This is a genomic window from Segatella copri, assembly GCF_015074785.1.
Lineage (GTDB): Bacteria > Bacteroidota > Bacteroidia > Bacteroidales > Bacteroidaceae > Prevotella.
In genome coordinates, this window is record NZ_CP042464.1 from 2,508,700 (window position 1) to 2,566,370 (window position 57,671).

A 57,671-nucleotide genomic window follows, 5' to 3' on the forward strand; every position below is an offset into this window, starting at 1 on the left:
ATTTTTCCTGAAAATTTTATACCTTTGTGTCATGAAAAATCAAGGACAATTAGCGTTGGCACAATTAATTCTGCCATCAGAGATACTTTCAAATTTTGAAGTAGTACGTGTAGAAGAAGAGGCATCCCTTATTCGCATCTATCTTGATGAATCAGTTAAAGCTGATTATAAAGAGAACCCTTTGATTGAATCTAAAGGGTTCTGTGATGCCGTAACTATCCGTAACTTCCAAAGTTTTAGGGAAAAAATACTTGAAAAGGATGGAGAGAAAGAAAAAAATAGGCGACTCTCGGAATTGAGAGCCGCCTATTGATATCTAGTTTATTTGATGAAGCAAATGCTTACTTCTTAGTCATTTCACACTTTGCATAGCCATCAGCCCAAGGATAAAGCTTGATGTCGTATTTGCCTTCTTCTACAGCGATGTTTGCAGGATTACCCTTTGAAGTGAGGTTATCTAACTCTCCACCCCAGTTGATGGCCCAATCATCGTTAGCGCGGAACTTGATTACACCAGTTTTCAAAGTGATGTCTTTGACTTCCCAATAGCGACCTTCCTTAGTTTCTTTGTTGTAAGGAACATATTTCATATCAATGTCGTCGCCGCTCCAACCATTGACTGTTGCGTCACCAATGATACCAATAGTGGTGATAGGAGTCAGAGTGTACTTCTTTGTAGACAAATCAACATCTACCTTATAGTAACCTTCTGTTTCGTCCATGATGATGTTGTCACTTTCCTGACCGAAGAATGCACCACCATAGTTAGTACCATCCCAGTTTTGCTGAGAACAGAACTTGAAACCATTCTGGTTCAGATACATGAAACCAGTGTAGTTAACACCATCCTCACCTGAGAGGTAGTCAATCTGATCCCATCCATTAGCATCGCCTGCCATATAGAGCACAGGCTTAGCAAAAGAGTATGTCAGATTGTTCATGTCGAGTGTTACAATCCATGTACCAGCTCCTGGAATAACCATGGTCTGTAATTTACCCCAGCTATCGCCATAAAAATAGATATAGCCAGAACTATCTTCGCAACCATTCTCTTTGCATCCTAGAGCACCGGTGTCGATGATTTTCCAGTCACCGCCTTCATCGTACTTGCTGCCTGCATAGAACTTAAACCAGTTCTTGTCTGCAGTAGTTGTAACCTTCAACTGATATACTCCATCGCTAATCTTGTTCATCCAGACAGGAGATTTTGCATCCCACTCATTTCCGTTTATCTGACCGAGCATATAGTATCCCTTCTCATCGAGTTGAGGTGTTGCAGTTGGAGTAAACTTACCTGTAGTTTCACCTACAGAATTAATGGCAACGGCATCGCCTGATGCCAAGTTGACAGATACCTTTGACTCAACTTTCATATCACGTGCAACGCTGGCGCGTGAATTATTCTGATTGCAAAGAATCTTCTCTAATTCTGCTGCGTTTACCTGAATGTTGTTGCCATCGATTTCACCATTGATGGCTTCACCATTCACTTTCAGACTTTTAAGCGTGTAGCCGGTTACATTTGCATCTGTTGTATTGACAGTGACGAGATTGATGACTCCATCTGCGTCTGGCATACTACTCTCTGCTTCAGGACCCGCTGCAAAGGTGATTCCGTATTTTGCAGCTGAGGCTTCCTGCTCATTGGCCTGTGGGTTTGCCCAATCGTCGTAGTCGCCGTTGCAGCTGGCAAGTGTAACACTTGCCAAGACTGCTAAGCTATATAATAATGTTTTTTTCATTTTGCTTTGGTCTTAATTATTTAACTTCTGCTTTATTAGTATCGAAGTTGACATACAACTTCTTACCTGCGGCGGTTGATACACTGTAATCAGCGCCAAAGGTCTCTGCCCAGTTGTTTGGCATATCTTTATTTCGCCAGAAGATGTTACCTTTATAAATGGTGAACTCTGTACGATACCAGTCAATATCACCCACCTTGACAGATACACGAAGCTCTGCGCTGGCAGTGAATGCAGGAGAAACCCATTCGCCATTCTGGTCGGCTGGAGGTGTCAGAGCAACGTTGTCTGCAAAGCCCCAGGTTTCTTGACCCATACAAGCACCAATCAGGCAAACCTGAGTCTTGTAAACAGTCATTGTCCAGTCAATGTTCTTCTTATCTTCTGTAATCTTACCCTTGAAATAGAGGGTGTACCAGCCTGGGTTAGCTACCTTGATGTTTTGGTTATCACCTTCAGTGACACCTGCTTCGGCTTCATCAACGATTGTAATACGGTTGAAACCACGGTAGTCATTGTTCTTTGTACCCCACTTGAATTCACCACCTGCTGGCAGGTAGACAATTCCATAGTATTGTCCAGGTACACCTTGTACCTCAGGAATAGGTTTCCAACTCTTCCAGCCTTCCTGGATAGAACTTCCTATCAAGTAGAGGTTATCTGTGAACTCAGCGTCAGGAGCCTTGTAGGTTGCCTTGACAGAAGGCAAAGTAATTACATTTGAGAATGTCTGACCATAATTAGGGTTTGTAGTACCACCAATAACCGCACGAAGACGGATGTAGACAGGCATTTCCTCAGGAACGCTTGTGTCAGGATGGGCATCCTGGAAAAGTGCAACCACAGCACTGTTTACTTCAGATGCGTCGACATCCATATTTGCTCTTTTGTAGAATGTCTTCAACTGGGTATGAGTAACAGTTGAGTCGTTCTTGAATTCTGGATCGATAGAGACCTGTACATAGTATTCTACTCCGTAAGGTGCTCCACCATAGTTTGGCTGAGAACATGTCAAGTTCAGAGTTTTTGCACTGACGAGGTCGTAAGTATTTTTTTCTGCAAGTGCAGGAGTGTTCAACACAAATTCCTCATCAACATGACTCAAGTCCAATGTTGGGTTGCTGTCTCTATCATCATCGCATGATGTAAAGAGCAAAGGAAGAACCATTGCTGGCAGCAACATGAATTTATATATCTTTTTCATAATTGATTTCTTTTATTTTAAATCTGGTTTCCTAACAATTAGTATTTTGGATTCTGCGTCATGTTAGGGTTATTCTTTGTCTCATTGCCTGGGATAGGATAGATGTCGTAGTATGACTCAATACCAGATCCGTTAGATACTCCGCCCTTGAAATTCCAGAGATACTTAGAACCTGTGAACAATCCAAAGCGAACCAAGTCTGAACGGCGACGACCTTCCAAGTAGAACTCACGACACCATTCGTCGATAAGAGTCTGATCATCTACACCTGTTGCCAATGCTGTACGATGGGCACGACCCTGAACCTCCTGGATGTCTGCCAAACCGTCCTGGCTACCATTGAGGCGGTACTTAGCTTCAGCACGGGTCAGATAGATTTCTGCCAAGCGGAACATTGGGAAGTCGGTATCTGAATAGTTCTGGTGGTGCTGAGGTTCACCATCTGCGTGGAAGTTGCTCCACTTAACGATTGATGCACCATTCAGAGGACCTGTAATAGCATCGCCTGGTGTCAGTGTACGTACTTTGCCATCGCAGCCACCTATACCCATATAGAACAGGGCACGATCGTCTTTAGCCTTTGCGATAACATCTGCAGTGCTGATATGCTTCTCGTTATCCTTAGCAATAACCTGCTCTTTGGTAGGATTATTTATGAGATCTTCTTTCTCAGCCTTTGGAATATCCTCCTCGTTAGGGAAGAACTTCTTTACCAAGTCTACACGTGCAAACAGACATTTCCAAGCATCACTTGTACTTACGTAAGGCATGCCTGCTATGCTGGTAGCATTTACAAGGTAAGAAGTACCTGCATAAGCACGAGTCTTAACACCATCCTGACGGATAGGGAAGATGATTTCCTTCATTGCTTCTGGGTTTTTGTCATTATCGCCCATGAACAACTGCTGGTAACCGCTGTAGCCATTCTTTGCTTCACGGCAAAGATCATATTTATTGCTATCGATAATCTTGTCGCAATAATCGATAGCCTTCTGGTAATCCTTCACCTGACCATTGGTATAAACGGCAGAGTTAAGAGCCAGGCGAGCATGGAGCGCATAAGCTGCACCACGGTCAGCACGTCCGAAATTCTCAGAATTGTTATAAGCACCAACCTCAGCCATCAATGGCTCGATAGTTTCCAACTCTTTATCCAGCCAGTTATAGAGATCTACTCCTGACTTCTCTACAGGGAGAGAATCGTCGAAGGTTTCCTTGAAAGGAGCCTTGCGATAAAGGTCAAGGAAATAATAGTAGTTCAAGGCACGGAGGAAGCGAACCTCTGCAACTTTGTCTTCTTCCAGTTTGCCAGTCAGCTCTGTAATAAACTGGTTGTACAAGGTGATGTTGAAAATCAGACGCTGGTATGTCCAGTTAACACGAGCATTATCCTTGGTCCAGTTCATGTGGGTAATAGGAGCAATGGCTTCATTGTCCTGATATGCCCACAGAGTTTCGTCTGTCATCAACTCTTGTAAGTTGAAAACTGTACGGATAAATCCGCTTTCACCTTCATCGCCACTTAAGTCTGCTATACCTGCAGGACCTTTCTGACCTGTAAGACCAAGAGTAGCATACTGCTTAGCCAAGAGCCCCTCTACTGTGTATGTTGGGTAATTATGTGGGTCAACAGACTTGATGTTCAGTTCGTCTGCGCAAGAGACAAAGCCCATGCACAACATACCTGCCATTGCAGTCTTAATCAATATTTTTTTCATAATAGTCTCCTTTAAATATTTTAGAAGTTAAGATTCAAACCAAGCTGGAAGCTTATTGGACGTGGGTAAGGATTGCTGTCGATACCGCTGCTTACCTCTGGGTCGATTCCCTTATACTTGGTAATGATGAATGGATTCTGGACTGTGAAGAAGATGCGTCCACTGCAAATCTTCTCTGCACCTACCTTGATCAAGGCTGGGAAGCTGTAGCCCAATGTCATGTTGCTACACTTCAAGTATGAAGCATTGCGTACGAAATAGTCGCTGGTATTGGTTGGGTTTGTTGCTGTACCCGTGAAACCAAGATTAACAGCTTCTGTTGTCGTATTTCTGAAGGCACCACTTGCGTTGATTTCGTTCAGAACTGCTTTGCTATTCAAGAAGTCGTAGTATACATAGTTGCCGATTGATGCATGGAAGGCTGCACTGAAGTCCCAGTTCTTGTAGATGAACTTGGTAGTGAGACCCATGATGACATCAGGAGCTGGGCTCTTGTAGCAATAACGGTCGTCATCATCAATTGTACCATTTCCGTTGCGGTCAACATAAGCACCCTCGATAGGCTTGCCGTTCTCATCGTAAACCTGCTGGTAAACATAGTATGAATTGATTGGCTGACCAACCTTGTTTACCTGAATCTTGGTGTTGTTACCACGAGAAACCTTGTCGCCTGTCCATACCCAGTCTTGCAAACCTGCTTCCAATTCTGTGATTTCGTTGTGGTTCCATCCTACGTTATAAGTAACGTCCCAAATGAAGTCCTTTGTAACGATAGGCTTAACGTTGAATGCCAACTCAATACCGTAGTTCTCCAAAGAACCGATGTTCTTCAGAAGTTGGTCACCAAAGGTTGTACCACCAGCAATGGCAACGCTTGCCAAAAGGTCGGTAGTCTTACGATAGTAACCATCTACATTCACACCGAAACGACCATTGAGAGCAGTAAAGTCGAGACCTGCATTATAAGTTGTAGTCTTTTCCCATGTCAAGTCTGGATTGCTTGCTGTTGGGCGTAAAGTCTGGTAATAATTATCACCGAATGGATACTGTGCATAACCATTGCTGACTCTGTACAGAGTAGAATAGTAGAAGTCATCAATACCATTCTGCTGACCGGTCTTACCCCAGCCCAAACGGAGTTTCAATTCATCGAGCCATTTTGCATCCTTCAGGAAAGGCTCGTTGTTGATCTTCCATGCAAAGGCTGCTGCTGGGAAGTAACCCCACTTCTTACCCTTTCTGAAACGAGAAGAACCATCGGCACGGAATGTAGCTGTAAACAAATAGCGATCGAGCAAGTTGTAGTTAAGACGTCCGAAGTAAGATACCAGAGAGTTGTGGGTTCTCCACATTTCGTCATCTTTGCTTACTGGGTCATGCTCGTAATTCCACTTGCCTTCTGTTGTTTCATACAGAGGATTGTTCGCTTTCAAGTACTCATCGATACCTGTTCCGTAGTTATAACCTGTTCTGTGGTAGTGGCTCTGCTCTGCACCTGCCATGATGTCAATGTCATGAACACCAAACTTGTGTGCATATTCTGCAAAAGCTTTACCTTCTATACTATATTTATAGGCGTGGTCATAGCCATAATAACCAAAATAGTTGTTGGAGTAAGAATACTTGGAAATAGTTTCATCCTGCTTACCATCTGTATACTGGGCACCGATGGCAGCATGCAAATGCAAGTCTTCGAAACCATGAATCTTGTAGTCTACCTCAAGGTTTCCTGAAATATCATTAGACTTGGCGATACACTTGTAGTTGTCAAGAACTGCCACAGGGTTCTGTGGCATTTGAGCCTTTGCAATACTAGTCCAGCTAGGATCGGTAATTTTGTCGTCCTTAGCCTGCAAGTACTGGAAATATCCACCGACGCAATCATATGCCGCATCATCTACGCGAACAGGCTGTGTAGGATCCATGGTAAGTGCGCCACCGATGGCATCACCAACCTTTGCATAACGGTCCTTCTCGAACATATACTTCGCTGTGAAGTTAACGTTCAAGTGCTTGTCAAGGAAGGTAGGAGCAACGTTGATAGATGTATTGAAACGCTTCATCCAAGTGGTCTTAACGATACCGTTGTTATCTTCGAAACCTAAGCTGACACGATAAGGCATATTCTTCAGACCGCCCTGAATGCTGACGTTGTGATTGGTAGAGATAGCTGTACGGAAAATCTCATCCTGCCAGTCGGTATCGGCAGTACCCAAACCGCTAGTGTCAATACCCAGATTGGTAAGAGCCTGCTTGTATTCGCTGGCATTCATTACCTTATATTTCTTCTGGACGGTAGACAATGTTACATCGCCATTATAGGTAACAGATGGTTTCTGGCCAGAACGTCCCTTCTTGGTTGTAATGATGATGACACCATTAGAAGCACGGGAACCGTAAATAGCTGTAGCAGAAGCATCTTTCAATACGGTGAAGCTCTCGATATCGTTAGGGTTAATCATAGCCAAGACGTTACTCATACCCTTATTGGTATTGTTGTCAATAGCCAAACCATCGATTACGTAGAGAGGGTCATTAGAAGCATTCAGAGAGGCACCACCACGGATACGAATCTGTGCACCAGAACCAGGCTGACCGCCACCAGTCTGTACGTCAACACCGGCAATCTTACCTACCAACATATCAGAGGCACTGCTTGTGATACCCTTTGACATCTCATCTGGCTTGATAGCTGTAACAGAACCAGTCAAGTCGTTCTTCTTAGCGCGACCATAACCAATGACAACGACCTCGTTCAAAGACTTCTGGTCGTCAACCAAGGTAATCATCATGTTAGATGTTGCTTTGATTGTTTTTGGTGTCATTCCCAGATAGGTGAAAGTAAGATTGGCACCTGGCGCTGCATCAACTGAGAAGTTACCATCCATGTCGGTAATGCCTACTGCCTTACCGTTAACTGTAATGGTAGCACCCATGATAGGCTCACCAGAAGCATCCTTCACATGTCCCTTAATCGCATTACTCTGCGCAAAGGAACTCACCGTCAGAAGCAGACCACTTGCTAGGGTCAACGCTCTGAGAGGCAATTTAATTTTTACCTGCTTCATCATTTGCTTGATTTTTAAGTTTGCAACTTGCCCTCTCCTTCAAGTTTCTGAAAGCATCATGTACCTAAAAGCGTACCTAAAGAGGCTTGATTTGGTCCAAAAGGTTCACCGCCTCAACCTTCTTTCTGTTCACTATCTCGGCATATACTTGCGTGGTTATGATGTTTTGATGTCCCAACAGTTTGCTGGTGGTATAGAGGTCCACTCCCATCGTGAGCAAGGTGGTGGCAAAGGTATGACGAGATACATGCACAATTTAAGCAAAAGCAACGGAAAGTGAAGATGAGAGAAATGAACTGCAAGTGGTTGAGAATGAGCAATATTTCATAATTCTGCCAATTGGCTGCAAAGCAAAGCCGAGCAGGATATTGAGTTATTTCAGTTACCAAACCGTTAGCGGTCAGTTACCGAAACCAACACTGCTAACGAGGTGAAAAACAAATAGTTTGTCACCAGTGTTTGTTGCACTGTTCTGCACAACTTTCAATGACGGAGAATGCTTACTGATTGATTATTTTTGCAAACTAAAAAAGTAAGCAGATGAAAGTTGAAAAATTCAAGGTGCTGCTCTACCTCAAAAAGAGCGGATTGGACAAGAACGGTAAGGCTCCCATCATGGGACGCATCACCCTCAACCGAACAATGGCGCAGTTCGGTTGCAAGTTGTCATGTACGCCAAAGTTATGGAATCCACGTGAGAGCAGACTTGACGGCAAGAGCAAGGAGGCTGTGGAAGTGAACGCCAAGATTGACAAGCTGTTGCTGGCAATAAACTCAGCCTACGAGTCACTTGTGGAGCGCAAGACGGCTTTTGACGCAAAGGCGATAAAGGATCTGTTTCAATGCAGTGCAGACACTCAGATGACCTTGTTGAAGCAGCTTGACGCCATCATTGCGGACATTGAGTCAAGAATCGGCATCGACTACAAGAAAGGCACGCTACCAAACTACCAGTACACTCGCCTGACATTGGGATTGTTCGTCAAGAAGCGTTATGGAACTGACGATGTGGCATTCGGTGAGCTTGACGAGCTGTTTATCCGTGAGTACATGGACTTTTGCTTGGACCAGAGAGGTCTTGCACTTGATACAGTCCGCCACTATCTCGCCATATTGAAGAAGACCTGCCGAATAGCTTTCAAGGCAGGACACTCCGAGCGTTATCATTTCATGCACTTCAAGCTACCTCAAAAGAAAGAGAATCCACCAAAGGCATTGACACGTGAGGACTTCCTGAAAATTCGTGACCTCGAAATACCAGAGCGAAGAAAATCGTTGGCTTTGACCCGTGACCTTTTTCTTTTCGCCTGCTATACAGGCACGGCTTATGCCGATACGGTTTCTATCACGGAAGAAAACCTCTTTCGTGATGAGGAGGGTAGCCTTTGGCTGAAATACCACAGAAAGAAGAACAAGATGCTTGCACGTGTGAAGTTACTGCCAGAGGCGCTTGCCATGTTGGAGAAATACAAAGACCCGACAAGACCTACTCTTTTACCGCCACAGGAATTTCGAGTGCTGAGAGGTAACATGAAAAGTCTCCGAGTACTATCTGGCATAAGTATGGATTTGGTCTATCATGTTGGACGGCACAGTTTCGCATCGCTCGTTACGCTCGAAGAAGGTGTTCCGATAGAGACTATCAGCAGAATGCTTGGTCACAGCAACATTCAGACCACGCAAATCTATGCACGTGTCACCCCGAAAAAGCTATTTGAGGATATGGACAAGTTCATCGAAGCCAACAAGGACTTCAAGTTTGTCCTGTAATATTATCACAAAATAAGAAAGGAACATAACAATGAGAAGTACATACAAGCAGTTTTATTATATCAACCGTGGCAGAGTAAAGGCAGACGGAACCACATCTATATTTTGCCGTATCACGATTGACGGCAAAGTGTCAGCCATAGCAACAGGTCTTTACTGTGCTCCCGAAGAATGGGACACGAAAAAAGGTGAAGCCAAGAATGCAAGAGTGAACGGACAACTGCAAGCGTTCAGACTAAGAATTGACGAAGCCTACGAGCAGGCAACAAAGGAAAAGGGCATCGTTACCGCCGAGATTCTGAAGAATGTTATTGTTGATGCAAATACTATCCCGATGACATTGCTTGCCACTGGCGAGGAGGAGCGTGAACGCCTTAGGCTGCGCTCTATCCGTATTAACTCAACATCTTCTTATCGCCAATCTAAGACATCGCAGCTAAACTTGCGAGAGTTCATCGGGTTACGAGGAATGAATGACATTGCATTTGAAGATCTGACTGAGGAATTTGGCAAATCTTATAAGTTGTTCTTGATTGGCAAAGGGTATAGTGCATCCAATACGAACCATAATCTTTGTTGGCTGCAACGCTTGGTTTATATCGCTGTTGACAGAGGTCTGCTGAAATTCAATCCATTGGAAGATGTCGGATATGAAAAGAAAGGCTCACCAAAGCGTAGACATATATCCAGAAATGACTTGCTGCTCATTATGGAGACTCCTATGGAAGATAAGGCTTTGGAGTTGGCACGCAGAATGTTTGTTTTCTCCAGCCTTACAGGTTTGGCTTATGTCGATTTACGTAACCTGTATCCACACCATATCGGGATGACGGCAGACGGCAAAAAATACATCCGTGAGAAAAGAGCAAAGACCAACAACGAAGCGTTCATTCCCTTGCATCCGATAGCTGAACAAATAATGTCGCTATACAATACAGCGGATGATAGCAAACCTGTTTTCCCTCTTTCTTCACGTGATTCCATGTGGTTTGAATTTCATTCACTCGGTGTGGCTTTGGGTATAAATGAGAACCTTACCGCACACGTTGCAAGACATACATTCGGAGTAAACATGGTTACTTCGGGCATATCAATGGAAAGCATCGCCAAGATGATGGGGCATTCCAACCTGCGAAGCACCCAGGTCTATGCCGTCATCACCGATGACAAGATATCCAAGGACATGGACAAGCTGATGCAGCGCAGAGAAACAAAAGAAACTGACCAGAATAAAAATAAGGAGGACGGGAAATGAACAGAGGAGTTATAACTATCAGCGAGAGCGGAACGGTATCCATGCCGACCGATACTGTATGGATGACCATGCAGGAGATTGCCGACATGTATAATGTATTCGGCTACTATGTGCGCAAGGCTGTCAAGGCTGTATTCAAGGACGGCATTCTGAAAGAGCAGGGTGTACGCCGTCATGTCAGGAAGAACGACCGCATCAGCTATGATGTGTATAGCCTTGAACTCGTCATTGCGGTAGCCTTCCGTATTGACAGCATTGAGAGCAGAGCCTTTCGGGAGTTCATCATGCAGTCCGTCATCGGCAGACAGACAAGCCGCACTAAACTGGTCTGTATCTTTACAGAGAATGCAATGGCATAGACCTGCCATAAAGCAACGTTCCTTGGAGGCTTTGCGCCTCCAGCCACTTGGGCGAACCACCGCAGTGTGTTTTAGCATGGTATTAGATTTATACAGGTAACACAAATGATACCCGGCAAACACGAACAACTCGGTATAGCCAATAAAACGAGGCGACAACCTATAACAACCATACTCGGTAAGTTATACGTTGTCGCCTTGTTCATTTCACCCCACTCATCAAGGACATGCATTTCTCCTACAAGCCCTTCATCCGGTACGCCTCACGATAGTTAGCCATCAGAATCTTCTGAATGTCGGACTCGCGGTAGAGAATCTTTCCGCCAAGCTGGATATACGGGATGACACCGTTGTTTCGGTAGTCCTGCAGGGTTCTTCGGCTCAGTTGCAGTCTGGCGCAAAGCTCCTTGTCCGTCATGAACCGCTCACCGCCAAGCATGGGGCGGTAGTTCATCACGGCACGTTCAAAATTGTCAACCATTCGGTTGAGGTGGTTCACGATGTGGTTCATCCACTCGCTGTTTCTTGTCATTACTTCATTGCTCATAGTTGTCTCGTTTTATAGTTGATACTTACGTTACTCGGTTTACTTGCTGCATTGGATTAAGTGGCTGTTGTATATTGACAGCCTAACCTGTGCGCTTGCGAAAGCGCATGTCCTTTTTCTTGTCCTCCACTACTGCTACGATAGCCATCACGTCCTCCGGCTTGTAGTAGGTCTTGTGGCTGATTTGCGTATAAGCCAAAGTTCCGTTGTCCCGAAGCGTCTGCACTGTCCGTGGGCAGATGTTGAGCGTCTGACACACGTCCTGCGTGTCGAGCCACTTGTTCATGGTCTTATCCTCACTGCGCTCACGGATTCTGTCCATGCGCTTCACGAAGTTCTCCAACTGGGCATCAAGATAGTTGAATGCCTCTTCCTCGAATACGATGAATCCCATACTTTTCTTTTTCTAAGTTAATACTATGTTATATGTCGCAAAGCTCCACGCATATGCTGTGCTCCACGTTTGTGAGTGCAAAGATAAGGCACGGCAATCTAAAAACAAGCGTTTTCAATTTCTGTGGCAGTATGTTGCCGGGGTTTGCCGACTTCAACGCCAAAAACAACAAGAAAAACTTGCACGACTGCAACGAATACATGAACAATGATGAGTTGAGAAATACGTTGAAGTTCTCACAACTATCTCGGTATGCAAATAAGCAAGCCACAACTAAATTGCCACGTTACACCCAATCAGTTGCATGGTTGCACTCAGTACACTTACTTTGCACCCGACAATCGGTCAATGGTGCAAACCGTGACCACTATACTAACAAATAAAACAGCATAAGCTATGGCAAGAACAAAAGATGTAGTCTTGGCTCCTGAGCAAAAGGAGCTGATGGAAAAAGAGTATTTGGATTTTGTTAAACCATCTACGTATGGCAACAAAGACAATCCAAGTAGTTGTAATTCTCTCTATGATGATGTAGAGAACCCAGAGTTGAGAGCAATTGTAGAGAAAGTTGCAGCAACAACTCCCTATAGAGAGGAAACATCACCGAATGAGGCTCAATCGCCACCGAATCCGCTGAAGCGCATCAGCGGCAAGCAGCGCAAGGCGACATTAGAGGAGTATCAGCAGACCTTCCTCCAGGTTCCAAGGATTGACGACCGCAAGCCAGTCTTCGTCAGTTCCGATGTACGAGACCGTCTTGATCGTGTCGTCCGCATCCTCGGAGGAAGGCGCATGAGCGTATCGGGCATCATCGAGAACATCGTGCGCCACCACCTAAGCCTTTATGAAGAGGACTTCGAGGCTTGGCGCAAATTGTGAGAATTAAGGTCTGCGACCTTGGACGTGGATAGCTGAAAGGCTGTAGTTCCAACTAACGTGTTCTGAGAGGGAGCGAGGTTATGTTTTGGGAACCCCAAAACGCCTCGCTCCACCATGAGGGCGGAGGAATTTTGCTCCCGACGGTCGCAGAAAGTGAGTGTACCAACTGTAAACAGTATATCGAATGACAAGCATACAGGAACAAAGCAGGAAAAAGGGCGGAAGACCGCCCACAGGCAGGGTTCGCAAGCTGTCGAAGTCTGTCACGGCTCGCCAGAATCATAGACAAGGCTTTCAGGTGGTTTCCGATGTTCAGGGAAATGCTGCGCATGGAAAAGTTTTGTGCCATGCTGGGATTCTCTAAAGAAATGACTGAAAGTCTTATAGTCAAAAAAGAAGCCCTGAAATGTAGCGGTAAAATCTATTCCGAGCAACACAGGCGGAACTTTGATATAAAGGATGATATTTTAAGGGTGGAAAATGACCCTGACGATGAAAGCAGGCTGAACCTGACAATAAACAGGAAGCCGATTGCCGACTGGTTCAGGGAGCAATGGCACAGGCTTAGATATGGAGCAAGAGTGCCGCAACAGGAAGAAAGAAAAAGTAGAGGATTCAAATTATAATAGAAGCAATTTGATTAGTAATCTAAAAGCACTCCGATAACGATTAGAGTGCTTTTAGATTGTTTATCATTAATTATCAAAGCAAGTGCAGTTTAAGATTTTACTGAAGTTTGCATTAATAAAGAATATACTACAGCTGATATATGCGCAACATATTGTGACGCTTGTGATTCATTTCCCTTGAAATCCTTAACAAATACCGCTAAGGTATAACTGATATTATTAGGCAGACATATATAGGCAACATCATTGTGAGCTGCAAGAACACCATTTTCATTAACATTACCTGAACCTGTCTTATGCGCTATAACAACCCCTTCTTTATCAAGAAGTGGAGCTGCTATCCTATCTACACCTGTTTTGCATTCTTTTAACGTATTCTTAATGAAACTTTGTTTCTCATCATCGATAAGACCTTCAGTAAACAAACGATTCATCAACATTGCAGCACCAAGAGGAGATGTATAGTTAGAGTAAGCCTTGTTATGGTCAGCCGACATTTCCTCTTCCGTATAAGCTATCTGAAAACTTGAACGAGGAATGAGTGTGGCTATAAAACTATCTGTTTGAGCGACATTAACCATATCCTTAAACATAAGGTTGCTTGCATTGTTGTCACTCTGAGTAAGAGTATAACGCAGCAAATCTCTCACTGTCAATGATATGACTGGCCCTGAATAATCTTTCAGCATAGGACTCCAAGTCTTTGGGTCAAGTTTATCCCTATTTATATTTACTAAGGTATCAAGTGAAATTCCTTTATTGTCAAAGTCATTACAAAGAGCTAATGCCTGATGAACCTTAAACACACTCATCATAGGATAAACACTCTTATTATTGACCTTAACCGTATCTCTGTTATTAACAATAACCGCCACACCAATTTCGCCAGGACAAGCTGAGACAATTTGAGAAATGCTATCAGTCAAAACATTTGTTAAAGGAGGATTTGCGCTATCTTTTGTCGCTGATTTATGGAACAATGAAAATACCAAGATGAAAATGCAAACTAAAGCTATACTCAAAACTACGATTTGTTTTTTTCTGTTTTTTTCCATGTTTATATTATTTATATCCTTAATTCCGCAACACTATAGTTTAACATTATTTATAAGTGCCTGAGCAACAAAAAGTTGCCCAGGATTTTGCCATGTCAGAATTTTCACTTACCTTAGTGTTGCGAAAAGAAGACAAGCAAAACTCTAATATGACATGGCAAAGATACAAATAAAATCTGAGAAACTCACTCCTTTTGGAGGAATTTTTTCTATTATGGAGCAATTTGATGCTCTTTTAGCTCAAACCATAGATTCCACCTTGGGATTGAGATGCACTATGTTTGGTTATCAATATAGCGAAATTCTACGCTCTCTGATGTGCGTATATCTTTGTGGCGGCTCATGTATTGAGGATGTTACAACTCACTTGATGAAACATTTGTCTCTTCATCCAACTCTTCGCACTTGCAGCGCAGACACCATATTGCGTGCTATCGAAGAACTGACTTGTAAGAACATCACCTATAAATCTGCTTCTGGCAACTCCTATGATTTCAATACTGCAGACAAGATGAACTGCTTATTGATCAAAGCCCTGCTTGCTACTGGTCAATTGAAATCCGGTCAAGAGTATGATTTTGACTTTGACCATCAGTTCATTGAAACAGAGAAGCATGATGCAAAACCAACCTACAAGAAGTTCCTGGGCTATAGTCCAGGTGTGGCAGTCATTAACGACATGATTGTCGGTATTGAAAATAGAGACGGCAACACAAACGTGCGCTTCAACCAAAGAGAGACTTTGGAAAGAATCTTCAAGCGACTGGAGGCATCAGAAGTATATATATCCCGTGCCCGCATGGATTGCGGCTCATGCTCGGAGGAAATCGTAGATATGGTAGAGGCTCATTGCAGGCATTTTTATATTCGTGCCAACAGATGCTCTTCCTTCTACGATTCCATGTTTGCCTTGACTGGATGGAAAACTGTTGAAATCAACGGTATTGAATTTGAGCTGAATTCCATCCTTGTTGAGAAATGGAAAGGAAAACCGTATCGTCTTGTCATACAGAGACAAAGGCGAATAGATGGAGACCTTGACATTTGGGAAGGCGAATATACCTACAGATGTATACTGACTAACGATTACAAGTCGAGTGCAAGAGACATCGTGGAATTCTACAATCTTCGTGGTGGCAAGGAACGCATCTTCGATGACATGAACAATGGCTTTGGCTGGAATCGATTGCCAAAATCGTTCATGGCACAGAATACTGTATTCCTGCTTATGACAGCTCTCATCAGAAACTTCTACAAAGCTATTATGCAGAGATTGAAAACCCATGAATTTGGATTGCGTGCCACCAGCAGAATCAAGACCTTTGTTTTCAAGTTCATCTCTGTTCCTGCGAAATGGATTAAGACATCACGTAGGCATGTATTGAATATTTACTCAGACAACAATGCTTATGCCAACCTGTTCAAGACAGACTTTGGTTAAAGACCATGCTTTTCTGGTTAAACCAGCGTATTACCTCAAGTCGCTTTATGGGGTAAGGGGATTTTGTGTCTGCGACATTTCTGTTGTGCAAGAAATATGTACAATAAAATGAATTTTGTCGCTTTGCAAGCAAAATCCCACTAAACCCTATAGGTTGCGGATTTGAGGTATATTTGTTTGACGAGAATATCTTTATTTGCCGACAAAGGTACATAATTTTACGGAAAAAACCCGTTGGCGGAATTAAAATAATAGTTAAATTGGCTCTTCGCAAATTTTGGTGCACATAATGCCCAACTGCAGAATTCTTTAAGAAAGTTTTACATAAAATGTTAGCGATTGTCCGACAAAAAATGTAAGTTTATTAGTGTTCAAAAAATAAGACTTACAATGGAGACAATCGCTAACATTTGCAAAGGTACAGAAAATTTAGGAAACAACCAAACGGATTTAAAATTAAATGCTTTTGAAGTGGGAGAAAACCTCGTTGCTTTCCTCATCCCCCACTTTGCTAATTTCGTTATAATCAACTATACCATCACAGAGGATGAAGTGGCACTGACGCTAAAAAGCAAGTCTACTTGCGCTTGCTGTGATCGTTGCCATATCGAGACACATCATACCCGTGGCTGGCAAAAAAGGAAAGTAACCATGCCTCCGCTCGGTGGAAAACGTTTTACACTGATTTTGTATATGCGTAAATTTCACTGTAAGGCCGATGGTCATTTCTTTACAGAGCAACAGCCCGATTGGCTCAACAAGTATGCTAGATTTTCCATTGACTGTACAAGACTAATGAACCAAGTGCACTTACAGATGTCATCAGTCTCAGCTTCCAGAATATTGTCGGATATGGGAATACATTGCTGCCCCAACACATGTATCAATCATCTCAAGAATATAAAACTAGCTTCAGATAGGACGGCAACCAACATTGGTATAGACGATTTTGCTAAAAGGAAAGGCTATTCGTATGGTAGTGCCATCGTCAATCATGACACTGGTCAAGTGTTGGAATTGATTGATTCTAGAGACTCCGAAAAGGTCGCTGAAGTCCTGAGCCTCTATCATCATGTGTCCACCATCACTCGCGATAGGGGCAAGTGTTACATCAAGGCTATAAAGAAGGCTCTTCCTGCAGCAACTGTTGTCGCAGACAAATTCCATATTATGGAAAATTTGACGAAAGCACTTTTCCCACAAGTCCAAAGCCGCTTCTTGCATGAAAGAAAACGTTTGTTGGACAAAAGTGAAATTGGTCCCAAACCTCCAGTCTTAGATCAATCCTGGGTGCTACAAGGTATTTATGCATCTTTGGACTCAATGAGTAAAGACGTGGAAAAAGCTAAAACATTGGCTAAGCGGAAGTTGTGTCTTCAAATGCATGTAAATCAAGAGCTCTCTATAAAGGATATCCATGACAAAACAGGCTATAGCAGTTGCGAGATTAAGAAACTGCTAGATGCAACTTATGAGAGTTTTCTCAACCCTAGCCAACTATGGGTATATAAAAATGTGAAGTACATATCAGATAGAATCTTAGAGAAAAAGACTTTGGAATACTCAGGTGTGGTCAAGGGCGTTCATGGTTCGGGGAAAAAGTATGCAATGAAAATGTTGCTGTCCATTCTGAGGGAGAAATGGAAAAATGAATATGGGGAGTACAAAGAAAGAATGAGGAAATTTCTATCAAAAGAAAGCATACGAATGGAAGAGCATGATCTTTGGAACGCAATTGTACACTTTAATTCAAGACCAAAGACGGAATCTGTCAAGATTTTCATGCAACAAAAAAACATGTATGATTTGAAATACTTTGTCTCCACATTTCAAGGGATATTGAGTGGAGAGAACAAAATGGGACTATACAAATGGATAAATATGGCCATTGGATGTGGGGTGGATGGAATAGAAAAGTTTGCCATGGGTTTGCTTGACGACTACCAGGCCATCAAGAATTCCATTACCAGCAAATGGAACAATGGAATTCTTGAAGGAACGGTATGCAAGATAAAAACAGTAAAACGAATTATGGCAGGACGAGCCTCCATCACCTTGTTGGAGAAAAAGGTTGCGCTTAAGCTTTAGCACTATGTGCACCAAAATTTGCGAAGAGCCGTTAAATTTATATGAAAGAAAAGTTGTACATACAAGAATTTATTTGTAACTTAGTGTTGCTCAATACATTAAGTTATAAAATCAGTATGCACAACTTATATACAAATTTCGTAAAAATCCCTTGAATATCTGCTGTATTCCGTCGTAATTTAGACAAAATAGAAATATAATCTGCAAAAATGGAACTAAGCAATTGATTTCCCAATATGGGAAGATACATATATGCGTTTATGAATATGTTCTTTTTGCCATACTCTTAAAATGACATTACATGAAAATTACTGTTGGTAACTACTCTTTTACCTTTGCAAAGACTAATCTTAATATTTTGTAAAATCACAGCATAAAATGTTGTTTTTCAGAAATTAGATTTAACTTTGCACTCGAAATCAAAGCGTTCTTTGTATATTGCAAAGTTGTGAAAGAAAAAGAATATAGCTCGTTTCTAAATCGTTAGCAGTCACATTCTTTAAAATACTCAACTCGCTGATATTCAATAAATAAAAGAATTTACTGTGACTCGATACATGAAAAGTAACTGGCTTGTCAATGCCTGCCTCCCTAGCCCATTGCTTCAATCGATAGTTGACCGAGAAGAACGATGGCAGCTCAAATACCTTGTCATCAGCCCTTGCCTGTCCTCTTGCTGGCATCCACGACAAAGCATTCTCCGACAAGGGTACCGTTACCACATAACGGGTCTTCACCATCAACTTGCTAATATAGTATCCCTCCGTACCTTTTCCGATATCTGCCCATCGCAATGTCCTGACATCACTGATGCGCAAACCACAGAAACAAGCGAAGAGGAAAGCTTGCTTCACGGTTTCATCCTTGCAAGGAGTAGCCATCAACAATCTGATTTCCTCGATGCTGAGATAGCAGCGTCGGCTCTCTCCCTGACCAATCAGCTTTTTCTCTTCTTTCTTCAGTAGTTTGGTGGGATTCTCAGGTATGATACCTTCTCTCACCGCCTCATTCAATGCGGTAACAAACGTATTGTAATAGAGGCGTGCCGTACCCTTCGCCAAGTCTTTCTCATGATGTTCGCCCCGCTTGGGCACATCCGTACCAATGGTCTTGGCATGAGCCAGATACTGTACCAAGCCTTCGCAATACACCTTGTCCAGTTGTGCCATGCGAATATTCTCACCCTTGTATCTTATCAAATGCAAGAGGGCATGCTGGATGTTGACAGCATGACTGCCGCTCTGTCCCTGCTGTCTTTTTTGATCAGCATATAGCAGCATCCAGTCTTTTAAGAGCATATCCTTGGCCACCATCTCTCGCTGATAGTTACCGTGGCTCATACTCCACTCCCTGATTCGCTCACATCGGATGAGCATAGCGGTGCGCAAAGTAGCTTCATTCTTTGCCTTAGCCTCCTTGTCGCTTCCTCTTTTGTCATCTACCAGCAACAATCCCTTCAACCGCTCGTAGGTATAGCCTCTACCCTTGCTTCCTGCTTGGTAAGTACGCAGATAGATTGCCTTGTTGCCATTTTTCAAAGGTTTCACCCAAATCTTGATGGGTTCCTTTGCTTTTGTTTTAGTTCTCTTTTTCGCCATAATCTTTACTGTTTCATCTGTGCAAAATTATAAGCAAAATATATCTTCATCAAGTCTTTCAAGTTAAAGTACCTAAAGACGTACCTAAAGAAACAACTTTATTAGTAAATGCAAACGATTGCGCAAATTGTTTACTTGATTTGCATCAATTTTTGAACAAGCTAATGAAATAAATCGTAACTTTGCCAACGAAAAAGAATACAACTTACAATTTAACATAAGATAGTAATCACAAAATACAATGATAATTATGAAGAAGATATACTTTACACTCATCGCTTTACTGGCAAGCATGAACATGCTGGCACAAGGCTGGCCTGCTAACTATAGTGGCGTCATGCTGCAAGGATTCTCATGGGATGCTTACGACTACTCCCAATGGACTGTTTTAGAGAAGCAAGCCGATGATATGAAAGGATTCATCGACCTTGTATGGCTTCCACAAAGCGGTAAATGCATCGAAACCACAAAGGTGATGGGCTATAAGCCATATTATTATTTCAACCAGAATTCCTCATTCGGAACTGAGGCTGAACTCAGAAGTTTGATTGCCAAATTCAAAGCCAACGGCATAGGCGCAATAGCAGATGTTGTGGTCAACCACCGCAATACAGACGGCTGGTTCACCTTCCCTGCAGAGACATACAATGGAGTGACCTACCAGATGTTGTCTACCGACATCTGCAAGAATGATGATGGTGGAAGTACGGCAATACAGGCAAAAAAAGACGGGGTTAGCCTCAGCAATAACTATGATGAGGGAACCGACTTTGGAGGATGCCGTGATATTGACCATAAGAGCGAGAACGTACAGAAGATTATCAAGGCATATCTGAAATTTCTGAAGGAGGATATGGGATATACCGGTTTCCGCTACGACATGGTAAAGGGATTCAGTGGTTCTCACGTAGCTGACTACAATGATGCAACAGGTGTAAAATTCTCTGTGGGTGAATATTGGGACGGAAACCCATCTATCATCAATTGGATAAACAGCACCAACAAGAAGAGCGCTGCCTTCGACTTCCAGTTCCGTTATAATGTACGTGATGCAGTAGGCGTAAAAGACAATAAGATTGTTTCATCACCAAACTGGTCGAAGCTGAAGAGCGATTACAACCTGATGCATGATGCAACCTACCGTCAGTATGCCATCACATTCGTAGAGAATCACGACATGCAATACCGCTCTAAAGATGAGCCGCTGGATCCTCTTAAGCGAGATACGCTTGCAGCCAATGCCTATATGCTCGCCATGCCGGGAACTCCTTGCGTGTTCCAGCCACACTGGAGAACCTACAAAAAAGAAATCAAGAGCATGATTGAAGCCCGCAAACTTGCAGGCATCACCAACATGAGCAATTATACCAACAAGATGGCGCAGCCAGCATGCTTTGCCAATGAGACTACTGGCAACAAGGCTAAGCTCATCGTAGTTGTAGGAAACAACACCAAGGCATATACTCCAGGCACTGATTATGCACAGATTCTCGAAGGATACCACTACCGTTATTATCTTTCTAAATCTGCAGAAACCGCATGGTGCAACATTCCATCAGGCGAATACGAGGCAGGATTCAAGGCTAAGCTTACGGCTGTGAGCCAGAACAGCAATGCCAAACTGGTATACACTACTGACGGCACAGCCCCTACAGCCAAGAGCAAGCAGGTGGCTACAGGTAACACCATCAACATAGATGAGACCTGCACCTTGAAGGTTGGCTTGCTAAGCAACGGAACCGTAACAGGTATCCGTACCTACAATTATACCGTCAAGGCATTCGAGCCATATACCATCACCGTATATGCCAATGCCGACCAGGTAACCAACTGGGGTTCAGTCATGTATTTCTACGCATGGAATACAAGCGGAGAGCTCACAGAAAAATGGCCAGGTACTGCTGTCACAGCAACCAAGACGCTGAACGGTAAGAAGTGGTACTATATGGACTTCAAGATCAAAAGCAAGGATGCTATCGTAAACATCATCTTCAATCAGGGAAATGGAACAGGCAAGAAGCAGACTGTAGACTTGAATGCCGGCAACAGCACCAAGTATTATGAGATTACCACTACACAGAGTAAAGGCAAATACACCTGTAAGGATGTTACCGCCATCTGGGCACCAACAGGCATCACGGGAACCCCAACCATAAGCAATACCACAACAGACAATGCATGGTATACACTTAGCGGTATGAAATTGGGTAAGAAACCTGCTGAGAGCGGTGTTTACATCCACCAGAGAAAGAAAGTGATTATCAGATAAGAATACAACAAATAAGTTCAAAGAATAGTTTCAGTTTTTAGTTTAAGTTTTTCAGTTTTAAGTTTTTAGGTTTATTAAGGTTTATGTTTTTAGGTTTAGTTTTGTGTGAACAAAATTATTAGTTAGTTGTTTTAGGTTAGGAAAAAGAGGTATACCCAAGATTCATCTTCGGGATATACCTCTTTTCTTATTTTAATTATTTTCTTATTCTACTTATCTTTCGCGCTGGTCAGCCCCCCACATCAGTTTCTCTCTCAGGGTAGAGAAGTAACGCTGGTTGCGCTGCTTCACAATCTTGATGCTATGAGGAGCCTTGCGGATAATGAGGCGGGTTTCCTCCGTCATACGCTCACTACGACCATCGATGGCTACCAGATAGTTGTGGCTGCGACTCTCGATATCGAGCGTGATGACTGCCGTATCGTTGATTACGATAGGCCGGATGTTCAGACTGTGAGGAGCTACCGGAGTAAGACAGATGCTACCACTCTGCGGAATGATGATAGGTCCGCCATTCGAGAGATTGTATGCCGTAGAACCGGTTGGCGTAGTAACAATCAGACCATCCGCCTGATAAGTGACGAGGAATTCGCCATCTACATGCGTACGGATGGAAATCATCGAAGCATCATCACGCTTCAGCACGGCAATATCGTTGAGTGCGAACGGATTGCCAGCCAGAACGCCTCCTTCAGCCTCAACCTGAATCACCGCATGCTCCTCTATCAGACATTCACCAGCATAAAGACTGTCCAGCGCCGACTCTATCTCACTAGGCAGCACATCGGCAAGGAAGCCCAATCTGCCCATATTCACACCGATGATAGGTGTACCCTTGGCTCCCACACGGCTCGCTGCCTTCAGGAAGGTACCGTCACCACCCATAGAGATGACGTAATCCACATCGAAGTTATAATCCTCGAACACCCCAGCCGCCTTCACATCGAGATGCTGGTCGCGGGTAAGAAACTCGTAATAAGCATTCTCCACATAAACTTCAGCCTCCTTCTTTTCGAGATAAAGAAGGATTTTCTCTATCGAAGCCGACTTCTTAGCCTGGTATTCATTACCAAATATTGCGAATTTTAAATGTTGCTGTGCCATTTATTTTGTTATTTCAATTATTATTCTTACTTTTGCAAAGGTAATAATATAATTCGAATAACGAAACAAAAAACGAATAAATTATGGCAAAGGTATATGAATTTCTTGCCAATGGCTTCGAGGAAATCGAAGGATTGGCTCCGGTTGACATCCTCCGTAGAGGTGGTGTAGACATCAAGACTGTAAGTGTAACGGGTACTGAATGGGTAGAAACATCGCATGGTGTTACCATCAAGGCTGACCTGAAGTTTGAGGATATTGCCAGCTTTGAAGATGCTGACATGCTGATGATTCCGGGCGGAATGCCAGGCAGTACAAACCTCAACGAACACGAAGGTGTACGCCAGGCGCTCATCGCCCAGCACAAGGCTGGTAAGCGAATCGGTGCCATCTGCGCAGCCCCAATGGTTCTGGCAAGCACAGGCATTCTCGAAGGAAAGAAGGCTACCTGTTATCCTGGTTTCGAGCAGTATTTCGGCGAGAACACCGAATATACCGCCACCCTCTTCCAGGAAGACGGCAACGTGATTACGGGCGAAGGTCCTGCAGCAACCCTCCCATACGCCTATAAGATATTGAGCTATTTCGTAAGCAAGGAAACCGTAGCTGCCCTGCAGGATGGCATGATGTATGATCATCTCATGCAGAGCAAGTAATAACAATGAGTGAAGAAAGGCAGAATTAGAATTCTTCACTCTTCACTTTTAACTCTTCACTTAAAAAATGGATTACGTAATCATAGTAGCCGGAGGCAAGGGCCTCCGCATGGGAAGTGAGATTCCAAAACAGTTCTTGCCGGTAGCGGGCAAGCCTATCCTGATGCGCACCATAGAGCGTTTTCATGAATATGATCCTGCATTGAACATCATCCTGGTTCTGCCGGAGAGTCAGCAAGCATACTGGCACCAGCTCTGCGAGGAGCATCATTTCAGCATCAAGCACCAGATAGCTAATGGTGGCGACACCCGTTTCCAGTCATCCAAAAACGGACTGGCTCTCATTCCTGATGATGAAGATGGCGTTGTGGGCATTCACGATGGTGTGCGCCCATTCGTATCTAAGGAAGTGATTGAAGAATGTTTCGAGACGGCTCGCGAAGAATATGCAGCCATCCCTGTATATGCCGTAACCGACACCCTGCGCTATATCGACCAGCACGGAGGCGGAAAGAATGTGCTGCGCAGCGATTACCGCGTGGTGCAGACTCCCCAGACCTTCGACATCGGTCTGGCAAAGCAGGCTTTCAACCAGGAATACAAGGAACAGTTCACCGATGATGCTTCGGTGATAGAAAGTCTTGGCTGTCAGGTTGCAATGGTAGAGGGTAACCGTGAGAACATCAAGATTACTACCCCATTCGACATCAAGATAGCTGAAGCGTTGCTGGGGTAAAGCGAAACAACAAGACATAAAACAAAAAGCAGGAGATTCCTCACGGAGTCCCCTGCCTATTTTTTATAACTATAATAAACCTATTTTTGATAATCACTAACCTAAAAGTGCAAATCTCTATTTCGGGTCTACCAATAACATCAGTCAAACACCTTTCTCCTTCAGAAGAGTTTATACTGCTACGGCTGCACGTAACTTCAACATGCCACGATGTACCAGGTTGCGTACACTATGATAGTTCATCTGCATGATGTCGCAGATGTCCTCATATTTGCGCTGCTCTATATAATATAAGGTGAACACCTGGCGCTGGCGTGGTGTCAGCTCATCCATCAGGATCTGTACCTTACGAACATTATTGAGTGAACTTTCATCAAGGATATAAGAGTTTTCCACATCTTCTACTGTTGTAGAGATACGGATATCCTCCACCGCAGTCTCTGTCATATAGTTCTTGCGGCGAAACTCATCCAGCAATCTGTTGCGGAGAGAAATGAGTAGGTAAGAGGTTACCTTTGTAACTTGTAAATCCTGGATTTTAGAGATGAGTTTGATAAACACATCTTGTACACAATCTTTTACAAGTTCTTTGTCTGATGTAATACACAGACCATAATTGAGCAACATTTCCGCGTACATATCATATAAAGACATGAAAGCGTTCTGGTCGCCTTGACGATAGGCAGCGAGCAACGTCTGTGCTGCTTCCTCTCTTTCTCTGATGTTATTGTAGCTTGTTTTCATCTTAGGTGTACTTTTGTTTGTTGATGGTGCAAAAGTAGCCTAAATACGGCAAACTCTAAGGAAAAATCAGGTAAATGAATGGGAAAAATTGGTATTCAGTGTATTTTTCCTCCCATTTTAAGGGTACAAATGGCTTTTTATGCGATTTTTCAGTTCTTCTATGTCTGTTTCAGACAACAAGCCCGAAATCTCGTCAAGATGAAGAAGAACATATTTTGCCTGCTCTATTTCGGCAGGAAGATACATTTTCTCAAACTTTCGAGAAAATGCCGGCCTCCCAGAGTTGGCATCCGGTTCTACGATAGGAGAACCGAGTACCGACTCCAGAAAGTCGGAATCCAATAAAAGATTTCTTACAGATTCTGTTATCATCATTCTTTTCATCTTCTCTACTTTTATTACATCTTACATATTACTTCACATTCGGACAGGAGCCGCCGGCATCCATCACCGCCTTGCCATTCTCGGGTGCCGAAGCCCCACTGTAAATGACAGCCTTCTCAGGATAAGCCTGACGATACTCGCTCACACTCTTGAAGACATCATCATAAGTAACCTTGCCCGGACGAAGGCGACGCTGATACTGGCGAGGTGCCAGATTCTTGCCTCCTTCAGGAGCATAAAGTCCCTTCTGGGTATAATACCACTGTTCAATATGAATGATGTCAACCACCTTTCTCAACCCCGGATCCTGGAGGATGGCATCCTGCACATCCTTGTTGCACGACAAAGCCACCCAGACATGCTTGCCCGTCTTAGCCTCCCATTCGGCAACGGTCTGCAACCAGAACTTCGTAAAATGATAAGGACCCGTATACTCTTCACCAATCGACTGAATCACGTTCGGCTCATCAGCAAAGGCATCCAGCATCTTCATGATATACTGCTTATGCAGCTGGCGCATCACCGGATTATCTATATTATAGAAGTATTCAGCCATCCATACACGCTTATCACCGGCAAAAGGAACAGGTTCAGGGAACACCGTACCATTGATATTGTTGACCGGGCGCCATGGACAATCTACCCAATGGGCACCTGCCTCCAGAATATTATGCTGGAAATAGTGCTGGTTGATAACCAGCAAACCATTCTTGGCTCCCTTTTCTGCCAATTCCTCAATGCGGCTGATGTACCACGGATTCAACTTTGTAAGGTCATACTTACTCAGTCCGTCCCAAGCCGTGCCCTGTCCGCTTCTGGCAAAAGGCTGCTCATAGAACGGAGCCCAGACATCTCCATCACGGCGGCGCACACGTTCGTGGTCATCACGGCGACGGTCATACCACAAGCCGTAGTTCTGATTGAAGAGCACCACATGCTTATCACGAAGATGAGCCACCACACTATCCACACGGGTGGTAGTGCCCTGTCCCTCCATTCCCGGCACAAAACGGGTCACGGCATCGGCAATCTTAGGGAAAGCCGAGTAACGAACACGTCCGTTCCACCAAGGGGTATTCATTCTTGCACCCTTCAACAGCGTATCAGCCACCATGATCTTACCCTCCTTTATCGCGAAGACAGGCTTCCCGGCATGGGCAAGGTCCGCCTTTTTCTTAGAACGTTCCTTGATTTTATCCACAGCCATAGCCTTGACAGGAGAAACAGAAGCCATGAACCGGGCGCTGTCTGCTATCCACATCTGCATGGTGATGCGAGGTTTGCGAGCCTCCTCTACCATCTTCTGTGCCACATCATAGGTAGGATTGTTGCTCACATTGTTGCGTTCTCTCTCCAGCACACGACATTGGGCAGAGACATCCCTACCCAGTCGTTTCTCCAGAAGAGAGGCAAAGCGGCTCCATGGTTTGGCATGATTGTTACATTGCTGGAAATCGCCAGAACCATTAAACTGCGCCCAACAGGCAAACACATGGTTGTTGCTGCCATCAGGAATGCTGTCGGCAAAGATTCCGGCAGCCGTACATTGGTAAGCGAGGCTGTTGGCTGTATTCCATCCGATGCCGTAGCCTTCGAGACCGAGATTGCAGAACTTGATGTCGTTGCCATCGATATTCACATTATCGAAGAGCAATCCTGTACACCAAGGTCCCACTGCACCACTATAACCCAGCGATTCATAACCATCGCATTGTACGAAGGCATTAGGACCCGCAGCACAGAGACCAGCCACAAAATCGTGCATGCCCTGTTCAGAATAGCAACGCTGGAACAGACATTGTTCGCCCATACAGAGGAAAGTGCGACGACGGTAGCCACCGATTTCCGAGACAGGAGCCTGAGAAATGCAATCCTCTACCGTGATACGGGAAGCATCACGCTGGGTTACGACTGCCGAACCAGCCAGATGGCGGAAATTCACCATTCTTACCCAACCGTCTTTCACCTTATTAATATATACACCCTCCCAGGCATGGTTTTCATCCTTCGGATTGGTAGTATCATATTCAGAATCTATCGTGAGATTTTCTACACCCACATTCTTCAAGCGCCAGTCATTACCGGCGATGCGCTGAACGAAGCATTCCGCATCATCCTGACCGAGCGACATGGATAAAGGAGCATCCAACTGCAATCCTCCCTTTCCGTCAGAAACCACACTACGGGTCCAGCGCACATCGATTTCTCCCGGATGCCAGCCCCAATAGCCCAGATCCTTGCCTGCACCGAAGTCAGCACAGCCCATCTTCTGAATCCATTCCTTGGTAGAAGGACGTACTATCAGTATCTCATCGCCCATCTTGCAGCCAGCAGGCAGCGTCACTTTCCGCTCTCCCAACTTCCAGGGAGCAGACAATTTCATGGGTTCGCCCAGCGTCTGCATCTGCTTTTCGCTTTCCAGATACACCACCGCCTCACGGTCTACACCTTTTTTATATAGCACCGTCTGATTGCGGTCAGTACCTCTCAGCACCACGCCCGAAGTCTGGATACGAAGCGGCTGTGAGAGTTCGAATACACCCTTATCGAGCAAGACAGCCCCTCGTAGTCCCGTCTTCTTATCCATTTTGCGGGCAGAAACAAAGTCGATGGCTTTCTGTATGCGAGCGCTCTGGTCGCCTTCTTTCCATTTTACGAAGACCACAACGTCCGCATCCGGAATCTCCTTTTCGCTCTGCTGGTAGCCCACGTAGCTAAAATCAAACGCGAAGGGTTGCGCAAAGATTTGCACAACCCCTACTAACGTAAATATCCATATAGAAAATAATCTTTTCATACCTCTTGTTTCATCAGAGTTTTTATAACCTTACGGAAACTGTTTATTTTTTCTTTGCCGCTTCAATACGCTTATACCAACCCTCGTGCTCTGCCTTCAGGTCGTAGCCCCGTTTAGTGAGCCAGTTATTGATGCGTCCCTTGTATTTTCCGAACCAGCCATGTTTAGCCTTGGAATTTTCAGCATCAATGGCAAACTCGCGAGCTTCTTTCAACCAATTGAGAATTTGGAGTTTCTCGTTTTCTTTCAGAGAAGGAATCATCTCCAGATGAGCCTGATAGGTTTTCGGAACGACACCGAAGGTCATACCATCCTTCACCTGCTCTACCTGCTTCTCTGAGAGATAGTTTTCCAGATTGGCAGCAAATTCAAAGTGGTGCTTATAGAGTTCCGCATCACGCTCAGCCTTATTCTTGCCGAACTTCTCATAGATATCGTTCAGCAGGAAATAACGGTTACAGATGATGTGGAGCACATTCTGCTTGCTACTTTTATCAGTCAGTTGCAGCGCATCCACGATTTTCTGCGAACGGGCGATGATGTTGTTCACATACTTGGCATCACGCCCCACGCTGTCGAGCTGTACCTGTGCTCCTGCTCCCAAAGGAAGCAAGAGCAGACAGGCTGCGCCTAACAACTTATTTCTCAAAAGTTTTTTCATATTCTTGTCATGCATTAAGAAATGAGTCCGGAGAAACAACTCCGGGCATTCATTTCTGATTTACAGGAGTTTTCCCTTCTCTGCCAAAGTATCGTGGTTGTTCTTCATGTCAGTCCAATCCACCTTTTCCTTGGTGCTGATACCGTTGATATACTTCTCGATATTGGTATATCCGTCACCAGTGCAATCCTTGTTGGCATCGCTAGGGTCGTTAGGATTCAAGCCGTTGGCAATCTCCCACTCATCAGGCATACCGTCGCCATCTGTATCTACGTATGGCTTCACCTTCTTATATTTAGGGAATCCGCCAACCTGGCAGATATCTGTGATGATACCCAACTTATAGGAATCCTTGTCCAGACGGCGGTACTTAAAGCTGCCATCTTCAGCCTTCGACTTGTCAGCCAATCCCCAGAAGTCGCCGTATGGATTCTTCTTAGGCAGTTTCTTTACATAGTAAGCCTGACCGGTACGAACCTCTTCTACGATGCGCTGGTCCACGATGTCGCGGGAAGGAATAGTTGCACCCACACTCTCAAGCACCTTATCAAAAGTCTGGTCCTTAGGAATAATGGTCATGTGTGGCATGACGAATGGTTCGTTAGAACGCATCAGAGCCTTTACATCTGCAGGTATTCCATTTGGAAGATCCTTGTCAGCAATCTGAATACCGCCGTTCCAGTTATCCTTGGTTACAGCCTCGTTGCCTTCTACGATATTTCCTTCAGCATAAATACGACCATACTGAGCCCAAGGGAAGAGTTTGTTGCTTCGGCTTTCGCTCTTCACGATACGGTAGCTAATGGCACCCTTCGGAGTAAGAGGTCCTGGCTTATAATAGTTGTTGATGAAGTTGCTCATGGTTGAGAACTCACCACCATCTGCTGTACGATGTACCCAGTTGTAAACGATGTTGTTTACAAAGTTGAACACACCACCCCATCCGATAGAAGGATTACGGCCTGTATTATCCGCCCAGAGGTTACGCATGAAGGTAGAATTCTCTCCACCGATTGTACTGCCAAAGGCATGGTTCCATGTATCGAGTGCCTTGGCAGAGATGGTATTCTGGATGGTTACATTCACCGTAGGCACCTTGCGCTTTGGCTTACCATCGTGCAAATCGAACATGTGGCGGTAGAAAGAGATATTCTCATCCAGACCAAACTCGCAAGAGCAGTGGTCAATCATGATGTTACCTACCGGATTACCGCCGAAAGAATCCTCACGATACCATACATGGGTATTACCACGGCGGAAACGCATGTGGCGAACGATGACATCATGGGTATCAACCTGGAAAGATTCACCCGAAACCATTACGCCCTCACCTGGAGCTGTCTGTCCGGCAATGGTGATATAAGGAGCACGGACGATGATTGGAGTCTTCAACACAATATTTCCCGATACATTGAAGACGATGATGCGGGCACCACCCTGTTCGCAAGCCCAACGGAAAGAACCAGGACCAGCATCATTGAGATTGGTCACAGTCAGCACCTTGCCGCCACGGCCACCGAAGGTAAACATACCGCCACCCTCAGCACCAGGGAATGCAGGAATCTTAGCCTGGCGCAAATCGTATGGACGGGAAGCCCATGGCACATAAGGACGTCCTGCCATTGCCTCTTGTTTTACAATAGGGAAAGCCACAGCCCAAGCAGAATCAGAATGGGCAGTCCATGCAGCTTGCATAGAATCAATCTTCGCCTGAGCCTCCTTTGTGATAGTAGGATACTGAGCGAAAGTTGCTGCTGGCAAGATAGTCAATGCCATCGCAGCGAAAATCTTCTTACTTCTTTGCATTGTTTTAATATTGTTTGTTCATTATATCTTAAAGACGCCTTTCCCTTTCTTTTGTCCTCAATGAACATGCGCATTTTTTTCGGGAACAGGTGGCGACATTTCATCCGCAGGAACGTCTTATAACTATAATAGGTAAACGAAAGTTACTTATCTATTATTTTATTGAAACATAAAACAGAAAACATAAAATTGAAAAATGATGAACAGAAGATGTTTTCCTTTAGTTGCCGCTTCGCTGATGGCGCTTTCAAGCCAGGCGCAGCAGGTTGACTTCAACATAGCCAGCAGAAAGGCTGCTGAAGTTACTGCCCTCAATTTCACTCCTGTTGGTGTGAAGCAGGGCAATACATACCAGTTTGCTCTGGGTGGACTGGAGATTACGCTCGACGCACCCGTAAAAGACCAGATTATCAAATCCAACTGGTTTAAGCAGGGCATACAGTTGGGCGACCGACTCACCAGCGATGGTATCGTAGTATATCCGTCAAAAGGCAATAATGCCCAGCTCCGCATCACCATCCGAGGTCTGAAACCAGGTCATCACTCTCTCCTTGCCTATCACAACATCGTAGACGGACTTACCGGCAATATTCCTTCTATCCAGGTTTCCAGAGAGAAAGAACAGATAACTACCGTTAAGAAAGGCAAGAAGCGTATCCAGCAGAAGAGCATGATGCAGGAGATTCTTGCACAGGACATCAAGCAGACCGTAAGAGAGATGAAGGCATCGCAGAGCGGCCAGTCGTACATTGAATTTGATGTAACCGACGACCAGCCTGTAGTTATCCACTATCAGCTGCAAGGTGTGGATAACGCAAACAACACGCTCACCATCAATGGTTTGGTATTCGACAAAGCCAACCCGAAAGCCACCGCTCTCAACCCTTACCCTGCCGATGATGATCTTCATGTCAACGCAGAAGGAGGCAAGGTTGTTCTTCGCTGGCAAACCGGCGAAGGTGCCAAGCAACACCTTATTTATATAGGACAGCGCGCCAACCAGTTAAAGAAGGTTGCCACCACAAATAATGCTTCTTACGAAGCCACCGGTCTCAGCAGCGCCAACGATTATTACTGGCGTGTAGACGAGGTAGATGCCAACGGCAAGGTTTCAGAGGGCGAAGTATGGAACTTCCGTCCACGCCGTCTTGCCTTCCCAGGTGCCGAGGGATATGGAAGATTTGCCATCGGCGGTCGTGGCGGTTCGGTTTATCACGTTACCTCTTTAGAAGATAACCCTGAGAATCCGCAGCCGGGCTCTCTCCGATACGGAATTACCAAGGTTAAGGGACCTCGCACCATCGTCTTCGATGTTGCCGGCATCATCGACCTGAAAGACCGTCTGGTTTGTTCCGACCCATTCATCACGGTAGCCGGACAGACTGCACCCGGCAAGGGAATCCTTCTCCGTGAGCATCCTTTCGGTTTCGGATCAGAAGGCATCTTCCGCTTCATCCGTCTCCGACTGGGAAAATATCTCGATAAAAACGGCAAGACCATTACCCTCGACGGACTGGGCGCTGCAGGCTGCGACAATACCATCATCGACCACTGTTCGGTAGGCTGGACCATCGACGAGGCTTTCTCCAGCCGCAACGGCAAGAACATCTCTTTCCAGCACAACCTCATCTCAGAAGCACTCAACCAGGCTGGTCATCAGAATTATGTCAACGCCAAGCATGGTTATGCTGCAACCATCGGTGGTAATGTAGGCTCATTCCACCACAACCTGCTTGCCAACAACGAAGGAAGAAACTGGAGTATGGGTGGCGGACTGGACGGAGCCGGATATTATGCCGGAAAGCTCGACCTCTTTAATAATGTAGTATACAACTGGGGCAACCGCGCCTGTGATGGAGGAGCCCACGAGGTAAACTTCGTAGGCAACTATTACAAGATGGGACCAGCCACCAGCATGAAATATATCCTCAATGCCCAGTTGGAAGGTACCGGTCAGGGAAGTCAGGCTTACTACATGCACGATAATATCCGCCAGAACTATGTGGGCGATATGAAACAGAATGCAGGAGCTGTGGCAGGAAAGCATGGAGAACTGGTCAGCGACAAGGAAGGCGAAACCTACAAATATACAACTTCTCACGGACAGGTAGTCAACTGGAAGGTATTTACCGACAAACCATTCTTCCCATCCTATGCCAAGGTAGAAAGTGCCCGCGCTGCCTTCAAGAACGTATTGAGCGATGTGGGAGCCAACCAGCCTTGCATCGACCAGCACGACCAGCGCATGGTAGAAGAAACCTTGAACGGAACCTATAAATATGTTGGTTCCAAGACTGGCAAGAAGGGACTGATAGATGATAACCTGGATGCCGGCAACGATGCCTGGAAGGAGTTTGAAGCACTCACCGACCGTCGCCCTGCCAACTGGGATACCGACCAGGATGGAATGCCAGACTGGTGGGAGAAGCTGGCTGGTACCAACCCGTCAGCAGCCGACAACAACGAGTTGACCGATGGCGAATATACCCAGTTGGAGCGTTATCTCAACTGGCTTGCAGAACCACATTTCATCACCTCAGCAGGCAATAAGCTGACTATCGACCTGAAGCAGTATTTCGCCGGTTACAACCAGCAGCCAGTCTTCACTCTGGAGAACAGCATCCAGCCACAGGAAGGCAAGATGAAACTCAATAAGAAGGGAATCCTCACCATCAGCCTCAACAAAAAGGCTGCCGACTGCCTCATCGACATCAAGGTGAAGGCAACCGACAAAGACCAGGTGGCATCCCTGCAACGTACTTTCCACATCGCTATTACCCAATAGCGATGTGGAAACACAAAAGATGAAACACCAAACAATATCTAATCCCAAAGAATCAATAAAAACAAAATAAACAACTTTCAAACTTAAGGTAAAACATGAAAAGACAAGTATTATTCTCGATGGCTTTAGTCTCAGCACTGACAGCATCGGCACAGAGAATCGACTTCAATCTGGCAGGTCGTTCCGAGTCACAGGTCAATGAACCCGAGTACACAGCATGGGCAGTAAACACCTGCGAAACAGAATCGAAGGAAGTAGAAGATGCTGACGGAAATCCTATCACCATCACGCTGGCTAATGATGCCTCTTATGCAGGCAGAAGACTGAAATCATGCTGGTTCAAGAACGGACTCAGCAGTTCCAAGCTCATCGCCGACGGCTTTGCCATCTATGGTTACGAAGACGGTAACACCCCACAGATAACCGAAGGTGCCGTCCGCCTCAACATCACCCTCAAAGGACTGAGCACCGGCAAGCACTCGCTGATGGCTTACCATAACAACAACGATAGTTTCAATGCACCGAAGCTCGATGTATACGTCAACGGCACCAGACAGCAGGAAGGCATCGCACAGACCAACAGAGCCCTGACTCCATCAGCCTGCGGCATGTCGTACGTAACTTTTGTAGCTGAAGAGGGAAAGGATGTCGTCATCTCTTACGTTACCACACCGAGTGCCAGCGATGACAAGAGCGGCAATTATACCACCTCGCTCACCATCAACGCCCTCATCTTCGACCGTCCGAATCCACAGACAGCAGCTACAGATCCTTATCCGGAGAACAGAGATTATCATGCCGATGCCGATAACGGATCGCTCACCATCTTCTGGACTTCAGCCGAAAAAGCCGTCAAGCACCATGTCCTGATAGGTACAGATGCCAACAGTCTTACAGAAGTAGCTACAACTACCGAGGCAAAATATACGTTCAACCAGACATCCAACCTCAACACCTATTACTGGCGAATCGACGAGGAAGATGCTGCCGGCATGGTATACGAAGGTGATGTATGGACCTTCCGTCCACGTCATCTAGCCTTCCCTGGTGCAGAAGGATATGGTAAGTATGCTACGGGCGGCAGAGGCGGAAGCGTTTATCACGTAACCACACTCGAAGATAATGGCGATGATGAGAATCCGATAGAGGGTTCCTTCCGTTACGGTATCAAGAAAGCTACCGGACCGCGCACCATCGTCTTTGATGTGGCGGGCGTCATTGACCTGAAAAAACGACTCACCTGCAGCGACGAATACGTTACTATCGCCGGACAGACGGCTCCAGGCAACGGCATCATGCTGCGCGGCTGTCCTTTCGGTATGGCAAGCGAAGGCATCACCCGTTTCCTCCGCATGCGTCTGGGACATAAGGAGACCAACGGAGGAACTATCAGCGATGAAGATAAAGTGAACGGACTCGACGGTATGGGAATGGCAGGCAACGACAATGCCATCATGGACCATTGCTCTATCTCCTGGACCATCGATGAGGCATTCTCAAGCCGCAACGCCAAGAGTCTTACTCTTCAGCGCACCCTGATTTCCGAAGCGCTCAATGTGGCAGGTCATCCTAACTATAGTGCGGGTACAGCCCACGGATATGCAGCAACCATCGGCGGCGGCGAAATGTCGGCAACACTCAAGGTAGGTTCTTATCACCACAACCTGCTGGCTCATTGCGAAGGAAGAAACTGGAGTTTGAGCGGCGGACTGGATGGCGTAGGAGCTTACGATGGTCATCACGATGTATTTAATAATGTGGTTTACAACTGGGGTGGCCGTGCTACGGATGGTGGCAGCCACGAGGTGAATTTCGTGAACAACTATTATAAGATGGGACCAGCTACCACCCAGAAGAAACTGTTCCGCCTTCAGCTTGAAGGCACTGGAAGCGGTACACAGAGTGCATACGTTCATGGCAATATCCGTCAGGCTGCAGGCAATGGAGCCCTGACAGAAGATAAACTCAAAGATACCTATGTTGTCGAAACATCAAATGGTCAGGTAGTAAACTGGGAGCCATTCGTTTCGAAACCATTCTTCGAGTCTCTGGCAGCTATCGAGAGTGCCAAGGCAGCCTATAAGAACGTGCTCTGCGATGTGGGAGCCAACCAGCCTTTCCTAGATAATCACGATACCCGAATGGTGAACGAGACGTTAGCCGGAACTACCACGGCAGTAGGCAGTCAGAGTGGCAAGAAGGGACTTATCGACAGCGAAGAAGATAAGGGATGCGAAGGTTTCAAGGGCTTGAACATCACAGAGGCCAAGCGCGAAGCCAACTGGGATACCGACCAAGACGGAATGCCAGACTGGTGGGAGGAAGTAAAAGGCGTAAGCGACGGAAATGCCGATGAAAACGCAGATGGCTACACCAATCTCGAAGAATATCTCAACTGGCTTGCCGAGCCTCACTTCACTCTCAAACAGGGAGAAAGCGTAACCATCGACATGAAGAAATACTTTGCCGGCTACACCAACAATCCTCAGTTTGAATGCGAGGCAAAGGGTGATGCGATGAGCAAGATGAGTCATGATACGGGTGCCAACGAGGGTGAATATATTTTCACCGCCAACGAAGATTGTGGAAAGGCGCTCGTAGATTATACTGTCAAGGTAAGCGATGATGACAACATCAGTACCTATACCCGCACCTTCCATTTCTATCTGACAGATGGTTCTGCAACAGGCATTCAAAACATTCAGACCTCAATCGCAGCCGATAGCTACGAGGTATACAATGCTGCAGGTATCAAGGTGAGAAAAGGCAAGAATCTCGATTCTCTCCCATCAGGTGTTTATATCATCAAGGCATTGAAGGATGGCAAGGTAATCAGTTCGAAGAAAACTTGCATACAATAAGGCAATCTGCACCTTAGAAAGTGCATTTTTCATATAACTCAGCATCCTGAGAGATGCAAAAAAAGGAGCGCAACCATTAGTGATGCGCTCCCTTTTATGATCGTTTCTTTTATCTTAAAATTCTAACCGAATCACGTCAGATTACTTCTGAACGAACTTCTTGCCATTCTCGATAACGAGACCCTTATAAGAAGCATTCACCTGCTGGCCAGCCATATTATAGCGAACAGACTTCTTGGCAGAAGTTGAGGACAAGCCCGCTAGGCGTTCCGGCGGATTTGCAATCCGCCTCAAGCGAAAATGCAAATATAGTTTGGAGATATGAAAAGCCTACGGCTGGGGATTACAAATCCCCAATAAAGAGGTCGAGCCTTTTTTGTCTGCGGATTGCAAATCCGCAGGAACGCCTAGCGGACTCGCGTTACTTATTACGCCTAACGGACTTGCGAGCCTGTATTATGGACTTACGGCACACCCTCTCTTCTTGTTGCTGGAAAAGATAGGATATGTTGGCGAGATTGTTAGTATCTCCGGTCGCACAACAGCTGTTGTGCGCTTGCATAACAGCTGATATGCGCATGCACAACAGGTGATGTGCATGTGCATTTCACCTGTTGTGCGCCAACTATTATCCAGACTTAGACACACCCTCCTACAGAAAATATCAGAGATAGAAAACGGGGTGCATTCTCTATCAAGAGAACACACCCCGCAACCTTAATATATTATGTTATGACAATATCGTCATTTCTCTCTTGCCATTACTCAGCCAATGGGTCGAAGGTACCATTGGCACCACCATTGTTGTAATCACCCCAACCGATGGTCTGCTTCAAATTCTTGTTGGCATTAGATGCACCAGAAGTGAAGCCTAAGAAGTAATACTTAGGACGGAAGTTCATGTAGAGGTAATTCTTGTTAGAATCGTAACCATCACCCTTCTGTACCTTCTTTACCAAGTTGTCCTTATACCATGTAGACAAGTTCTCGAGCTGAGTATTCAAATCATCCTCACGGAGATCAACACCCTTAGGACGCTCAGTACCAGCTTTCAACAATGGGTCAGAATTGAAAGTTGTACCACCTACGCCATACTTATCAGCAACACGATACTGGATATTTTCACGACGCTGACCGTTCAAAGCCTTGAAGCCAAGCCATGTACAGGTATTGCCACCCCAACCAGTCAAAGTCCATGTAGAAGGAGCACCCTCTACCTTGCCAGTACCACCATCGAAGAGCATCCAACGGCGGAGGTCATCGAAACGCTTACCCTCGTAAGCAAACTCAATCTGGCGCTCATAGAGAATCTGAGAGATACAGGTAGCCTGATCATTGTAAGCTGCAGGTGTGATACCATCATCCTCAGAATTAGCAGCTGAATAACCAGCACGCTCACGAATCTGCTTAACATATCCTACAGCCTCATCCAGATGGCCAGCACCTGCTGCAACCTCAGCAAGGTTCAGGAGAACCTCAGCATAACGGAGTTCAATCAACGGAGCAGCAGAATCGAATGGAGCAGCCCCCTTGGTATCAAGGGCTACGTACTTATAAAGAGGAGTAGAATTAACATCCAAATCATCACTCTTCTTGCGTACATATACACCCTGACGACTCTTCAACAGGTTGTCTGCACCATAAGATTCACCACTCTCAGGGTTGCCGGCATCATTCATGCTGGTATACCATACATAGTTCCAAAGTACGTAGTTGGCACCATCCGAAGGGTTGTTCGCATCGCGCTCTGACGCATTACCATCGTAAGCCCAACGGAAACCTGGGAAAGCGAAGGTACGGTAGAAACGCTTGTCACGATTCAGGAATGGAGTCACGTTATCCAAAGTCTTCTCTGAACGTGCCAACTTGGTATAAGTATCGCAACTCTCAGGAAGCTTACCGTCTGACATCGGGAACATATTAATCAGCATCAGAGAAGCATTCTTACCGCTACCACCTGTATTAGCCGGACGAATCTGACGCTCCCAGTTGTTGTTCTTCTGATTATCGAGACCATCACCTGTTACATTATTATATAAGGTAACGAACACAGCCTCAGGATTATTACCACCATCGGTAAACATCTTGGCAAAGGCAGAACCATTCACATTGTCATTGGCAGTATACAGGTGATAACCACACTTGTTGATACGCTCCAAATCGGACTTCATGGTTTCATAAGCAGTCTTCCAACGGTTTTCATCGTTTGCACGGTTGAAGAGTGGGCTACACCACAAAAGCATCAAACGACCCTTCAATGCCAACGCAGTACCAGTAGTTACACGGCCTTTCTCCGACCATCCCGAGCCATTCTCTGTCTTGGCAGCCAACATATCAGCAGCCTTGTTCAAATCATCGAGAATAAACTCGTAAGTTTCCTTAGACGTAGCACGAGGAGTAACAGAACTTTCTACAGGATCCTGTGTTTCCTTAACCAGAGGCACACCGCCATACCACTTGAACAAGTTGTAATAGCACCATGCACGGAAGAAATATACCTGACCGAGCAATTCATTCTTCTGTTCCTCAGAAAGAGTGCTGCCGCTGATACCCTGGATAACATCATTGACATTACGGATTCTACCATATACAGATGCCTGGATATTGGCCTGGTCGCCCATGAAGAAATCAGGAACCGAATTTGTGGTACTGGTAGAGCTCAGCTCAACCTGTGGGTCTACAAAAGAACTGAGACCACTGTATTCCTCAGTAGACTTACCAGCCTCATCCGCATTACCCATAGAAGGATACTTCCAGGTCAAATCGTTGGTTGTTGGCAAACACCAACTGTAAATATCGTTTACACGACCATCACATCCTTCATAATAGTTGTAGACGTCTTTATTTACATTGTCATAGTTCTTCTTTTCCTCCAGGAAGCTGTCACTACAAGAGCTGAAAGCCAAGGCTGAAACCAAACCAAGACTGAATAATTTTATTGTCGTTTTCATTGTTCTTTTCTTTTTAAAATTATATAAGTATCTCATTAGAATGAGAGATTCACACCCACAGTCCACTTACGGAGGTTAGGATAGCTTCCGTATGATCCCGACATAGGATTCATGAAGTTGTCTGGATATGGATTGTAGAAGCTGATGAGGTTCTGACCGGTAATATTGATACGGCAACTTTTGATGCCGATGCTACCCAACCAGCTCTTTGGCAAAGTATAAGCCAAGGTCAAGCGGTTCAGAGCCACACGTGCTGTACTTACTCTCCAAAAACTAGACGCAACAGCATTCACATCTGTATACTTCAGGTTAGGATAGTAAGCCTCACGGTTCTCCTTTACTACGAGATTACCTGAGCCATCATATACATCCTGATAAGCAAACATATTGTCTGGATTCCAGAATGAAGGCATGTTGCAATACTCCAGATTACCTGTTGACTTCAATGCTGCACCAGGAAGTGTGGTATAACCACCCCAGCTTGCACCAATCTGAGCTGTCAGAGAAAGTCCCTTCCAGTCTGCACCCAAATTCATGGTCAAACCATAGAGATTGCTGCTGCGATGACCCAACTCTACCTGGTCGTTGTCTACATCTACGATACCATCAGGTCCGGCATAAGTACCGGTCTCAGAATCGTAAGCACCACGAACATCCTTATACATCAACATACCAGGGCGAACCTGATCCTTGGTCATACCCATGTAAGTTGTGATGTTATACTTATCGAAATACTCCTCGATATCCTGGAAGCTGCGGAACATACCGATGCACTGCATACCCCAAAGACCTACGTCTGTACGATGTCCTGGAGTAATCTGACGATAGAGATAATCTGTAACCCAGTCCATATTCAACACCTTGTTATCAGACCAGCCTGTGTTGATACCGATGCGATACTTGAAGTCCTTACCGATTTTATCCTTCCATGTAACAGAGAGCTCACCACCCCATGAATCCATCTCACCGATGTTGGATGCAGCACTCTGTGTACCTACGGTAGAAGGAACAGTCTGCTTGATATTCATCAGCATCTCGCGGTTCTTCTCATAATAGTAATCGAAGGTTACAGCCAGACGGTTGTTGAGGAACTGGGCATCAATACCCACGTTGGTCTTGTAGTCTTTATCCCAATGAACATCTGTATTTACAGCAGAATTGTTCTTGTTGATAGTGATACGGTTGCCAGAATCCTTACCAGTCTCGAATACTGTACCACGGTTAGCATCCTGTGCATAAACCTGCATCCATTGCCATGCCGCTGTATTGTCTCGACCGGTCATACCCCAGGAAGCACGGAGCTTCAGGAAGTCAACTCCCTTCACCTTGTTGCGGAACCAGCTCTCCTCAGAGATTACCCAACCTGCAGAGAAAGCAGGGAAAGTTCCCCAGTAGTTCTTTGGAGCAAACTTGGTTGATGCATCAGAACGAACCAGAGCCTCGAAGAGATACTTGTTGGCGTATGCATAGTTGATACGGCCGATATATGAAAGGGTACCGCTCTCACTACGGGTAAACATAGTAGTCATCTCACCTGTTGCAGAGTTATACTGACCGGTAGTGAAAGGATATGGGGTCAAACGCTTTCCCTGCAAGTACTCACTCTCTGCCTCAGACTTTTCAATAGAGAACAGACCACCCAGATGATGCTGACCGAAATCGCGCTGATACTGTGCTGTGAAGTTCATCTGATAATTATCAGTACGAACCATGGTACGAGCCAGATAGTCACCATTATTGGTTGTCACACCATTGAAGTTAGACGCTGCCAGGTAATCGAAATCTGCATTATCGCCGCTGGTAGGAGTATAAAGGTGGTTACCGCTACCATAACGAGTCAACATCTGATAGAGGGTGAAGTTTGAACCATACTCATTACCCTTATCGGTATTGATACTCTTGGAATAAGAGAAGCGCAACTTCAATCCCTTCAGAATCTTGCTCCAACCGAAATCATAATTAAGGCTTCCGCTGATATTCAGGTTTGAATTCATGTTCTTGCGGTAGTCGCCATTGTTCTGCAAAGTAGCAAAGTTATACTGCTGGTTCTGGTTCTTCTGTGTATTGCTAGGACCATAAGCCAGGAGATCATAACCATTTACTGATTCAGGCATGTAAGTAGGACGGGTCAGAAGGAGGTTGTAGTCCTTCTCATCGCCAGATCCACCCACCTTTACCAATGGCTTTTCCTTTGTAGCATAGTCACCGCTAACAGTCAGATTAGCGCCCAACCACTTGCTTACTTTTACATCCACACCGGCACGATAGTTCCAACGGTTATAGTTGAGTTTACCGAGGTTACCATCCTGATCGAAGTAAGATATACCTGCAAAATAGTTCACCTTATCGGTAGCACCACTTACGTTTACGCTGTGCTTCTGGGTCATACCAGTTTCCCAATACTTATCGAGCAAGTCGTAATTCAGTCCCTTCATAGCCTCCAACTCATCAGCCTGAAAAAGGGCAGTAGTCTTATTGAGGGAAGTATTGGTTGGGTCTTCAGCAATAACTGCATTGTATAAACGACCATACTGGTAAGCATTCAGCATCTTAGGACGAGAAAACTCATCGGTAAAACCGAAAGAACCGCTATAAGAAATGCGAGGTGCACCCATCTTACCCTTCTTGGTTGTTACGAGGATAACACCATTGGCAGCACGGGCACCATAAACGGCAGCAGAAGCATCCTTCAATACAGAGATACTCTCTACCTCAGAGGCATCCAGGTTGTTGAAAGCCTCAGCACCGAGGTTCTGGTAAGTGTTACCTACCTTTACATCGTTAGGATAGATATAACCATCGATAACGAAGAGAGGCTGCTGGGCTGTAGAACCAACTTCGCCCAATGAGTTGGTATCACGGATCATGATACGGGCATTCTCACCAGGACGGCTCTCACCACCACTTACGCTCAAACCATTAACCAGACCGCCCAAAGAAGAAGCCAAGCCACCATTAGCAAGGTCCTGGATTTCATCTGTTGGGATGTTGGCTACAGAACCAGTCAGGTGAGCCTTCTTCTGGGTACCGTAACCTACGACTACCACCTCCTGAAGAGTCTTGTCGTCAGCAACCAGCTTGATAGTACCACCATTGGTAGTAGCATCCCTAAAACCAATATAAGAAACGGTAACCTTGCCACCCTTAGGAACAGACAACTTATAGTTACCATCCATATCGGTAATCACAGCAGTCTTGGTACCGGCAACCTTTACGGTAGCACCGATAACAGGTTCACCGAGGTCATCGAGTACAGTACCCTGCACTACTTTATTTTGAGCCATTGCAGGCACAGCACAGGTAAGTGCCATACCAAAGGCCAATGTCTTTATATATTTACGTTTCATCTTGTTTCGAGATTAGATAGTTTAAATTATTTTCTCCAACGTGGATCACCGATTGTACTTGAAATCGCACCGGTAGCCTTGAAATTAAGCCCGAAGTTAGGCTGGGTGAAGTCGAGTTCCTTCTTGGTCTCTGCCTCAGCAAATCCAGCATTCTCTTCAGTAGCCAGCTTACCCTTATCGGTTCCATCTACTGAACTGCCGACACTCCAGACAGTATTCAGATTCTGGTGATATTCCAATTTACAGTTGCCCTGAATGAACTTCTGCAAACGGAAGCAGTCGTAGAAGATGTTGTTATCATAAGTAATCACGTACTTATTGTTGTTAGGAGTATTGTTACCGAACTCCTTCTTGTCATATACACGGATAAAGGTATTATCCATCATGGTACAAGAACCACCTGCTGTAGGGAAGGCATGGTCCAAATCCTTGTTGTTGAAACGGAACATACGATTCTTACTATTGCTTTCAATATTGTAGATAGTAGAGTTCTTGATGGTAATGCTCTTGATACCACCATACCAGAACTGACCGCCACTAGGAGCCTTGAAGCCATTAGAAAAGCCGCAGATGATAGCACCATTAGAGTTCTTCTTTCCGTCATTACGCATCTGAACCACGCTGTTCATCACACGTACATCAGCAATACCCCAAGAGCACTGGCCTACAGAGAAGAGTCCGTCGATGACATTCTTGAAGGCACAATCCTGAATGATAATTGGGTCTTGCAGGATATATACATCGGCAGGCTTACCACCATTCTTGCCAGCACCAACGCCCTGAGACTCTGCAGAGCAAGATGCAGGTGGCTCTGGAGACATCTCGATGATACCACCCTTATGAGTTGTGGAAGAGCAGTCGAAATTGATGAACTTCACCTTCAGCTGAGCTGAAGTATAGATGGCAGCACCTTCACCCATAGTAACCAAAGCATGGCTCAGTTTGTTACCACGAAGGGTCATCTTGTTGCCCTTGAAATCAATTGAGTTATTGCAGGTATAAGTACCACCTGCTTCCAACTCGAAAGCCTGCTCCTTATCAGATTCCTGCAAGTTGGCAGCAATGAATTCTGAAATATCAGAATTATTAGGAATGGTCTTAGCTGGAACCAATGTACTATATTCCAATTCTGTAGCCTTATCAGCCTCAGTATTGTTCTTTGCCTTGTTACCCAAGGTACGCACAGCTATCTTATAATTGGTATCTTCAGCTATCTTGAATTGGAAAGAGGTACCATCAATGGTATCACTCGCCACCTCCTCAGGATTGTCAGGATCATCCACATTATAAGCCTTACACTCGTAACCACCAGCGCCATAGACTACCTTCCATGATACTTGCAGCTTATCTGAACCATCAGAAGCAGCAACTGTCTTTGTCGAGAGTTCAGGTGACTCAAGTTTCACTCCAGACACGCCGTCGTCAAACTTCTCTTTGTCATCAAAACCATCAACGGCACACGAACCCAAGAACATCGCTCCTACGGCAGCAAGTGCCAGAGAGAAGAGTCCTTTCCGCGCAATGAAATGATTTTTCTTCATAATTGTCTTTTTTAGGTTTAACTATATTTTGATTTATTTCTTTTCTAACACGATTTACACTTTCCTAATTATATAAAAGTAGTTTGCCAGTTATTCCCCGAAACTGTTACCGCTCTTGAAATACCTGTTTTAAGTAAGCGATGTTTCTACCGAAATTATATTTCACGTCTCTTACCCTCTTTACATCACGGCTCCGCTCTACCACCAGCCAGCCGCTCCATTTCATCTTGTCAAGCGTCTTCCTGATTTTCGGAAGATTAATCTCCGGGTCTTCCTGAAGATTTACGCTATCTGTATTGGAAGCATGTATCTGGACGATACGCTGGGCGCCCAACTTCCGGAGTTCCTTGCAGATATCACGATGATGATCGGCTGCATCCTGAAAATTGTAGTAGACCTTAATCTGACTGCTGCCTACTTTCTTCAGCAGTTTCTTATCAAACTTAGCTCCCATTCCGGTTCTGATACCGATGGTGATACCCTCCTGCTTTGCCATCTCACCGGCTGTGCGAAGGCGAGAAACCATCTGCTGGTATGCTGCACAGCCTTCCTGCTGCCAGTCTTTTCCGCTACCTCCGAGTGGAAGGAAAGCCACCTTGCTGCCAAAGAGTTTTATCGTCTGGAAACAATCTTTCAAAAGGTCTTGATAATTATCACGAGTCAGGAAACTCTGAGCGAAGAAGCCACTCATCGCCATAGAAGGAACAGCTACGCCATACTGGCGGGCTGCAGCCTGAAACTTTTCTGCCTGTTGTGGTTCTCTAAGCTGATTATCAAATAACACGCGTTTACCCAATCCGCCCATGTCAACCTCAACGCCATCTGCTCCTAATTCATGAGCCAGTTTAAACTCGCCCAGCTTCTGACGTTTCAGCATCATCCAGTCGCAAGCAGCTATCCTGTACCTAGGAGTTGCCGCCTGTGAGCATATTGGTAAAGTGTTCAACAACGTAAATAACAGAACCAATATAAACCTACTATGATAAGACAGTTGTTTCATTAGCCTTTTAGGTAAAAATGATTAGTCAACATTTAATTTGTTTGTTTCAATTGCCTAAAAGACGCACATTGGTTCACGCTGTAATCACCTTTTTTGAGATTTTTTATAAAAAACTTTATTTTTTTATTTCACTCTCCTGCTGCTGCGCTACATACTCTCTTGGCGACATGCCATATTTCTTACGGAAGCACTTGCCGAAATAGCCTACATCGGTGAAGCCGCAACAGTAGGCTACATCTGTGATACTCTGGCCGGAATGCTTCAGCAATTCTACGGCATGACTCAGTTTGAAATCCTTCACCATATCGCTTGGCGAACAGCCCATCACAGCCTTCGTCTTCTTGAAGAAGGCTGAACGGCTCATGCCCAATTCCTGTGCCAGCATATCTATCTCGAAATCGGCATTAGTCAAGTTGGCTTCCATAAACCGGCGCACCTTGTCGGCAAACTGCTTATCCTGCTGTTCGGCATTAAACTTGCGCTTATACTCTGCCAGCTGGTTCTGGATGTAGATATTGTTCTTCAGCCGAATCTGATACTTCGCATAGCGGAAAGCATAGTAGCTGGCTACGGATATCAGAATGATGTAGATGAGATAAGCCCACCACGTAGCCCACCAGGGTGGAAGAATGGTGATGGTCAACTCTCTCGTGCTGTGAGAATCAGGATTGGTGGCATCCATTACCTCTACGATAAACTGATAGGTTCCCGACGGCACATTGGTATAGGAAGCCAGACGGTTCTTGCCGGCATAATGCCAATCATGGTCGTAACCCTTCAGCCGGTAACGGTAGCTGATGCGCTCCGGATTGCAGAAATTCAGGGCAGCAAACTCCAGAGTGAACATCGACTGGGAATGACGCAGGGTGAGACGATCGGTATAAACCATCGATTTCTCCAAGATGGCTGGCTGATTGTAACTGCGGATATCGCGGTTGTTCACCTCTCCACCTATTATATATATAGGATATTGCAGACGGGTGGTATGGATACGTTCCGGCTGATAAGCAAGGATTCCTTCCTTGCACCCCAGCCATATCTCCCCATTCTGGATCAAAGCCGCAGAAGATTCCTCAAGCTGAACATCAGGGAAACCGTCGGAATTGTCGAAATGCTGGATGCGGTCTGATTGATAATCATAGCACGACAAGCCATCGGCATTTACCAGCCAAAGACGTCCCATCTTATCCTCTAAAATCGAAATGATGACATCATTATGCAAACCTTCCTTTGCTCCCAAAGAAGTAAGGATAGGCAGATGCGTCACTTCATCAAAACCATCCAGACGACTCAGACCTCCACCAAAGGTACACATCCAAACCTGCCTGTTGTTATCCTTGTAAAGTCCGTAGATGTCACTATTGGCACGGGTATTGATATCGGTATTGCGATAAGTCTCGAAGCGCAGGTCGCCTACCGATTTGAAATCTGTCTTGAAAGACATCAGTCCGTCCATCGTTCCTACCCATATTCTCTGATGACTGTCCTCTACCAGGTTGCGGGCATCCATATAGAGTCCGTAACCGGGATAGTTTTTCATACCATGATATTTATTATAGAAGCGCACCTTTCCGCCCTGTTCCTGCAGCAGATTGAGACCTCCATCCAGCGTAGCCACCCAGATGCGATGGTAGGAATCCTGACAGGTCATATAGACATTGTTGCCGCTGATGGAATAAGGATCCCGGGCATCATGACGGTAATGAGCGATGCGATACCCTATTGGTCTGGAGGAATCGGGAGTCAGTTTTACCAATCCGTCTCCCTTAGTAGAGAGCCAGAGATTCTGCCTGTCATCACACATGGCATGATAAATGCTGCCGATTTGATGATGGGCATAATCGAACACCTGCTTCACCCTGCCCTGCATATCCAACAGATAAACATTCTTGCTGCGGGCACCCACCAGCACATCACTATTCTTCAACTGGCAGATGGCTTTCACTCCACTCTTATCACCATCCGGCAAAGGGATGACACGGAACTGGTTGGGGGTGAAACTGACACGGTAAATACCATTATCAGCAGAAGTGAGCCACAACAGTCCGTCCTTGTCCAGGTTCATGTTCAAGAAGTGGCTATCTGGCTTATGGTCTTGGAACTTAGGAAGGAAAGCCAGGTTAACGCCTTCCATCGTCTGCGGATCAATATAGATAATTTCGCCAGCACCGGAAAGATAGAAGTAACCATGATGAGAGGTGGCGATGAACTTAGGTTCCACCACCTTACCTACGCCCGAAACCGGATAACGGCGTTCCCATCCGGTCTTCGGATTACGGCACACCAGGGCGGTATGCGACTCATCCAACTGCCACACACATCCGTTCGGGGTATGATAAACAAAATGTTCCTTTGATTTACGGGCGAAATACTGCTGCCACATGCCGAGCGTCCACTTCCTGTTTTTCGCAGTAACAGGAACGGAATAAATCTGATAATCCTTTCCTACATAGTTGGCACGCGAAGCCTTCAGCTGTACCACATCCTGGCACAACTGATAATTGAACGTATTGATATACTTTCGGGCATCTACCAGCGTCTGGATACGGATGTTTCCATCCTTTAATGTTTCTGCAAGAAGCAGGTTCTTATCTTTGGTGAGCAGGAGAATCTTGCCGGTACCATCTGCCTGAATCTTGATGACCTGCAGATTACGGGCATAAGGTTTCAGTTCTTCATAGACATCTTCGAAACGTTCGATCTGCTTGAAGAAGACGCTGAGTTTCCAGTCGAGCGTCTTGATCCAGAGATTGCCCAGAGCATCTTCTGCCAACCATTCTACCTTACGGGGTGGCTGGTCGGAAGAAGAGATGTAAGCATCAGAATAATTGGCAAAACGGGAACCGTCGAAACGGGATAAGCCGAACCAGGTTCCAAACCACAGGAAACTGTCTTTCGACTTCAGAGAACAGTATACCCTAAAATCCGCAACTATCATCCAATACACGATTAAGGGTAGATTTATGAGTCGTTAGTAGCAGCTTTCAGTAAAAAGCAACAGCACAACATCAATATGTAGCCACCATCCCCTTACCCCACGATGCGACTTGAGGTAATACGCAGATTCAAACCGGAAAGAAAGGATTCTTATCCGAATTCTGTTTTGAAGGGTTTTGCATAAGCTCGGTTCTCTGTGTAGATATTCAGCACGTATTGCCTTGCAGTCATGATCCACTTGGCAGGTACGGAGATGAATCTGAAGACAAAAGCCTTTATGCGACTCGTTTTCTTGAGCCCAAAAGCCTTGGTGTCAAGCCTGCTCATGATGGTCTTGTAGAAATTGTGTATCAATGCAGTAAGCAGAAGAAAGACAGTATTCTCCGCCATGAATGACTTGGGGAGCCTGCTCCAACCGAATCCGTTGTTCATGTCGTCAAAGATACGTTCCTTGCCGCCACGCAGATTGTAGAATTCAACAATGTCCCTTGTCGATGACTTGTAATCGTTGGTCAGAATACAACGGTAAGTGTATTCGCCTTCCCACAGGTCAAGGTCGCCACTGTTGCGTCTTTGTCTCTGGATGACAAGACGATAGCACTTGCCTTCCCATTTCTCAACGAGAATGGAATTGAGTTCGAACTGGATGCCGTTAATCTCCTCCGTCTTCCATCCTCTCAGAGCAAAGATGTCATTGTAGAGCGAACTGCATCGGTTGGCACGGATGTAGAAATGTTTGCAATGCTTCTCTATCTCACTGACGATTTCCTTCGAGCAGGAACCGCAGTCTGCCCTGAAGCGATTTACACGGATGTTCTGGGATTCCAGAAGAGCGAAGAATCTCTTATGGGTGTCTGCCTGATGAAAACGCACATTCGTGTTACCATCGCTGTTCTCGATATAGACTATCTTGTCACCGATAACATATACGCCAGGCCTGTAGCCGAGGAACTTTTTGTAGGTCGGTTTTGCATCATACTTCTCCGTTTCAAGGAACTGATGGTCAAAGTCAACATCGTATTCCTCAATTTCCTTCAACTCGCCTGTAGAAACCAAAGCGTTTATAAGCAATGTGTTGAGTTTGTCTGCAGTATTGAAATCATAGGTCTTGCCTTGGTCGGAAGTATAGGAGATGTTTTCCTGTGTCAGTTCCTTGATGGCTCTGAGGATGGTATCAGAGCTGCATGTACGAAGGGTAGGATGATACGAGAGATGGCGCATCAGTTGTGACGTTACATCTTCCACGCATGAGCCGCCACAGAAATAAACGCTCATCAGCGAACGGACTATCTCGCTGAACTGATATCCGAAGATACTGCTGCATCTCTGACCCAGTGTTGAGTCGATAACGGGTGAAAGCATGGAGTCAAATTTCTCCATGATTGAAAAAATTCCTCCAAAAGGTGTGAGTTTCTCAGATTTAATTTGTATTTTTGCCATGTCATATTAGAGTTTTGCTTGTTTTCTTTTTGCAACACTAAGATAAGTGAAAATTCTGACATGGCAAAATCCTGGGCAACTTTTTGTTGCTCAGGAACTTATAAATAAAGTTAAATTATAGTGTTGCGGAATTAAGGTATACGATGTCGTGAGGTAACCCTTCCTTCGTAGAATAATGAGCTACCTGCATATTGTTCTGTGCCATACCCAACAAGGCATAAAGCGAACAGAAAAGTATGGTAAAATATCGTTTCACGTATGCAAAAGTACAAAAAAAGTCTTGAAATCTCCAATAAACTTTCTGTTTTTTGAAGATTTCAAGACGATAACGATTACGTAAACGGAATCTTCTGCAAAGAACTCTCCGGTTACGCATTATTAATTATTAATACCGAAATCAGCCTGCTGGTCTTCTACCTCTTTCAGCATCTTTGCCTTCTGCTCGGGTGTAAACTCATGAGAAGAAGAAGAAGTGGCAGAAGAAGCATTCTGAACAGATGATGAAGTGGCAGACTTGGCTGTCTTTGTACCCATCATCATGGTTCCCTGATAAGCTACGCTCTCTATCTCCAGGTCGGCAGGAGTAGGAGCATGAGTACCCGGGAACTGAACCTCGGCATGAATCTTAATCTTGCCCGGCTTCATCGTGCTGCGCACCAGGATAGGAGCACTACCCCATTCTACAGCTCTCGGATTGGCATTGATGCTGGCATCACCAATGATTTCGCCCTCACCCTCCAGGGTAAAGCGGATATTCTCTTTAGCCAGACGGCGAACATGACCGTTATCATCGGTCACTTCGGCTACCACAACCACAAAGTCGCTGCCATCAGCCACCAGCGGTTTGCCCATCTCATCAACATAAAGACGGAGTTTGGTGCTGCGGCGGGAAGGCATGCGCTGGTCGGTACAAACCACCTTGCCATCCTTGTATCCCTCTGCTACCATCACTACCATCTGAGGAGATTTCTTCTTATAACTGTATTCGCGAGCCTCCCAAAAATCCCAGGCATTCTTGAATACCACAGGGGCATTAAAGGCGGCTGCCGTAGGATGAAGAACTGGCAAAGTATAGGTATGAGCACCCTGATAGGTGGTAAGACGAACGCTGTCACAATTAGAGAATACCGTCACATCGGCACCGCTGAACTGGGTCATCTCGTGAGCGATATGCACAAATGGCTGGTCGCTGCGCTGTGACTCAAACATATAATAAGCAGTCTTCTTCTGTCGGAATGCATCATAGATACCGCCCCAGTAAGGATCTGGATGATAGCCGCGCTGATGATCGAAAGGATGCCATTGGCAACCACCGATAAACTGTCCCGGTGTGTGCATCTCCTCTGTTGTCTTTGCCAGAGAATAAGCCTGGGTCAGCATCGGTTTCTCACCCCAGCTGCGGCTGGCACGGTTCAGGTTGTTATGCGCATACCAGTCATCCACATACTCACCAAACTCTCGGGTAAAGACACACTGGCTGATGCCGCTCATATCCATATCCGGCCATCCGTAAACCACATCATAATTTTCCTTGACACCTGCCGAATTCCAGTCGGCAACAGCCACAGGACGGTATGGATAAGGATACTCATCCTTGGTCAACTGCAGCGACTTCAGGGCGAAATCCTTAGGATAGCGGGTCTCATTCAGGATAGGCTCCCACATCAGAACCGAAGGATGGTTGCGGTCACGACGGATGATTTCACGGGTATTCTGGAACACACGCTCAGCAAATTGAGGGTCCTTGTTCCAATACTGCCAGCCCGGTGTAGCCACGATGATGAAGATTCCGAGTTCATCGCAGGCATCCATGAACGACGGGTCCTGAGGATAGTGGGCAGTACGGATGATGTTGAAACCGGCATTCTTCAGACGGAGCACATCTCTCCATTGCTGACTGTTGGGAAGTGCATTGCCCACATAGGCAAAATCCTGATGACGGTTGGCACCGATAAACTGGCGGTATTTCTTGCCGTTGAGCCAGAAACCTTCCTTGCCTCGGAACTCGAAACTGCGGATACCCAACTTGGTCTTTCCGCCGTCCAATACCTGCTTACCGTCCTTGATGCGGGTAACCACACTATATAAATAAGGTGTCTCCGGCGACCAGAGATGCGGATTCCTGACAGAGAACATCTGTCTGACGGTCTGATGTGCATCGCCTGCTGCCAGGAGCACATTCTGCGAAATGGTCTTGAGCACCTTGCCCGAAGCATCCAGCAGACTCTGCTCCACCTTCACCTTGCGTGCCTTTCCGCCCACATTCTGCAAGTCGACATCAACAAACACCTTCGCCTGCTTCTCTGAAATATCCGAGAAATGAACGAAGATGCCGGCATCACGGCGGTCAGCTTCAATCACGTTGGTGATAGAAACCTCCTTCTTATTGATAAGCCATACATCGCGATAGATACCACCATGATAAGCAAAGTCGAGTGTATACTGCGGTTTGCCAGGAGGATAACTCTTGTCATTAGAGTTGTCAGCCATCACAGCTACCACACACTTATCGCCCTTCTTCAGTCCCTGCTCTTTCAGGTTGACGATAACAGGCAGGTAACCGCCGAAGTGCTCCTTAGCCAGTTTGCCGTTCACATAAATCTTCTGCTTACCCATTATCGCCTCAAAATAGATTTCAGAGCGATTGCCAGGCACGATAAAGGTTTTGCGATACCAGGCTATACCCTGATAGTTGCGGCAACCCGAAGCCTCAGCAGGTTCCAGTTTTACACTATGAGGGGTAGAAACTACCTCCCAGTCTGTATCATCATAGCCGGCACGTTCTGCGCCCTGCACATCACCCAGATGGAACCGCCAGTTGGGATTGAAATTCCACACCTCGCGTCCCTGGTTGCTGACAGGAAACAAACCCGCCACCGATGTATCATCGTAAGCCGATGCCTTTGCCGAGCCTACACCCAGCAAAAGCATCATAGCCATCAATATGTAATATCTCATCTATAACAATACTCTGTTAATTCTTATGTAATCGATTGAAAATGAGAGAGTTAATTAACGTAATACAACTAATAAAATTTGGTTAAGTGGCTGATTATCAGTAACTTTATAGTTCTCTAAGCTCAAAGTTATATGACATCAGAACCACTCAACCAATATACGGAAATATGCAGAGATGCTATCAAAAGTTCATCTGCAAAGTTAAGCAAAACTTTCGAGAGTCTACTCTTGGAAATACTTTTATTGTACATGACGATACAAAGAAAGATAAATTTCACTCAAATGGAGCGTTACGGCACCCATTGTGAGCAGACCTACAGAACGAACTTCAACCGTGGTCGTGCTAAATGCATAGACTGGGTGAAGTTCAACCTTGCCCTATGCCGACGTTACTTGAATATGGATGGTCTATTGGCTATAGCCATCGATCCGAGCTACATCAGCAAGTCGGGTAAGAAGACTCCGCATATCGGTACTTTCTGGTCCGGTTGTGCAAGTTCCATGAAGCATGGGCTTGAAATCATGGGGCTTGCACTTGTCGATGTCCATGCCAACAGTTGCATGATGCTGCGCGCCCATCAGACTCCATCTACTGGAGAATTGAAAATGCGTAACATGACTCTCGTGCAACATTACATAGCGGTCATCAAGCGTTATAAGAAGGATTTGTTGAAGGTCACCGATATTGTTGTCGCTGACGCTTTCTTCTCTATCCGTCCGTTTGTGGACGGAATCAAAGAGTGCGGTTTCCATCTTGTCAGCCGCTTCAGGGATACTGCGAGCCTATATTATGTGTATACGGGACCTCGTTCCAATAAGCCTGGACGTCCCAAGACACTTGACGGAAAAATCAACTACAAGAAACTTGACCTCACACGTATGGCAGAGTTGCATATTGAAGGACTTGAAGGCACAGCCTACACACTCATAGCCTATTCAAAGGCATTGAAGCAGAAAGTGCGCCTTGTCATTTGGGTTATGCCGAACGGAAAACACAAGCTTTTCTTCTCAACAAAGACATCCATGTCGGGTGAGGAAGTGTTGCGCACATACCGCTCAAGATTCCAAATAGAGTTTTGTTTTCGCGATGCAAAGCAATATACTGGTCTTACGCATTGCCAAGCAAGACACAAGAACCAGTTGGACTTTTCCTATAATGCATCATTCGCATCACAGAATGTTGCGAAAGTGATGATGAAGGAAAATGAATTGCCGTATTCCATGGCTTCTTTCAAGGAGATTATGGCAAGCACATACATCGCTAAATTAATTTTCAACAAGTGTCGGAGAATACCGAACCGAAAGTTAATTAGTCATACTATCAAAGAACTCTTTGGCTGGCAACGTAAAGCTGCTTAGCCATTATCTCAAATTTTAACGAACTATTGCTATAAACTATTAACTATAAACTATAAACTATTACTTCACTTCCCAATCGTCGGTACGGAAAGAGCTGACAGGCAGGCCATCATGGAAGAGGTCGCCCACAACCCAGTTTTTGAACGCATAGCGCACAGCCACAGGTTTCTTCACTTCCTCGCTCTTCACATAAACCTTGTTGCGTGAAATCCAAGCCTGTGCCTTGTGGAATACCTGGTCTTCGCCGGCAATCTCGAAGTTGTCGCTCTTAGGACCATTGTTGAAGTAAACCCACTCCTTGCTGCGGTCGAAGCTGACTACAGCGGTATCGCCCTTGAACTCAACACTCTTGTTGACAGCGAAATCAGGCAATCCCTTCTGACCGTAAGTATTGGCTAGAGAAAGCAGAGCCAGACGCTCGCCCACCTCCTTCTTCTTACGTGGATGGATGCCATACTCCAGACCGGCATCAAGCAATACAGCCATACGGCAGTTGCTGATGCGCTTCTCTGCCTCCATCTGCTTTTCACGAAGCAGGGCACTGTTGTTTTTCCATTTTATCAGACTATAATCGTAGGGTGCAATCTGACAATAATAGAACGGAAAAATCCCCTGCTTCCATTCCTTGCGCCAACTGTTTACCAAGGTCTGCATCTGGTCGGCATAAGTAGCATAGCGATTGCAGTTATCCTCACCCTGATACCAGATAACACCCTTCATGGTGTAACCGATGAGCGGATGGAGCATACCATTATAGAGAGCCGAAGGACAGCGCTGCTGATATTTCTTCACATCAGCCTCATTCCAAGGTGTATGAAGTTTAGGGAATGCCTTGAGCCAATCGCTCTTGATGAGATTGCCGTTGATCCATGCCTCACAGGCACTACCGCCCCAGGAAGTAACAATCAGACCTACTGGTACACCCAGCGATTGGCGCAACGTCTTACCATAATAATAAGCAGCAGCACTAAACTCACGAACGCTTGCTGCATCAGCTTCCTTCCAGTCGCCAGCCACCGTATCAACAGGATGCAACTGGGCATTGCGCTGAACCGTAAAGAGGCGCAACTGCTGGTCTTTACACAGCATCAGTTCTTCAGGAGTGCCCGCAACAGGCTGTGCCTTGAATCCCTTCATCGGCATCTCCATGTTACTCTGACCCGAACAGATCCAGACCTCACCAATCAGGATATTGTGAAGTTTCAGTTCCTTTCCATCGCTCAGACTCAGTTCATAAGGACCGCCAGCCTGAGGCGTTTCTATCTTCATCGCCCATTTTCCCTGGGCATCGGCTTGAGTCTTATAGGTCTTGCCGTTCCAGGAAGCACGCACTTTTACCACCTTGTTGGCATCAGCAGTACCCCAGAGGTTGCATTCCGTCTGCTGTTGCAATACCATATTGTCGCCAAAGATCTTTGGCAGTTTCACTTCTGCCTGCGCTGCCAGAGTCATGGCAAGCAGCAGAGCAGAACATAACAGTTTCTTCATAGATTTTGAATTTTTGATAATTGAATATTATGATTAGTATGATTGATTTCAATATCTGATAACTACAGGCTGGAAGAGACCGGCAGGCAGAAGCGCCTTGCTCTTGGTGCGATATTTGGCATTGGTCCAGATTCCCTTAAACGGAGCCTTTCCCTCGCCAGCACCCTGCAGCGCATTGTGCCAGGTATTGGCTACAACAATCTGTATTTCGTTGCTGCCATTCTTCAGGTCGCGCTTCGGAACATACACCTCGTAAGGAGCTGTCCAGGCATAACCATATTGCTTGCCGTTGACCAGCACACGTGCCACATCACCTATCTTGCCCAACTGGATTTTGATGAATCCGTCAGTAGAAGGAGCCGCCTTCGTTTTCTCGGCTGGAACTTCCATTTTCTCTTCTGCAGAAACAGGAATGGAATCGTCCCATTCAAAAGAAGAAGTAAAGGTAACGTGACCGCTGTAGTACTTCACCTTCTCATCTGCCGACTTCGACCAGTCGAAAGGAAGCGATACGGTGGTATCTTTGCGGATATCATCGAAATGAACCTTCCACTTATCGGCTACAGCCAGCACAGAAGGATAGTTTTCTGTAAAACCTGCACCTTCTTCTTCAACCAGTTTATGACCTATCTGACTGATAATCTGCATGTCTTCCTTGTTCGAGAGAATAACGAAAGCGGAACCATAAGCTGGCAGACTCAATTTCACAACCTGGCGGATTTTGGAAGTCCTGGTACGGAAGGTTGCCGTAATCTGGCGTTCCTTATCCTCCTGGTTGGTCAGGAAATAGATGTCCTTTCTGCCTGTTGCCTCCAACACACAGCGGTGAGCATAATCCATATTCTCGGGCAGAACGACATCCGGTTCGATGCCATACTGAGAGAAGTCCTTTGCCTGATAAGGCTTGTCGATGATAATGATGCCTTCCTCGCGCAACTCCTCTATCTTCGCCTTTACCTCGGCAGACAGGGTATTTGCCGGCTGCGGAACCACCAGGATGCGGTAGTCCTGGTTTCCTGGCAACTTGCCCTTCGGACTGTATTCGAAATTCCATTTCAGCAAGGCATCCTTGTTCATCGAATCATATTTGTAGCCATGCAGGGCATTGCACCAGTCTTTCAGATCGAGAATATTCGCCGAATGAGTTACTCCCACAGGCGATTCTTCCATCGGAATGCCCACATTAGCCATACGTTTCTGTTCACTAGCCACCCGTTCTGCGCCAAACACACCCGGAAGCATCGGAACGAGTTTATCCGGAGTAAGCGAACGGCTCGGAATCTCTTCGCCTGTAAACACGGCGATGTCTACCACCGGTCTGCCCTGCTGCAGATAATTCTGACACAGGGTGATGTAATCCACAAAACCACGTGCCTCAGGATACCAGGTATTGTCGCGCTGGAAGAAGAGACCGATGCCATCAAGCGTCATACCAGGCTTGCGGTCCATCCAAGGATTATGGGCAGTTACATGGAAGAAGAGTTTGTTCATGCCAAGCGCCAGATTGCGATCGAGCATCGACTTGAGCATGGCTGGCGTCTCATTCCATACACCACGAACCTCGGTGAATCCCTCTGCCTGAACGATGTTCTTATTATAAATATGTGCACCGCTCACGGCATCGAGCATGTCGTTGGGTTTATCGTGAGTAGGCGAATTGAGCCAGTATTCTCCCATTGGATTGTCGGCATACTGATAATGCTGCAGACCATCGGCAGGGAAGGTTGGTGCAATACTCTCATGAGATACTTCTATATCCTGTTCATGAGCCAGATCAGTAAAGGTCTTGAAGAACTTCTCGTTTACCAGGTCATTGATGGTGAGACGGATATCCTTCAGTACCTGTTCGTATCTGGAAGCCGACTCCATCGGAACACCTGCCATAATCGGGAGGTATGGGATGAGATCGTAACCGCGGCGTGCCTTGAACTCCTCGGCAAACTGATAGCCCCAGTTCTGACTGCCACACTCCCAGGAGTCGATGTGCAGATACTTCACCACATCGCTGTGCGGACGGTTCAGGAACAATGCATACCAGGAATTGAAAAGTTTCCTGACGGCTGCCGGTGAGAACTTATCCACTTCGAGTCCCTTACCGGT

The 57,671-nt window shown here is 45.6% G+C and carries 37 protein-coding genes and 3 pseudogenes (1 of these 40 running past the window's edge); 15 read left to right on the forward strand and 25 right to left on the reverse strand.

Features of this window, described 5'->3' with window-relative positions; all coding sequences use genetic code 11:
• Positions 1–31: 31 nt before the first annotated feature.
• A complete protein-coding gene (locus tag FO447_RS10600; protein WP_234698986.1) occupies positions 32–313 on the forward strand; it encodes a hypothetical protein in 282 nt (93 codons plus the stop codon).
• A gap of 28 nt (positions 314–341) precedes the next feature.
• On the opposite strand, the gene FO447_RS10605 is transcribed toward FO447_RS10600, so the two are convergent.
• From FO447_RS10605 to FO447_RS10625, 5 genes and pseudogenes are all read right to left on the reverse strand, one after another.
• Positions 342–1,742, reverse strand: coding sequence for an Outer membrane protein SusF domain-containing protein (locus FO447_RS10605; RefSeq protein WP_200756265.1), 1,401 nt, complete (start codon positions 1,740–1,742; stop codon positions 342–344).
• 16 nt (positions 1,743–1,758) lie between these two features.
• Positions 1,759–2,946, reverse strand: a complete 1,188-nt coding sequence (locus tag FO447_RS10610) for a SusF/SusE family outer membrane protein (RefSeq protein ID WP_117729613.1) — start codon at positions 2,944–2,946, stop codon at positions 1,759–1,761.
• 38 nt (positions 2,947–2,984) lie between these two features.
• Positions 2,985–4,664, reverse strand: a complete 1,680-nt coding sequence (gene susD, locus FO447_RS10615) for a starch-binding outer membrane lipoprotein SusD (RefSeq protein WP_117729612.1) — start codon at positions 4,662–4,664, stop codon at positions 2,985–2,987.
• Positions 4,665–4,684: 20 nt separating this feature from the next.
• The gene (locus FO447_RS10620; protein ID WP_200758562.1) at positions 4,685–7,732 is read right to left on the reverse strand and encodes a SusC/RagA family TonB-linked outer membrane protein; all 3,048 of its coding nucleotides are present in this window, start codon (positions 7,730–7,732) and stop codon (positions 4,685–4,687) included.
• Between the two features lie 76 nt (positions 7,733–7,808).
• Positions 7,809–7,982: pseudogene (locus FO447_RS10625) on the reverse strand (tyrosine-type recombinase/integrase); the annotation flags it as partial.
• 290 nt (positions 7,983–8,272) lie between these two features.
• Here FO447_RS10625 and FO447_RS10630 point away from each other — a divergent pair.
• From FO447_RS10630 to FO447_RS10640, 3 genes are read left to right on the forward strand one after another with little or no spacing between them, the layout of a single operon-like run.
• Entirely contained in the window at positions 8,273–9,502 is a 1,230-nt protein-coding gene (locus FO447_RS10630) for a site-specific integrase (RefSeq protein WP_200756267.1), read from the forward strand.
• Between the two features lie 31 nt (positions 9,503–9,533).
• Positions 9,534–10,757, forward strand: coding sequence for a site-specific integrase (locus FO447_RS10635; protein WP_200756269.1), 1,224 nt, complete (start codon positions 9,534–9,536; stop codon positions 10,755–10,757).
• Positions 10,754–11,116, forward strand: a complete 363-nt coding sequence (locus FO447_RS10640) for a hypothetical protein (RefSeq protein WP_117720291.1) — start codon at positions 10,754–10,756, stop codon at positions 11,114–11,116. Before FO447_RS10635 ends, FO447_RS10640 begins: the two co-directional genes overlap by 4 nt.
• Before the next feature lie 238 nt (positions 11,117–11,354).
• On the opposite strand, the gene FO447_RS10645 is transcribed toward FO447_RS10640, so the two are convergent.
• Together FO447_RS10645 and FO447_RS10650 are read right to left on the reverse strand one after the other, a co-directional pair.
• Positions 11,355–11,663 (reverse strand): helix-turn-helix domain-containing protein, encoded by a 309-nt coding sequence (locus FO447_RS10645; protein WP_008145366.1) that lies wholly within the window; start codon positions 11,661–11,663, stop codon positions 11,355–11,357.
• Between the two features lie 82 nt (positions 11,664–11,745).
• Positions 11,746–12,057, reverse strand: a complete 312-nt coding sequence (locus tag FO447_RS10650; RefSeq protein WP_008656559.1) for a helix-turn-helix domain-containing protein — start codon at positions 12,055–12,057, stop codon at positions 11,746–11,748.
• A 396-nt stretch (positions 12,058–12,453) separates the two neighbouring features.
• Between FO447_RS10650 and FO447_RS10655 the strand changes: the two genes are divergently transcribed.
• On the forward strand, positions 12,454–12,936 hold the full coding sequence (locus FO447_RS10655; RefSeq protein ID WP_118066771.1) for a DUF3408 domain-containing protein: 483 nt from the start codon (positions 12,454–12,456) through the stop codon (positions 12,934–12,936).
• 254 nt (positions 12,937–13,190) lie between these two features.
• Positions 13,191–13,562: pseudogene (locus FO447_RS10660) on the forward strand (mobilization protein); the annotation flags it as partial.
• A 92-nt stretch (positions 13,563–13,654) separates the two neighbouring features.
• Here the strand turns inward: FO447_RS10660 and FO447_RS10665 are convergent.
• Positions 13,655–14,620, reverse strand: coding sequence for an extended-spectrum class A beta-lactamase CfxA4 (locus FO447_RS10665; RefSeq protein ID WP_057280848.1), 966 nt, complete (start codon positions 14,618–14,620; stop codon positions 13,655–13,657).
• Between the two features lie 154 nt (positions 14,621–14,774).
• Between FO447_RS10665 and FO447_RS10670 the strand changes: the two genes are divergently transcribed.
• The 3 genes and pseudogenes from FO447_RS10670 to FO447_RS16345 form a co-directional block, all read left to right on the forward strand.
• The gene (locus tag FO447_RS10670) at positions 14,775–16,061 is read left to right on the forward strand and encodes an IS1380-like element IS942 family transposase (RefSeq protein WP_055235773.1); all 1,287 of its coding nucleotides are present in this window, start codon (positions 14,775–14,777) and stop codon (positions 16,059–16,061) included.
• A 390-nt stretch (positions 16,062–16,451) separates the two neighbouring features.
• Positions 16,452–18,149 carry an ISL3 family transposase gene (locus tag FO447_RS10675; protein ID WP_118082171.1) on the forward strand — a complete coding sequence of 566 codons (1,698 nt, stop codon included), beginning with the start codon at positions 16,452–16,454 and terminating at the stop codon, positions 18,147–18,149.
• 41 nt (positions 18,150–18,190) lie between these two features.
• A pseudogene (locus FO447_RS16345) lies at positions 18,191–18,298 on the forward strand (IS982 family transposase); the annotation flags it as partial.
• Between the two features lie 270 nt (positions 18,299–18,568).
• Here FO447_RS16345 and FO447_RS10680 read toward each other — a convergent pair.
• The gene (locus FO447_RS10680) at positions 18,569–19,747 is read right to left on the reverse strand and encodes a site-specific integrase (RefSeq protein WP_200756271.1); all 1,179 of its coding nucleotides are present in this window, start codon (positions 19,745–19,747) and stop codon (positions 18,569–18,571) included.
• 250 nt (positions 19,748–19,997) lie between these two features.
• Here FO447_RS10680 and FO447_RS10685 point away from each other — a divergent pair, with 250 nt between their 5' ends.
• Positions 19,998–22,016, forward strand: coding sequence for an alpha-amylase family glycosyl hydrolase (locus FO447_RS10685; protein ID WP_200756272.1), 2,019 nt, complete (start codon positions 19,998–20,000; stop codon positions 22,014–22,016).
• A gap of 213 nt (positions 22,017–22,229) precedes the next feature.
• Here FO447_RS10685 and FO447_RS10690 read toward each other — a convergent pair whose 3' ends face one another.
• On the reverse strand, positions 22,230–23,120 hold the full coding sequence (locus FO447_RS10690) for an NAD kinase (RefSeq protein WP_200756273.1): 891 nt from the start codon (positions 23,118–23,120) through the stop codon (positions 22,230–22,232).
• Between the two features lie 83 nt (positions 23,121–23,203).
• Between FO447_RS10690 and FO447_RS10695 the strand changes: the two genes are divergently transcribed.
• Positions 23,204–23,776 carry a DJ-1 family glyoxalase III gene (locus FO447_RS10695; protein ID WP_006847960.1) on the forward strand — a complete coding sequence of 191 codons (573 nt, stop codon included), beginning with the start codon at positions 23,204–23,206 and terminating at the stop codon, positions 23,774–23,776.
• Between the two features lie 67 nt (positions 23,777–23,843).
• Positions 23,844–24,512, forward strand: coding sequence for a 2-C-methyl-D-erythritol 4-phosphate cytidylyltransferase (locus tag FO447_RS10700; RefSeq protein ID WP_200756274.1), 669 nt, complete (start codon positions 23,844–23,846; stop codon positions 24,510–24,512).
• A gap of 171 nt (positions 24,513–24,683) precedes the next feature.
• On the opposite strand, the gene FO447_RS10705 is transcribed toward FO447_RS10700, so the two are convergent.
• From FO447_RS10705 to FO447_RS10725, 5 genes are all read right to left on the reverse strand, one after another.
• Entirely contained in the window at positions 24,684–25,256 is a 573-nt protein-coding gene (locus FO447_RS10705; RefSeq protein ID WP_200756275.1) for an RNA polymerase sigma factor, read from the reverse strand.
• Between the two features lie 117 nt (positions 25,257–25,373).
• Positions 25,374–25,631 (reverse strand): hypothetical protein, encoded by a 258-nt coding sequence (locus tag FO447_RS10710; protein WP_200756276.1) that lies wholly within the window; start codon positions 25,629–25,631, stop codon positions 25,374–25,376.
• Between the two features lie 37 nt (positions 25,632–25,668).
• Positions 25,669–28,437 (reverse strand): DUF6298 domain-containing protein, encoded by a 2,769-nt coding sequence (locus tag FO447_RS10715; RefSeq protein WP_200756277.1) that lies wholly within the window; start codon positions 28,435–28,437, stop codon positions 25,669–25,671.
• A gap of 43 nt (positions 28,438–28,480) precedes the next feature.
• Positions 28,481–29,098 carry a DUF3826 domain-containing protein gene (locus FO447_RS10720; RefSeq protein WP_200756278.1) on the reverse strand — a complete coding sequence of 206 codons (618 nt, stop codon included), beginning with the start codon at positions 29,096–29,098 and terminating at the stop codon, positions 28,481–28,483.
• A 60-nt stretch (positions 29,099–29,158) separates the two neighbouring features.
• Entirely contained in the window at positions 29,159–30,904 is a 1,746-nt protein-coding gene (locus FO447_RS10725) for a polysaccharide lyase (protein ID WP_200756279.1), read from the reverse strand.
• Positions 30,905–31,100: 196 nt separating this feature from the next.
• On the opposite strand from FO447_RS10725, the gene FO447_RS10730 reads away from it, so the two are divergent.
• The gene (locus FO447_RS10730) at positions 31,101–33,689 is read left to right on the forward strand and encodes a hypothetical protein (RefSeq protein WP_200756281.1); all 2,589 of its coding nucleotides are present in this window, start codon (positions 31,101–31,103) and stop codon (positions 33,687–33,689) included.
• Between the two features lie 95 nt (positions 33,690–33,784).
• Positions 33,785–36,550: a T9SS type A sorting domain-containing protein gene (locus FO447_RS10735; protein WP_200756282.1), complete on the forward strand. Its 2,766-nt coding sequence runs from the start codon at positions 33,785–33,787 to the stop codon at positions 36,548–36,550.
• Between the two features lie 141 nt (positions 36,551–36,691).
• On the opposite strand, the gene FO447_RS10740 is transcribed toward FO447_RS10735, so the two are convergent.
• The 8 genes from FO447_RS10740 to FO447_RS10775 form a co-directional block, all read right to left on the reverse strand.
• On the reverse strand, positions 36,692–36,844 hold the full coding sequence (locus tag FO447_RS10740; protein ID WP_200756283.1) for a hypothetical protein: 153 nt from the start codon (positions 36,842–36,844) through the stop codon (positions 36,692–36,694).
• 467 nt (positions 36,845–37,311) lie between these two features.
• A complete protein-coding gene (locus FO447_RS10745; RefSeq protein ID WP_200756284.1) occupies positions 37,312–39,501 on the reverse strand; it encodes a RagB/SusD family nutrient uptake outer membrane protein in 2,190 nt (729 codons plus the stop codon).
• A gap of 35 nt (positions 39,502–39,536) precedes the next feature.
• Complete coding sequence (locus tag FO447_RS10750) at positions 39,537–42,848, reverse strand: SusC/RagA family TonB-linked outer membrane protein (protein WP_119237030.1); 3,312 nt, start codon at positions 42,846–42,848, stop codon at positions 39,537–39,539.
• Between the two features lie 26 nt (positions 42,849–42,874).
• Complete coding sequence (locus tag FO447_RS10755) at positions 42,875–44,389, reverse strand: DUF4992 family lipoprotein (protein WP_200756285.1); 1,515 nt, start codon at positions 44,387–44,389, stop codon at positions 42,875–42,877.
• A gap of 106 nt (positions 44,390–44,495) precedes the next feature.
• Complete coding sequence (locus FO447_RS10760) at positions 44,496–45,389, reverse strand: sugar phosphate isomerase/epimerase family protein (protein WP_200756287.1); 894 nt, start codon at positions 45,387–45,389, stop codon at positions 44,496–44,498.
• 115 nt (positions 45,390–45,504) lie between these two features.
• A complete protein-coding gene (locus FO447_RS10765; RefSeq protein WP_200756289.1) occupies positions 45,505–48,327 on the reverse strand; it encodes an AraC family transcriptional regulator in 2,823 nt (940 codons plus the stop codon).
• Between the two features lie 149 nt (positions 48,328–48,476).
• On the reverse strand, positions 48,477–49,766 hold the full coding sequence (locus tag FO447_RS10770) for an IS1380-like element IS612 family transposase (RefSeq protein ID WP_005814044.1): 1,290 nt from the start codon (positions 49,764–49,766) through the stop codon (positions 48,477–48,479).
• Positions 49,767–50,144: 378 nt separating this feature from the next.
• Positions 50,145–52,724 carry a glycoside hydrolase family 2 TIM barrel-domain containing protein gene (locus FO447_RS10775; RefSeq protein ID WP_437182724.1) on the reverse strand — a complete coding sequence of 860 codons (2,580 nt, stop codon included), beginning with the start codon at positions 52,722–52,724 and terminating at the stop codon, positions 50,145–50,147.
• Positions 52,725–52,856: 132 nt separating this feature from the next.
• Here FO447_RS10775 and FO447_RS10780 point away from each other — a divergent pair, with 132 nt between their 5' ends.
• Positions 52,857–54,083, forward strand: a complete 1,227-nt coding sequence (locus FO447_RS10780) for a transposase (protein WP_117664388.1) — start codon at positions 52,857–52,859, stop codon at positions 54,081–54,083.
• Between the two features lie 60 nt (positions 54,084–54,143).
• On the opposite strand, the gene FO447_RS10785 is transcribed toward FO447_RS10780, so the two are convergent.
• Positions 54,144–55,589: a sialate O-acetylesterase gene (locus FO447_RS10785; RefSeq protein ID WP_437182707.1), complete on the reverse strand. Its 1,446-nt coding sequence runs from the start codon at positions 55,587–55,589 to the stop codon at positions 54,144–54,146.
• A 30-nt stretch (positions 55,590–55,619) separates the two neighbouring features.
• On the reverse strand, positions 55,620–57,671 hold the 3' portion of the coding sequence (locus FO447_RS10790; RefSeq protein ID WP_234698987.1) for a glycosyl hydrolase. Its footprint extends 1,179 nt past the window's final position; only the last 2,052 of its 3,231 coding nucleotides appear in the window; its start codon lies beyond the right edge, outside the window — the gene reads right to left on this strand; its stop codon occupies positions 55,620–55,622.

Coding starts and splice junctions, on each gene's coding strand:
- FO447_RS10600 (WP_234698986.1), top strand. CDS start 32: ATGAAAAATCAAGGACAATTAGCGTTGGCACAATTAATTCTGCCATCA.
- FO447_RS10605 (WP_200756265.1), bottom strand. CDS start 1,742: ATGAAAAAAACATTATTATATAGCTTAGCAGTCTTGGCAAGTGTTACA.
- FO447_RS10610 (WP_117729613.1), bottom strand. CDS start 2,946: ATGAAAAAGATATATAAATTCATGTTGCTGCCAGCAATGGTTCTTCCT.
- susD (WP_117729612.1), bottom strand. CDS start 4,664: ATGAAAAAAATATTGATTAAGACTGCAATGGCAGGTATGTTGTGCATG.
- FO447_RS10620 (WP_200758562.1), bottom strand. CDS start 7,732: ATGAAGCAGGTAAAAATTAAATTGCCTCTCAGAGCGTTGACCCTAGCA.
- FO447_RS10630 (WP_200756267.1), top strand. CDS start 8,273: ATGAAAGTTGAAAAATTCAAGGTGCTGCTCTACCTCAAAAAGAGCGGA.
- FO447_RS10635 (WP_200756269.1), top strand. CDS start 9,534: ATGAGAAGTACATACAAGCAGTTTTATTATATCAACCGTGGCAGAGTA.
- FO447_RS10640 (WP_117720291.1), top strand. CDS start 10,754: ATGAACAGAGGAGTTATAACTATCAGCGAGAGCGGAACGGTATCCATG.
- FO447_RS10645 (WP_008145366.1), bottom strand. CDS start 11,663: ATGAGCAATGAAGTAATGACAAGAAACAGCGAGTGGATGAACCACATC.
- FO447_RS10650 (WP_008656559.1), bottom strand. CDS start 12,057: ATGGGATTCATCGTATTCGAGGAAGAGGCATTCAACTATCTTGATGCC.
- FO447_RS10655 (WP_118066771.1), top strand. CDS start 12,454: ATGGCAAGAACAAAAGATGTAGTCTTGGCTCCTGAGCAAAAGGAGCTG.
- FO447_RS10665 (WP_057280848.1), bottom strand. CDS start 14,620: ATGGAAAAAAACAGAAAAAAACAAATCGTAGTTTTGAGTATAGCTTTA.
- FO447_RS10670 (WP_055235773.1), top strand. CDS start 14,775: ATGGCAAAGATACAAATAAAATCTGAGAAACTCACTCCTTTTGGAGGA.
- FO447_RS10675 (WP_118082171.1), top strand. CDS start 16,452: ATGGAGACAATCGCTAACATTTGCAAAGGTACAGAAAATTTAGGAAAC.
- FO447_RS10680 (WP_200756271.1), bottom strand. CDS start 19,747: ATGGCGAAAAAGAGAACTAAAACAAAAGCAAAGGAACCCATCAAGATT.
- FO447_RS10685 (WP_200756272.1), top strand. CDS start 19,998: ATGAAGAAGATATACTTTACACTCATCGCTTTACTGGCAAGCATGAAC.
- FO447_RS10690 (WP_200756273.1), bottom strand. CDS start 23,120: ATGGCACAGCAACATTTAAAATTCGCAATATTTGGTAATGAATACCAG.
- FO447_RS10695 (WP_006847960.1), top strand. CDS start 23,204: ATGGCAAAGGTATATGAATTTCTTGCCAATGGCTTCGAGGAAATCGAA.
- FO447_RS10700 (WP_200756274.1), top strand. CDS start 23,844: ATGGATTACGTAATCATAGTAGCCGGAGGCAAGGGCCTCCGCATGGGA.
- FO447_RS10705 (WP_200756275.1), bottom strand. CDS start 25,256: ATGAAAACAAGCTACAATAACATCAGAGAAAGAGAGGAAGCAGCACAG.
- FO447_RS10710 (WP_200756276.1), bottom strand. CDS start 25,631: ATGATGATAACAGAATCTGTAAGAAATCTTTTATTGGATTCCGACTTT.
- FO447_RS10715 (WP_200756277.1), bottom strand. CDS start 28,437: ATGAAAAGATTATTTTCTATATGGATATTTACGTTAGTAGGGGTTGTG.
- FO447_RS10720 (WP_200756278.1), bottom strand. CDS start 29,098: ATGAAAAAACTTTTGAGAAATAAGTTGTTAGGCGCAGCCTGTCTGCTC.
- FO447_RS10725 (WP_200756279.1), bottom strand. CDS start 30,904: ATGCAAAGAAGTAAGAAGATTTTCGCTGCGATGGCATTGACTATCTTG.
- FO447_RS10730 (WP_200756281.1), top strand. CDS start 31,101: ATGATGAACAGAAGATGTTTTCCTTTAGTTGCCGCTTCGCTGATGGCG.
- FO447_RS10735 (WP_200756282.1), top strand. CDS start 33,785: ATGAAAAGACAAGTATTATTCTCGATGGCTTTAGTCTCAGCACTGACA.
- FO447_RS10745 (WP_200756284.1), bottom strand. CDS start 39,501: ATGAAAACGACAATAAAATTATTCAGTCTTGGTTTGGTTTCAGCCTTG.
- FO447_RS10750 (WP_119237030.1), bottom strand. CDS start 42,848: ATGAAACGTAAATATATAAAGACATTGGCCTTTGGTATGGCACTTACC.
- FO447_RS10755 (WP_200756285.1), bottom strand. CDS start 44,389: ATGAAGAAAAATCATTTCATTGCGCGGAAAGGACTCTTCTCTCTGGCA.
- FO447_RS10760 (WP_200756287.1), bottom strand. CDS start 45,389: ATGAAACAACTGTCTTATCATAGTAGGTTTATATTGGTTCTGTTATTT.
- FO447_RS10765 (WP_200756289.1), bottom strand. CDS start 48,327: ATGATAGTTGCGGATTTTAGGGTATACTGTTCTCTGAAGTCGAAAGAC.
- FO447_RS10770 (WP_005814044.1), bottom strand. CDS start 49,766: ATGGCAAAAATACAAATTAAATCTGAGAAACTCACACCTTTTGGAGGA.
- FO447_RS10775 (WP_437182724.1), bottom strand. CDS start 52,724: ATGAGATATTACATATTGATGGCTATGATGCTTTTGCTGGGTGTAGGC.
- FO447_RS10780 (WP_117664388.1), top strand. CDS start 52,857: ATGACATCAGAACCACTCAACCAATATACGGAAATATGCAGAGATGCT.